The organism is Candidatus Flexicrinis affinis (assembly GCA_016716525.1).
GTDB lineage: Bacteria > Chloroflexota > Anaerolineae > Aggregatilineales > Phototrophicaceae > Flexicrinis > Flexicrinis affinis.
The window spans coordinates 1-57,671 of sequence record JADJWE010000009.1; the positions used below are offsets into that span (position 1 = coordinate 1).

At 62.6% G+C, this 57,671-nt stretch carries 41 protein-coding genes and 2 pseudogenes; 26 read left to right on the top strand and 17 right to left on the bottom strand.

Annotated elements, in window-relative coordinates; all coding sequences use genetic code 11:
- The 4 genes from IPM16_19190 to IPM16_19205 form a co-directional block, all read left to right on the top strand.
- On the top strand, positions 1-231 hold a 231-nt coding region (locus IPM16_19190), incomplete at its 5' end, for a carbohydrate ABC transporter permease (GenBank protein MBK9125229.1).
- 243 nt (positions 232-474) lie between these two features.
- Complete coding sequence (locus IPM16_19195) at positions 475-1,089, top strand: hypothetical protein (GenBank protein ID MBK9125230.1); 615 nt, start codon at positions 475-477, stop codon at positions 1,087-1,089.
- A gap of 13 nt (positions 1,090-1,102) precedes the next feature.
- The gene (locus tag IPM16_19200) at positions 1,103-1,468 is read left to right on the top strand and encodes a hypothetical protein (GenBank protein MBK9125231.1); all 366 of its coding nucleotides are present in this window, start codon (positions 1,103-1,105) and stop codon (positions 1,466-1,468) included.
- On the top strand, positions 1,465-2,199 hold the full coding sequence (locus IPM16_19205) for a hypothetical protein (protein ID MBK9125232.1): 735 nt from the start codon (positions 1,465-1,467) through the stop codon (positions 2,197-2,199). The genes IPM16_19200 and IPM16_19205 overlap by 4 nt, the downstream gene beginning before the upstream one ends.
- A 529-nt stretch (positions 2,200-2,728) precedes the next feature.
- Here the strand turns inward: IPM16_19205 and IPM16_19210 are convergent.
- The gene (locus tag IPM16_19210; GenBank protein ID MBK9125233.1) at positions 2,729-3,904 is read right to left on the bottom strand and encodes a hypothetical protein; all 1,176 of its coding nucleotides are present in this window, start codon (positions 3,902-3,904) and stop codon (positions 2,729-2,731) included.
- A 204-nt stretch (positions 3,905-4,108) separates the two neighbouring features.
- On the opposite strand from IPM16_19210, the pseudogene IPM16_19215 reads away from it, so the two are divergent.
- The 7 genes and pseudogenes from IPM16_19215 to IPM16_19245 all read left to right on the top strand — a co-directional run bounded on the left by IPM16_19215 (position 4,109) and on the right by IPM16_19245 (position 12,286).
- A pseudogene (locus IPM16_19215) lies at positions 4,109-4,488 on the top strand (ADP-ribosylation/crystallin J1).
- Between the two features lie 84 nt (positions 4,489-4,572).
- Entirely contained in the window at positions 4,573-4,929 is a 357-nt protein-coding gene (locus tag IPM16_19220) for a DUF2200 domain-containing protein (protein MBK9125234.1), read from the top strand.
- A 1,446-nt stretch (positions 4,930-6,375) separates the two neighbouring features.
- Positions 6,376-6,828 carry a hypothetical protein gene (locus IPM16_19225; GenBank protein ID MBK9125235.1) on the top strand — a complete coding sequence of 151 codons (453 nt, stop codon included), beginning with the start codon at positions 6,376-6,378 and terminating at the stop codon, positions 6,826-6,828.
- Between the two features lie 187 nt (positions 6,829-7,015).
- Entirely contained in the window at positions 7,016-7,300 is a 285-nt protein-coding gene (locus tag IPM16_19230) for a DUF2200 family protein (protein MBK9125236.1), read from the top strand.
- Between the two features lie 248 nt (positions 7,301-7,548).
- Entirely contained in the window at positions 7,549-8,142 is a 594-nt protein-coding gene (locus IPM16_19235) for an SAM-dependent DNA methyltransferase (GenBank protein MBK9125237.1), read from the top strand.
- Positions 8,139-9,756, top strand: a pseudogene (locus tag IPM16_19240) (Eco57I restriction-modification methylase domain-containing protein). The gene IPM16_19235 and the pseudogene IPM16_19240 overlap by 4 nt, the downstream one beginning before the upstream one ends.
- The gene (locus IPM16_19245) at positions 9,749-12,286 is read left to right on the top strand and encodes a GIY-YIG nuclease family protein (protein MBK9125238.1); all 2,538 of its coding nucleotides are present in this window, start codon (positions 9,749-9,751) and stop codon (positions 12,284-12,286) included. The pseudogene IPM16_19240 and the gene IPM16_19245 overlap by 8 nt, the downstream one beginning before the upstream one ends.
- A gap of 12 nt (positions 12,287-12,298) precedes the next feature.
- Here IPM16_19245 and IPM16_19250 read toward each other — a convergent pair whose 3' ends face one another.
- From IPM16_19250 to IPM16_19270, 5 genes are all read right to left on the bottom strand, one after another.
- Positions 12,299-13,729 (bottom strand): B12-binding domain-containing radical SAM protein, encoded by a 1,431-nt coding sequence (locus IPM16_19250; protein MBK9125239.1) that lies wholly within the window; start codon positions 13,727-13,729, stop codon positions 12,299-12,301.
- A 140-nt stretch (positions 13,730-13,869) separates the two neighbouring features.
- Positions 13,870-15,111: an alpha/beta fold hydrolase gene (locus IPM16_19255; protein ID MBK9125240.1), complete on the bottom strand. Its 1,242-nt coding sequence runs from the start codon at positions 15,109-15,111 to the stop codon at positions 13,870-13,872.
- Between the two features lie 235 nt (positions 15,112-15,346).
- Positions 15,347-15,871, bottom strand: a complete 525-nt coding sequence (locus IPM16_19260; GenBank protein MBK9125241.1) for a flavodoxin — start codon at positions 15,869-15,871, stop codon at positions 15,347-15,349.
- A gap of 141 nt (positions 15,872-16,012) precedes the next feature.
- Positions 16,013-17,326, bottom strand: a complete 1,314-nt coding sequence (locus tag IPM16_19265) for a hypothetical protein (GenBank protein ID MBK9125242.1) — start codon at positions 17,324-17,326, stop codon at positions 16,013-16,015.
- A gap of 100 nt (positions 17,327-17,426) precedes the next feature.
- Entirely contained in the window at positions 17,427-18,335 is a 909-nt protein-coding gene (locus IPM16_19270) for a hypothetical protein (GenBank protein ID MBK9125243.1), read from the bottom strand.
- Between the two features lie 125 nt (positions 18,336-18,460).
- Between IPM16_19270 and IPM16_19275 the strand changes: the two genes are divergently transcribed.
- Positions 18,461-20,404, top strand: a complete 1,944-nt coding sequence (locus IPM16_19275; GenBank protein MBK9125244.1) for a hypothetical protein — start codon at positions 18,461-18,463, stop codon at positions 20,402-20,404.
- A gap of 17 nt (positions 20,405-20,421) precedes the next feature.
- Here IPM16_19275 and IPM16_19280 read toward each other — a convergent pair whose 3' ends face one another.
- Both IPM16_19280 and IPM16_19285 read right to left on the bottom strand, forming a co-directional pair.
- A complete protein-coding gene (locus IPM16_19280) occupies positions 20,422-22,080 on the bottom strand; it encodes an undecaprenyl-diphosphate phosphatase (GenBank protein ID MBK9125245.1) in 1,659 nt (552 codons plus the stop codon).
- Positions 22,081-22,164: 84 nt separating this feature from the next.
- Entirely contained in the window at positions 22,165-23,022 is an 858-nt protein-coding gene (locus IPM16_19285) for an aminotransferase class IV (GenBank protein ID MBK9125246.1), read from the bottom strand.
- A 329-nt stretch (positions 23,023-23,351) separates the two neighbouring features.
- On the opposite strand from IPM16_19285, the gene IPM16_19290 reads away from it, so the two are divergent.
- From IPM16_19290 to IPM16_19315, 6 genes are all read left to right on the top strand, one after another.
- Complete coding sequence (locus IPM16_19290) at positions 23,352-28,046, top strand: alpha-hydroxy-acid oxidizing protein (protein ID MBK9125247.1); 4,695 nt, start codon at positions 23,352-23,354, stop codon at positions 28,044-28,046.
- A 500-nt stretch (positions 28,047-28,546) separates the two neighbouring features.
- Entirely contained in the window at positions 28,547-29,947 is a 1,401-nt protein-coding gene (gene mgtE / locus IPM16_19295; GenBank protein MBK9125248.1) for a magnesium transporter, read from the top strand.
- 229 nt (positions 29,948-30,176) lie between these two features.
- Positions 30,177-31,112, top strand: coding sequence for a succinylglutamate desuccinylase/aspartoacylase family protein (locus IPM16_19300; GenBank protein MBK9125249.1), 936 nt, complete (start codon positions 30,177-30,179; stop codon positions 31,110-31,112).
- A 163-nt stretch (positions 31,113-31,275) separates the two neighbouring features.
- Positions 31,276-31,734, top strand: a complete 459-nt coding sequence (locus IPM16_19305; protein ID MBK9125250.1) for a hypothetical protein — start codon at positions 31,276-31,278, stop codon at positions 31,732-31,734.
- Positions 31,735-31,821: 87 nt separating this feature from the next.
- Positions 31,822-33,777, top strand: a complete 1,956-nt coding sequence (locus tag IPM16_19310) for a Rieske 2Fe-2S domain-containing protein (protein ID MBK9125251.1) — start codon at positions 31,822-31,824, stop codon at positions 33,775-33,777.
- An 8-nt stretch (positions 33,778-33,785) separates the two neighbouring features.
- Positions 33,786-35,348, top strand: a complete 1,563-nt coding sequence (locus IPM16_19315; protein ID MBK9125252.1) for a Rieske 2Fe-2S domain-containing protein — start codon at positions 33,786-33,788, stop codon at positions 35,346-35,348.
- A gap of 72 nt (positions 35,349-35,420) precedes the next feature.
- Here IPM16_19315 and IPM16_19320 read toward each other — a convergent pair whose 3' ends face one another.
- From IPM16_19320 to IPM16_19345, 6 genes are all read right to left on the bottom strand, one after another.
- Positions 35,421-36,500: a hypothetical protein gene (locus IPM16_19320; GenBank protein ID MBK9125253.1), complete on the bottom strand. Its 1,080-nt coding sequence runs from the start codon at positions 36,498-36,500 to the stop codon at positions 35,421-35,423.
- A 91-nt stretch (positions 36,501-36,591) separates the two neighbouring features.
- Entirely contained in the window at positions 36,592-37,389 is a 798-nt protein-coding gene (locus IPM16_19325; GenBank protein ID MBK9125254.1) for an arylamine N-acetyltransferase, read from the bottom strand.
- The gene (locus tag IPM16_19330; protein ID MBK9125255.1) at positions 37,386-37,955 is read right to left on the bottom strand and encodes a Uma2 family endonuclease; all 570 of its coding nucleotides are present in this window, start codon (positions 37,953-37,955) and stop codon (positions 37,386-37,388) included. Before IPM16_19330 ends, IPM16_19325 begins: the two co-directional genes overlap by 4 nt.
- A 65-nt stretch (positions 37,956-38,020) precedes the next feature.
- A complete protein-coding gene (locus IPM16_19335; protein ID MBK9125256.1) occupies positions 38,021-39,415 on the bottom strand; it encodes a radical SAM protein in 1,395 nt (464 codons plus the stop codon).
- Positions 39,416-39,800: 385 nt separating this feature from the next.
- On the bottom strand, positions 39,801-41,255 hold the full coding sequence (locus IPM16_19340; GenBank protein MBK9125257.1) for an SH3 domain-containing protein: 1,455 nt from the start codon (positions 41,253-41,255) through the stop codon (positions 39,801-39,803).
- Positions 41,256-41,379: 124 nt separating this feature from the next.
- Positions 41,380-41,961 (bottom strand): Uma2 family endonuclease, encoded by a 582-nt coding sequence (locus tag IPM16_19345; protein ID MBK9125258.1) that lies wholly within the window; start codon positions 41,959-41,961, stop codon positions 41,380-41,382.
- Positions 41,962-42,067: 106 nt separating this feature from the next.
- Between IPM16_19345 and IPM16_19350 the strand changes: the two genes are divergently transcribed.
- The 3 genes from IPM16_19350 to IPM16_19360 all read left to right on the top strand — a co-directional run bounded on the left by IPM16_19350 (position 42,068) and on the right by IPM16_19360 (position 50,969).
- Positions 42,068-43,525, top strand: a complete 1,458-nt coding sequence (locus IPM16_19350) for a glycogen synthase (protein ID MBK9125259.1) — start codon at positions 42,068-42,070, stop codon at positions 43,523-43,525.
- Positions 43,526-43,612: 87 nt separating this feature from the next.
- Positions 43,613-44,872: a glucose-1-phosphate adenylyltransferase gene (locus IPM16_19355; GenBank protein MBK9125260.1), complete on the top strand. Its 1,260-nt coding sequence runs from the start codon at positions 43,613-43,615 to the stop codon at positions 44,870-44,872.
- Positions 44,873-45,068: 196 nt separating this feature from the next.
- On the top strand, positions 45,069-50,969 hold the full coding sequence (locus IPM16_19360; protein MBK9125261.1) for a hypothetical protein: 5,901 nt from the start codon (positions 45,069-45,071) through the stop codon (positions 50,967-50,969).
- A 193-nt stretch (positions 50,970-51,162) separates the two neighbouring features.
- Here IPM16_19360 and IPM16_19365 read toward each other — a convergent pair whose 3' ends face one another.
- Both IPM16_19365 and IPM16_19370 read right to left on the bottom strand, forming a co-directional pair.
- A complete protein-coding gene (locus IPM16_19365; protein ID MBK9125262.1) occupies positions 51,163-52,374 on the bottom strand; it encodes a thiolase family protein in 1,212 nt (403 codons plus the stop codon).
- A 94-nt stretch (positions 52,375-52,468) separates the two neighbouring features.
- The gene (locus IPM16_19370; protein MBK9125263.1) at positions 52,469-52,975 is read right to left on the bottom strand and encodes an HIT domain-containing protein; all 507 of its coding nucleotides are present in this window, start codon (positions 52,973-52,975) and stop codon (positions 52,469-52,471) included.
- A gap of 147 nt (positions 52,976-53,122) precedes the next feature.
- On the opposite strand from IPM16_19370, the gene IPM16_19375 reads away from it, so the two are divergent.
- The 5 genes from IPM16_19375 to IPM16_19395 all read left to right on the top strand — a co-directional run bounded on the left by IPM16_19375 (position 53,123) and on the right by IPM16_19395 (position 57,428).
- Positions 53,123-53,497: a VOC family protein gene (locus IPM16_19375; protein ID MBK9125264.1), complete on the top strand. Its 375-nt coding sequence runs from the start codon at positions 53,123-53,125 to the stop codon at positions 53,495-53,497.
- Positions 53,498-53,711: 214 nt separating this feature from the next.
- A complete protein-coding gene (locus IPM16_19380) occupies positions 53,712-54,134 on the top strand; it encodes a cobalamin B12-binding domain-containing protein (protein ID MBK9125265.1) in 423 nt (140 codons plus the stop codon).
- Complete coding sequence (gene meaB / locus IPM16_19385) at positions 54,131-55,153, top strand: methylmalonyl Co-A mutase-associated GTPase MeaB (GenBank protein ID MBK9125266.1); 1,023 nt, start codon at positions 54,131-54,133, stop codon at positions 55,151-55,153. The genes IPM16_19380 and meaB overlap by 4 nt, the downstream gene beginning before the upstream one ends.
- Positions 55,154-55,162: 9 nt before the next feature.
- Positions 55,163-56,176 carry a phospho-N-acetylmuramoyl-pentapeptide-transferase gene (locus IPM16_19390; protein ID MBK9125267.1) on the top strand — a complete coding sequence of 338 codons (1,014 nt, stop codon included), beginning with the start codon at positions 55,163-55,165 and terminating at the stop codon, positions 56,174-56,176.
- Positions 56,177-56,348: 172 nt separating this feature from the next.
- Complete coding sequence (locus tag IPM16_19395) at positions 56,349-57,428, top strand: WD40 repeat domain-containing protein (GenBank protein ID MBK9125268.1); 1,080 nt, start codon at positions 56,349-56,351, stop codon at positions 57,426-57,428.
- Here IPM16_19395 and IPM16_19400 read toward each other — a convergent pair.
- On the bottom strand, positions 57,425-57,652 hold the full coding sequence (locus IPM16_19400; protein MBK9125269.1) for a DUF2283 domain-containing protein: 228 nt from the start codon (positions 57,650-57,652) through the stop codon (positions 57,425-57,427). The genes IPM16_19395 and IPM16_19400 overlap by 4 nt on opposite strands.
- Positions 57,653-57,671 lie beyond the last annotated feature (19 nt).

A 57,671-nucleotide genomic window follows, 5' to 3' on the forward strand; every position in this document is an offset into this window, starting at 1 on the left:
TGGGTCGATACGTACTGGGGCATAGCGTTTCGGGGCTTAATCACGGCGGCGGGCGTGTTCGTGATGCGCCAATTCATGCAGGGCGTTCTCAACGAACTGCTGGACGCGGCGCGCATGGACGGGGTGAGCGAGTTCGTCGTTCTGGCGATCGCTATACTGCTTCGCCTTGCCGGGTATTGGGCGCTGTGCATCTTCAACTTCCTCAACTGGAACGCGTTCATCTGGCCCTGATCATCACGTCGGCGTTGGACATGATGACTCCACCGGTCGTGGGATCCACCCTTCTCGACAGAAGCGTGGGCGGATTGGCATCTGATCATGACTGGGGCGACGCTTCTCGGTAGTGCCGCTGCTGCTGATCGTCATCTTCTTCCAACGCTACATTATCGACGGCATCGCGCCGGACCGGTATCGGGCGGCCGATCGTGGCAGAACACGCTGGAAACTCCCCTGCACCTGCTGCATGAAGAACACGTGCTGAAGCCGTTCTTTCGAGACGCGCAAACGCAATACTACGAGCCGATGCTCAAGGCCAACCGCGCAATGCGGTCATGCTGGCGCAGTGCGGCATCATCACCCGCGACAACGCAGCGCGTTTTCCGCCGCGCTGGCGCAGGTCGAGGCAGCGGGCCGTCCGCACTGGTTTATCAGTCCGGCGTCGAGGACCTGTTCTTTGCGATGGAACGGCGGCTGATCGAGATTGCCGGGGCCGAGTACGGCGGCAACCTCCAGTTGGCGCGCAGCCGCAACGACTCGGATATGCGCTCACGCGGCTGGCCTTGCGCCCGGCTGACCTCGCGGCGATCTGTCACCTGCACGCGCTTCTGGCTTGCCTTGCTCGACTTCGCCGGAGCGTGCATCTGCACACGCTACCGCCCGGCTATACGCACACGCAGCCTCGCTCCAGCCGACGACGATGGCCCGGCTGCATCGCCGGGTATCTGCAGCCATGGAGCGCGAGACACCGCGCGCTTGCAGCACGCGTACCGCACCAACAACCAGAGTCCGCCCGGCGCGGCAGCGCTGACCGGCACCGGCTTCCGGTTGACTGCGAGCCGAGCCCGTCTGCTCGGCTCTGGACTTCGGTGATGGCGAAGCGCACGTGGACAGCATCGCCGCGTCGGATAACCTGACCGAAATGGCGGCGGCGCTGACGAGCCTCGGCGTCAATCTGTCGCGGTTCACCCACGACATGCTGTTCCGGGCAACGGCAGGAAAGCGCCGCCATACGCATCGACGACAGTTTCATCCAGATCAGTCGATCATGCCGCAGAAGCGCAACCCGGTCGTGCCGAACACCTGCGCGCGCATCAGCCGGATGCTCAGTCAGGCGCAGGGCGTCGTGTTGCACGCCACAACATCCCGTTCGGCGACACGCAGGACATCGAAGACGAAATCTTCCGCTGCTCTTCGGAAGCCTCGAGACTTCTGTTCGAGATCCGGAGCTTTATACGGCCGGTGTGAGTGAGCACGCCGCATGTCAACAGCGCATCTGCGCGAACGCGCAGCCAGCGGGTTCAGCCGACCGTCACCGAACCGGCCGACAGTCTGGTGCGAGCGGCGGGGCTGCCGTTCCGTCAGGCGCATCGGATCGTCTCCGGCATGGTCACCCACGCGCTCAAGAACGGGCTGTCGCCGCAGGACCTCGGCGCGGCACTGCTCGGCGACGTGGCGGAGGAGGTCATCGGCCGGCGAGTCGAGGTCAGCGATACGTTTGTGCAGGACGCCTTGAATCCCGAGCAGTTCGTGCTGCTGCGCGCAGGCATCGGCGGCGCAGCGCCGTCGGCGACCGCCCAAGTGCTCACCGACCAGCGCGAGCAGTTGAACGCGGATGTCGTGTGGCTGGACGATACGACGCAAAGGTTGGCGAACGCCGATCACGCCTTGGAGCAGGCGATCGCGGCCTCACGTAGGGGCGTCGGTTTATTGTGTCAGCAAGCTGATTGCCGCCCACAACAGCAGCGCGGTGATGAACCAGTCGAACACGGCGTGATTCACGCGGTGGATGATCGGGCGCGAGCCGAACACCAGCAGCGGGATGAGCAGCAGCGCCCACGGCGCCAACCCGATCATGCCGAGATCGTCGGAACACGCCGCCCGGCCACGTACCCCGGCACCTTCAGCCAGTTGACGATCACGAAGAACAGCGTCTGCGTGCCGACGAACGCGCTGGGCGACATCTTCTGCAGCAGCATGTAGGCGGTCATCGGCGGGCCGCCGGTGTTTGCCAGCGCCGAGCCGAGGCCGCTTGTCACGCCGGTCAGCACGCCGTGCCACGGCCGGTGCGCATAGGCCGCCTGCTGCAAGTAGCGCACCATCGCCGCGTTGGCGATCTTGTAGACGATCAGCAGCAGGGTCACGATGCCGAGGATGCGCTTGAGCGTGGTCGAGTCGAGCGAGACCAGCACCGGCGTGCCGAGCGCCACGCCGATCACCGCAGCAGGCAGGGTGTAGCGCAGGTAGCGCCAATCCCACTGGCGCCAGAGGCCGGGATGGCGAACACGTCGCCGATCATCAGCAGCGCCAGCAGCACGCCGGTCGCGCCCTGCACGGGTGATTGTCGCGCCGTTGTAAGTCGCCTGCACCAGCGCAGCGGAAGCGCCAACGTCCCGCCGATCCGGACCGATCAGCCCGCCTTTCGACAGGCCGACGAAAACGCACGCGAGCACGAAGGCGAGAGTGAAATCCATGAGTGATGTCCGGACATGGGAAGAGGCAAAGGCCGTCATTATAGCGCAAAGCGGACACTCAACGATCGACGACCGAATCCGAGCACGATCTGATCGCTCAACGGGATAGCCGAATCGGCGGCGATGTCGAGCAGGATCAACGTGCGGAAGTCCAGCGCTATGCCGCGTTCTCCGCCCGGCAGCCAGATCACCGGGACGTATAGGCGCGAGAATGCCGCCAGCAGTTCCGGTTCGGAGGGTGCGTCGAAGCGTAGGCGCTGGACCGTGAGTTGCTCGTCCACACGGGTCTGATAAGTCAGCGTCGTGTCGGTCACATGAATCACGCGCAGTTCTGAACCGATCCGGGTGACCGAACCCGTGTCGCGCTGCACTAGGAAGCCGTCTGCGAGGTGGCCCCTCCCGACAAGCATTCGCCGGCACGCGTCGTCCAGAACCTCGACCGACGAGACGGTCAAGTCACCGAAGGACCTGTAATCGGCCAGCACTTCACGACCACCGCTGGTCAAGTTGAGGAGGCTCAGTCGGGGCTCGACCTCGAGCGCTGCAAGTGACTCCCCGCACCATGTCCCTTGACGTATATCGGGCAGCCGGGTGATTGCGCCCGACGCGGCGTCGACCAGTGCGGCCCCCTCGAGTTCGGCAAGGCGCGGATCGACCGGGTTGAGCAGAATCGTTCGGCTGTCCGGCGACCAACTGACAGCCGTCGTGCGCGGGACGGTTAAGGGGCCGTAGTCGGTGCCGTCCGCGCCGATCCGGTGCAGCACGACGACCTGCTCGGCCTTAATCGCCAGCATCGACCGGTCGGGCGACCACGCCAGCGGTTGTGTCAGGCCCCGCGTGACCGTCGCCAGCTTCACCGCGTCCGGCGCGCCGGGTGACGACACCCATACGTCGCCGGTGAACGGGACGTACAGCGTGCCGTAGTAGCCATCGTCGGCATGGTGCAGGTCGAACTCGGTGATGCGCATTTGCACGGTGTTGGCTGTGGTGACGCGCAGGACGGGCTGGCGTTCGCCCGTGACGGTGTCCAGCACGCTGAACGTCCAGTCGGCCAGTTCTAGCCGGCGGCCCAGTTCGAGTATGATCACCGCGCCATCCTGCCACGCGATGTCGTAACCGGTCGGCAGGATGATCTGCCGGTGAGGGTTTGCCGCGCTGGGCGTCGACCAGCATGTAACGCAGGCGATCCGGGGTGGTGCCACCAATTTGCGCAAAGACGATCGGCCTCGGATCGCGCGCCCGGCCTGAACCGTCGCGGCGATCAACAGACCGCACGCCAGCCATATCCCCACGAAAGTCTGAGGCGCCGCATGCGGAGTATAGCGGATGCGGCCCGTGGTGATGGACGGGACATTGCTCTGTGATCGGGTAGAGACTATCCTTTGATTGCAAGTTTGCAGGCTCATGGGGAGGCATGGATGGAGACACAGGCGTTGTATCGTCCGGTTGGCTTATTCGAATTTCAGTTGATTCGGGACACTGACTTTAGGCCTTCCCCACGGCTTCTTCGAACAGCCCATCTTTCTATCCGGTGCTGAATTTCGAGTATGCGGCGCAAATTGCGCAGCAGTGGAACACCAAAGACGCCAAATCCGGTTACATGGGAGCGGTTACTCGCTTTGAATTGCCCCGCAGCTACCTGAGCCAATTCGACGAGCATGTTGTTGGCAACTCCATCCATCGAGAGCTCTGGGTTCCAGCGGAAGAACTTCACGCCTTCAATGCGCAAATCATTGGGAAGATCGAGGTTGTCGCCGTGTACTACGGTGAGCAGTTTCGTGGTGAGAAACTCGGGTAACGGAGCTGCCTGAAATAGAACACGTGTTTATGTTTCGTGACGGGAATGCTACAATCGAGGTCACCGAGGACGCGAGGAGGGGTGATGAACAGCAACCACCGGATCTACAAAATGGCGTTCGCACGGGTGTATCCCGAGTACGTCAAGAAGGCGGAGCGCAAAGGTCGCACGAAAGCGGAAGTCGACGACATCATCCGCTGGCTGACCGGCTACAGCCAGACCGAACTGGACGCGCAGATCGACAAGCAAACCGATTTCGAGACGTTCTTCGCGGAGGCCCCGCAGATGAACCCGTCGCGGGCGCTGATCACCGGCGTGATTTGCGGCGTCCGCGTGGAGAACATCGAAGAGCCGCTGATGCGCGAGATTCGCTATCTGGACAAGCTGGTCGACGAACCTCGCGAAGGCAAGGCGATGGCGAAGATTCTGCGGGCGGGGTAGGCGGCCACCCATAACGGTGTGTGACTTCCGTCACGCGCGTATCATGCAAATGTAACTTGCAGTCACGTTGAGGCGGGCGTTACGCTTTGTTGTGAACCGTCCGCCTATCCTCCTTCCATCATACCTCGCGGGCATCCTCACGCATCGCTGTCACAAGGCCGTGCCATGCACCGGATCGCCGCGCTGTTCGTCGTAATCTTACTCGTAATATCGGGGGGAGGTAATCTCGCCGATCCCGCGCCCGTGACCCTGCCCCCGCTGCTGCCGTTTCCTCTGGCACGCCGCAACCGCCCGATCCGCTGAACGGGTTCCACGGCCTCCAACCCGCGTCGGCGGCGGTGACGCCCTCGGCTCCGAATACGTCGCGGTTCGACCTGCCCCAGTGGGATCAGATCTATTCGGACGATTTCGAGAGTCTATCCTCTGATTCGCCGTGGATGCGACCGCTAGACCGTTACTTGGCACATGAATCCGGCAATCAATTTGTCCGTATCACCGGCGACGGAACCCGCCTCCCGCTCTCGTTCGGCTACATCCACGATACGTCACTTGAAGCTCGCGTGCGTATTCAGTCCGGCACTCTACGGGTTCCTTACATTGTTGACTTTTCGGGTGGCATTAGCCAAGGACAGCTGCAGCGACCACGGCCCAGACCATTTTACTGTGCGCAGTTTCGAGACAGTGCAGCGTTCACGCTAGCAGATACCTACGCTTTTGAGGCATTTCCATACGAGACTACCAACATTGGACCCGACCAGATATTCGCACCTCTCTATTGGCCGGAGGAGAACTGAAGTGATGACCCATTGATCAACAGAAACTGGAATGAGGCCATTTCGCATAAGGCTCTACTAGCAGTTGTTGGTCTGCTGTTGGTTCTGCTGATCCGCTAGTGTTGTCACGGGCGCAATACGACAACTATCTGTATCCCGTGTGGCACCCAAGTGCGAATTTGGTTGCGGTGACAAATGCAGCGCGAGTTCGAGTGTATTCGTCGGACTTTACACAATTGCTCGATGAATACGATCTCTTTGTCGGAAGTACTCCGGCCTCGGGTCGGACATATGGCCCGAGTCCTGATGGCACGATGTTGGCTGTGTCGCTAGCCGGAGAGGACGTTGATTTCGGGCTTCAAGTATGGGACTTGCAAAGTGGTGAACGGGTCGCCGAGATAGCGGAAACAGTTAGTACGGACGCTCAATTCGTGTGGGGGGCAAACAGCGACAGCATCGCCTTTGTTCACATTCGAAGCCACGGCGATCACACGATTCGACTCGTCGACATGCCTGCGGGGACGGTGATCCGTGAGTTTGAACCAACTCCTAAAGCAGGGATCATGCTTTCGACTGGAGTCCAGCCCGTAATCAGGCTATAGTCGATCTTGGCGGTACGAACGCCGGTTTCTACGCGCTTGATACTTCAACGGGAGAATTCGAGCTTCTCACGATGAGTTTTCAGTTGGGATCAAGGTTCACTTACAATTCTGATGGCTCCCTTATCGCTGGTGTACCACGATCGAATGACAGTGTTGTTGAGGTCTGGAATACAGAGACGTTCGATGTCGTAACAACCCTTTCCGGACACACATCCTGGATCGCAGCCATTTCATGGGCGACCAACACAACCCTAGCAACCGTAAGTGACGATGAAACCACGCGAATCTGGGATGCACAGACAGGTCAGCAGTTGGATGTGCTTGATACCGGCTATACATCCACGCCGGACTTTAGCCCCGACGGTAGCCTGTTCGCCGCTGCTGCCATCGACCAAGTAAACGTAATCCGAGAAGTGATAGGGGGCGACGTTCTTGCCGCATTGGGCAGTACCACCACACCGATAGCAGACGCCGGACCGATCAGACTGTCACCGACAGCGGTAACGATGGCTCTGAGTGGGTAACCTTAGATGGTTCAGGAAGCACCGACAGCGACGGCACCATCGTTTCATATGCCCTCGAAAATCGATGGCGTTGAAATCGCCTCGGGCATTGGACCACAGGTCAACTTGGCTGTCGGAACGCACACAATCAGACTGACCGTAACCGATGATGGCGGCGGTGCAAGCAGCGATGAGGTAGTCATCGTAGTTGCCCCCACCCCGGTGGGGCAGATCGCGTATTACGGGACGTGCATGGGACCGGACGGAATGGGTTTTTATCAACGCCATCTGCGGCCTGAACATCTCCGGCGGCGATACATTCTACCTCACCGGTGGTATGAATCCGTCGCGGGCGCTGATCACCGGCGTGATTTGCGGCATCCGCGTGGAGAACATCGAAGAGCCGCTGATGCGCGAGATCCGCAATCTGGACAAGCTGGTCGATGAACTCGCCAAAGGCAAGACGATCGAGAAGATCTTACGCGCGGGGTAGGCGGCCGGCGTGCGGCGCGTTAGTCCCTGGCAACCTCGGCGGCGACCGACGTGGGCGGACAGACCGCGGGGCGTGATCCTGACAAGTTCTATATAATCAGATGGGCCGCATTGTTGCATAATATGCATGCGTTAAAGTCGCGGTGACAACACAACAAGCAAGCGCAGTCAACAGTGCATCGATCCACGAACCATATCAAGTCCAAGCAGCGCGTCGCCGATCACGGGGAAGTCTTTACCCCGGCGTGGATGGTCGACGCCATGCTCGATCTGGTGAAAGACGAAACAGAGCGCATCGACTCGCGCTTTCTGGAGCCTGCGTGCGGCAGCGGCAACTTCCTTGTCCGCGTCTTGCAGCGCAAGCTCGCCGCCGTCGAACTCAAATACGGGAAATCCGATTTCGAGAAGCGGCACTACGCGCTGCTTGCCGTAATGTGTATTTACGGCATCGAGCTGCTGGCGGACAACATCGCCGAGTGCCGGGCGAACATGCTGGAGATCCTCGCCGACTATCTGAAGCTCACCGAGTCGGACGACCTCTACCGCGCGGCGTCCAACGTGCTGTCGCAGAACCTTGTCCACGGCGACGCCCTGAAGATGCGGACCCATGATGATCAGCCCATCACCTTCGCGGAATGGGGGTATTTGGGCAAGGGCAAGTTCCAGCGGCGCGACTTTAGCCTAATGAATCTCAGCAAGTCATCAACATTCAGCTCTAAAGGTACGCTCTTCGTCCGACCTAGCAATCACGAGATCTTCACACCGGTCAGAACATACGCGCCGATGACGGTGCGGGAGTTGTCCAGTTTCGTGTACGGCGACGCCTCGAGGGAGACATTATGAGCCTAAAAGCTAGCTTCATATTACCCGGCCGCAATCCAGATGTACTGACGTGCATTGCCAACCTCTCCAACGACGAGGTCTTCACGCCGCCGGAGTTTGCCAACCGCATGCTTGACACACTGGCCGAAGCATGGGCGGCGGACAACGGCGGCGCGAACCTGTGGGCGGACAAGACGGTGCGCTTCCTCGACCCGTGCACCAAGTCGGGCGTCTTCCTGCGCGAGATCACCACCCGCCTGATCGACGGTCTTGTCGACGAAATCCCGGACCTTGAGGAACGCGTCGATCACATTCTGACCCGGCAGGTGTGCGGCATCGGCATTACGTATCTCACCAGTCTTCTGGCGCGGCGCAGCCTGTATTGTTCCAAGCACGCCAACGGCAAGCACTCCATTGCCAGATCCTTCACCAGCAACGATGGAAACATTTGGTTCGAGCGAACCGAGCACACGTGGGACAATGGCAAATGCACGTTCTGCGGCGCGAATCAGCGCGACTATGACCGAGGTGAAGGACTCGAGACACACGCCTACGCATTTATCCACACGGACAATATCAATGCTCGGCTCGCCGAGTTGTTTGGAGGCAACATGCAGTTCGATGTGATAATTGGAAACCCGCCCTACCAACTCAATGACGGTGGCGGATCAGGTACGAGTGCTGCGCCAATCTCTCATCTGTTTGTACAGGCTGCGAAGCAATTGGAGCCCAAGTTTCTGTCAATGGTAGTTCCTGCCAGGTGGTTCTCAGGCGGCAAGGGGCTTGATGAGTTCCGCGAGGCGATGCTCAAAGACGATCGGATGCGTGTCATTGAAGACTATCCGGACAGCAACGACGTGTTTCCGGGGACCCAGATAAAGGGCGGTATCTGCTATTTCTTGTGGAATCGGGATCAACGCGGTGATGTTACCGTCACGACTCATGATAAGGGCGCGATTGTCTCTTCTGCTACCCGCCCGTTGCTCGAAGACGGAACCGACGTGTTCATTCGGTACAACGAGGCGCTCCCTATTCTGAGGAAGATCGCGGGTAGAGGCCGGCGGCGACGGAGGTGCTATTGCCATTCCCGACACCAAACGCTTAAGTGCAATCGTAAGACAAGACGTCCCTTTGGTCTGGAGTCTACTTACCACGGAAGGACTACCCAAGTCAGAGGAGACGTGAAGGTATTTGAGGCTGGCGGTTACACGTTTGCAGATCAGCGAAATACTTCAGGGTGGCGAGAGCTAATCGATGAGTGGAAAGTGTTCATCCCATTCCTAGCGAGTGGCAGTGATTCCTTCCCATTCCATTCTTGGTCACGCCCTTTCTGGCGAGCCCGGTACTGCATCCACCGAGACCTATCTCGTTATTGGCCCATTTGAGGACCAACAGGAATGCGAGAACGTTATGGCTTACATCTCTACTCGCTTTTTCCGGTTCATTGTCCTTCAGAAGAAGCCGTCACAGAACGCAACCCGCAAAGTCTACGACTTTGTGCCAATTCAGGACTTCTCTAGGCTCTGGACCGATGATCTGCTTTACGAGAGGTACAGCATTACGAAAGATGAGATCGCATATATTGAAAAGATGATGTCCGATGAATCTCCGACGGAGATCTCGCGCGATGAATAAGACCATCGAGGAAATCCTCGCGCCCAAGCCAGAAGCCCGGCCGCGCATCTACGCCTACTCGATTGTCGACACGGCGCACAAGGGGCTGCTCAAGGTGGGCCAGACCACGCGCGACGTGAAGCAGCGCGTCGCCGAGCAGCTCAAGACCGCCGCCATCAAGAACTACCGCATCGAGCTGGACGAGGCCGCCGAGCGCGACGACGGCACGGTCTTCACCGACCACGAGGTGCGCGCCGCGCTTGCGAGGAAGGGCTTCCAGAACCCCGAGCTAGAATGGATGCGCTGCACGGTCGAGGACGTAAGGACCGTCATTACCGAACTGCGCACAGGCCGGCGCTTCACCGGCACGCATCACGAGACGTTCGCGATGCGCCGCGAGCAGGCCGAGGCCGTGAACAAGACGCACGCCTACTTCCACTCCATCTGGAAGGAGGACATGCACGCCGTCCCGCGCTTCCTCTGGAACGCGAAGATGCGCTTCGGCAAGACCTTCACCACCTACCAGCTCGCCAAGAAGCTCGGCGCCAAGCGCGTGCTCGTGGTCACCTTCAAGCCCGCCGTCGAGGATGCGTGGCAGACGGACCTCGAATCCCACGTGGACTACGATGGCTGGCAGTACCTGTCGCGATCTTCCGGCAGCGACCCGACACAGATCAACCGCCACAAGCCGGTCGTGTATTTCGGCTCCTGTCAGGACCTGCTCGGCCGCGACGCGGCGGGGAACATCAAGCCGAAGAACGAGTGGTTCCACACGGTGAATTGGGACCTGGTGGTCTTCGACGAATACCACTTCGGCGCCTGGCGTGAAACCGCCAAGGAGCTGTTCGAGGGCGAGGAGGAGGCGGTCGCCAAGAAGGAGGCCAAGCTCGAATACGGCAAGAACCTCGAAAACCTGAATGAAGACCTCAGCGAGCTCTCGGAGAAGGAGACCGAGTTCCTGCCCATCACCACCAAGGCCTACCTCTACCTGTCCGGCACGCCGTTCAAGGCGCTGGCCACGGGCGAGTTCATCGAAGAACAGATCTTCAACTGGACCTACACCGACGAGCAGCGCGCCAAGGAAGCGTTTGCGGCCAGCCATCCCGGCCAATGGAACCCCTACGGCGCACTGCCGCAGATGCGCCTGCTGACCTACCAGATGCCGGACGAACTGCTGGCCATCGCCAGCGCCGGGGAGTTCGACGAGTTCGATCTCAACGCGTTCTTCGAGGCATCGGGCACGGGCGCCAAGGCGCAGTTCAAACACAAGAGCGACGTGCAGAAATGGCTGGACATCATCCGCGGCGCCTACGCGCCCAAGTCCGTGGAGCATCTGAAAACCGGCACGCGGCCGCCGTTTCCGTATTCGGATGTGCGCCTGCTGCCGTATCTCCAGCACTCGTTCTGGTTCCTGCCCAACGTCGCGGCCTGCCACGCGATGGCGAACCTGCTGGCCGAGAAGCACAACACCTTCTGGCACGACTACAAGGTGGTCGTCGCGCCGGCACCTTCGGCCGGCATCGGGCTGGAGGCGTTGCCGCCGGTGCGCAGGGCCATCGGCAGCGGATTCGAGACCAAGACCATCACGCTCTCGTGCGGCAAGCTGACCACCGGCGTCACCGTGCCGCAGTGGTCATCGATTCTGATGCTGCGCAACCTCAAGTCGCCGGAGACCTACTTTCAGGCCGCGTTCCGCGTGCAGTCGCCGTGGTCCATCAAGAACCCCAACGGCGACAACCCGAACGAGGAGGAGATCCTCAAGCCGGTCTGCTTCGTGTTCGACTTCGCGCCCACGCGCGCGCTGCGGCAGCTTTCCGAGTACGGCATCGGCCTGTCGCCCAACGAGCCGAACCCGGAGAACGCGGTCAAGGACCTCGTGTCGTTCCTGCCCGTGCTGGCCTACGACGGCGCGAACATGACGCAGATCGACGCGGGCGGCATTCTCGACATCGCGATGGCGGGCACCTCGGCCACGCTGCTGGCGCGCAAGTGGGAGAGCGCGCTGCTGGTGAACGTGGACAACGACACCCTGCGCCGCATCCTGGACAACCCCGAGGCGATGGCCGCCGTGGAGCGCATCGAGGGCTGGCGCGCGCTGGGCGACAACATCATCGAGACCATCATCAACAAGAGCGAGAAGGTCAAGGAACTCAAGAACAAGGCCAAGGACAAGGAGCTGACAGCCAAGCAGAAGAAGCAGCTCACCGAGGAGGAGAAGGAATACAAGTCCAAGCGCAAGCTCGTGCAGGAGAAGCTGATCAAGTTCGCGACGCGCATCCCGGCGTTCATGTACCTGACCGACTTCCGCGAGAACACGCTGCAGGACGTGATCACCAAGCTGGAACCGGACCTGTTCCTGGCCGTCACCGGCCTGACGGTGAAGGACTTCCACCTGCTTGTGCAGCTCAAGGTGTTCAACACCGAGCAAATGAACCAGGCCGTCTTTGCGTTCCGGCGCTACGAAGACGCGTCACTCCGCTACACCGGCATCGATAGTCACCCGGATCTCGTCCATTACGGTTTGTACGACACCGTCGTGGCGAGGGAGTGAGCCGAAGCTCGGCTAATCCCCGGCGGCCTCGGCGGCCACCGGCACGCCCGTCCGTTCGACCTCGCGTGACGTGAGCGCCATGCCGGCGCGGCCGATCTTCGCGCTCAGCCACAGCTTAGCGCGGCGTTTGAGCGGCACGCCGCCGGTCTTCGCCGCCCGGTTGAGCGCGACCTCGCTGACCATCCAGCGCGTGGCGAATCGATAGAAGCGCCGGCTGTAGCGCCCGCCAATGGTCAGGTCGCGGTCGCTGCGCGCGTCCCACGGCTTGTCGCTCAGGATGCGCTCCTCGACTTTCGCGTAGAACGGCGTGCCCTTGATCGGGTAGGCCACGGTCGTCAGGAAGATGTCGGGATTGGCCTCCTTGAGATGGGCGACCGTCTCTGCGATGTCCGCGACCGTCTCACCCTCGTAGCCGAGCATGATGAACATACCGGCCTCGATCCCGTACTTCTGCAGCAGGTGGGTCTTGGCGCGCACGTCGGCGGCGTCGACCTTGCGGTCCATCGCGTCGAGCACGCGCTGCGACCCGCTCTCGCTGCCGTTCCACAAGCGGAAACAGCCCATGTCCGCCAGAAGCTGCACGACCGGCTCGGTCAGGCGGTCGGCGCGGCTAATGCACTCGAACGGGATCTTCACACCGCGTTCGTCCAGTGCTGCCGCGTACGCCTTCAGCCAGCGGTGATTCATGGCGAACACGTCGTCGGCGTACCACACCATGTCGGGGGCGTAGCGCTCCTTGATCCACAGCAGTTCGTCGGCGGCGTCTTCCGGCGTGCGCCGGCGGTGCGACGTGCCGAACACCGAATGGCTGCACCACTTGCAGGTGTACGGGCATCCGCGCGCGTGGATCACGCTGATCGACGAGCGGCCGTGGTGTGTCTTCCAGATGCGCAGGTACTCGGGAATGTCGATCGCCTCGCGGTCGGGCCACGGTAGGCTCGACAGGTCGGAGATCGGCGGGCGCGGTTCGGTCTGCACGAGCGCGCCGTCGTCGTTCCGATACGTGATTCCGGCGATCGACTCGAGGCCGCGTTTGCCGCCGCGGATCAGCGCGGGCAGAAGTTCATCGAGCGTGTGCTCGCCTTCGCCGATCACGACGACATCCGCGCCGCGCGTGAGATACTCGTTGGCGTAGTAGGGCGGCTCCGGACCACCGATCACGACCCACGCGCCGGCGGCCTTCGCTTTGCGGATCATATCGAGCGCGGCGAACTTGGTCATCAGGTTGACGTAGATGCCAACGACCGAGGGCCGGTGTTCGGCCAAGGCGGCGTCGAAATCGGCCGCGCGCTTGAACGTCGAGTCGTAGACTCCGACGCCGTAGCCGCGCTGTTTGAGATAGCTGGAGAGGTGCAGGATGCCGAGCGGGGGATACGGCTTCATGACCTGCCGCTCGTGCGGGTCGTCGTAGAGGGTATAGGCGTGGGCGAGCAGAATATCCATGCGGGGTGGTTACATCCAATACACGTCAGCGCCATTATACTGGGGAATTATGGTTCGCTGTCGGTTTTTCCCCCGGCTCTAAGTCGAAACGCATAAAGGGCGACGTTTCCGCCGCCCTTCGATCGTGGCATCCGTGGATACTACTCGCCGCCGGCTTCCCTCTGGGCCAACACCGTGTTGACCATCATGTCGATGAAGCGCTGCGGCTCGTCCCAGCTGGGTGTGTGCGCGGAGTCTTCGAAGTAGATCAGCTCCTTGTGCGGGGCCTCCAGCAGCGCGAAGTATTCCTCGGTCAGCGCATTGACCGCGTTGGCGTCCCAGCGACCTTTGATCATGTACACCGGCACGTCGAGTTGACTTGCCTGTGTGCGGAAGTCAACGTCGTTCAACTGCGGGTAGAGCGTGGTGAACGTGTTCGCCAGCCCGAGCACCCAGTACACCTTGTCGAGAAGGCCGTACTCCTGCGCCCCGAGCGAGTCGAAGAACAGGTTGTGGCCGGTGCCTTCGCCGCGCGCGTGGGCCTCCATGTAGTTGTTGATCACGCCGTTGATCGCGCCGAATTTGCCGATCAGTTCACTGGCCGCCCACGGCGGCGGGCCGTCCTGCTCGATGCGGGCGATGGAGTCGGTGCGACCCTGCTCGCGCAGCAGTTCGAGCGCGAACTCGCGCATCAGCGTGTCGTTCTCGACCGGGTCGACCATCTGGCCGGTCGTCACCAGCGCGTGGAACAGGTCGGGATATGCCTGTACGAGCATCACGCCGAGGATGCTGCCCCACGACTCGCCAAACACGTAGATCTTGTCTTGACCAAAGCGGTCGCGCAGATACAGGGTGAGCGCGTGCGCGTCGGAGACGACCCGTTCCGGCGTCAACTCATCGAACGGCACGGCGTTGTACGACTTGCCGGTGCCGGGCTGGTCCCAGTTGACGACGACGAAATGCTGTTCGAGGTCGCCCAAGTAACGGCGCGTCATCACCAGTTCGCTGCCACCCGGTCCGCCCGCCAGAAACAGCAGGACGGGCAGATCGGTGCTGTGGCCGCGGATCGTCACCCACTGCGTGCTGCCGTTCAGGTCGACCGTCTCCAGCGTGGCAATGCTGCCCGGCACCATGCTCCCGGACTCATCGGTGATCGCCGGCGTCGACGCGTAAGCCTGCGAGAGGATGACGGCCAGCACCGCCACCCCGATCCAGCCGGCGATTGCGCCGAGGACGAGCGCGGGCGTGCGTTCGAACCGGAAGAACGCGATGACGATCCCGATATCGGCGGCGGCAAGCAGGGTAGCGACCCAGATTGGAACGGCCGTTACAAAGAACAGCAGGAGGACTGGCAGCGCACTGATCAGCGCAACCAGCATGGCCATGAAGATGAGGAACGCCATGCCAACGCGGCGGAGTAGGCCACGGTTCGCAGCACGCTGCTCCATGCGGCCGGAGGCTTGATCGAATCGTCTTGCGGTATCTGTCATTCCTAGAATGCTCCTGTTGATGAGACAACACATAACGCGGTCTGCACACGGCATCAGACGTCACGCTGTGCCGCGCGCAGGCGCACGAATACCTTGCTTGGCTGTTTGCTCTAGAACGCTGCGTTCTGTGTTTCAGAACGTGTCCCGGCTACCGCTCCGGCACCAGAACCTTCAGCGCGGCTTTGATGCCGACCGCCCACTCATGAATGGCGTCCCAATCGCGATAGTCGCCCAGCGGGGCCTTGACCATGCGGATCGTCGCGCGTTCGATGAAATTCAGGTCGGCGGGATCGAGCTTGCCGTGGAACACCACGATATCGCGCACGCCGATGCGCTCCGCCACTGCCCGCAGCGCATCGGGAAACTCCCAGCCTTCGAGCGTCTCTTCAGGGTCGCCCCCGCCGGTTGGGCCGCTGGAGAACAACCAGACGGGCCGGTTACGCAGGTCGGGCTCGAAATTGATGAGCAGGTCCGAGGCGCTGCCTTGCCAACGGCCGATATAGACCGCGCTGCCAATAATGGCCGCATCGTATGACCGGATTTCGTGGACGGTGTCTGCCGGACGCACGTCGACTTTGATGACGCCGGGTTCCTCGATCGCTCTGCCGATGGCTTGCGCAATCCCTTCTGTCGCGTGGTGCTTTGAGGCGAAGGCGACAAGGACGTTTAGCATGACGGTCTCCTTCCGCATTTACCTGTCACTTGAATCGTCGGACCGAAGCTGAATCGGGGCTAGTGACAGGCGTCACAAACGATTGGACGGAATGTAACGGCCGCCGGATCGAAGATGTCACGGCGGCCGCCGTTCCCGGCGTCATGGCCGATTAGGCTCCTGATCCGCGGGTTCTTCGGGCAGGTCCGCCTCAGCGTCCGCCTCCGGCAAGTCCGGGCTTGCCTCGTCTTCCGCCATATCGTCCAATTCGAGTAGATCCGCGTCTGCCGACGGTGGTGCGGGCGTACCCGGCTCTGGCTGCGGGGCCACCGGTTGAGCAGGCGGCATGGTTAGGATGTCCGGATTGCGGGCGAAGTCGGTCAGAAACGCCTCGGCGCTGGTCAGCCCACGACCGGTGTCAAGCGTGCTGAGGACGCCGGCACCATCACCGCCGATGACTTTTCCGGCGAGCGCCGTGACGACCTTCTCAAAGAACCAGTCGCTGAACGCGACCAGCCATGCGATGACCAGAAATACGGTCATCCTGCTTGGGTCCGTGGCGGCGGGGGCGCTCATATCGCTTCCGAACACGAATAGGCCGACTTGCAGCGCCAAATAGGCGAATGCGGCCGTCAGCATGCCCAACCACGGCTTGGTAGCGAACCAAACGGTATGCCCAGGCAGCAGGTTGAGCGGCCCGACCCGGATATAACGGTAGAAGCACGCCATCGTGCCGCCGATCAGCCCGACGGCCAGCACGGCGTACGGAAGCTGCAGCACCGGAAGCTGCGCGTTTGCGGGCCCGGTCAACGACCACAGCGCGACGATCCCGTACGCGACTAGCAGTGCCGGTATGACAAGGTGCGTATATGGCTTGTTGGCCGCCAGCTCGTCCTTGACCGCGCTCACCGTCACATCCAGCGCGACGACTTGCAATTCGTGTTCGAGGTCGCGGAACTGATCGCGTAGTCCCTGTAATGTCTGTGCGTCGAGCGTACGGTCGAGGCTCTTCTGAAGCACGTTCGTCTTGTCAGCGATGGCGCGGAGTTTGCGGTCGGCCTCCTGCTGGCTGGTTCCGATGCACTCGGCGAGACGGAGCAGCGCCTGATGATGGAGCAGGCGCGCTTTCGTGAGCAGGGCGGCGGCCTCCTGCTGGCGCTGTGCGGCTTCCGTATCGGGGGTCGGGGCGTTTTCTACGGGTGGCGGGGCGGGCGCGACGGGAAGCGGTACGTCGGCGCTTGTGGGCCTCGCCGGTGTGACAACGATCGGGCGGGCGCGGCTTTGGGCCGCATCGATAAGGGCCCGCGCGATGGTCTCGCGGGATGGAGGCGGCGAAACAAACGCAACCCGCCCCTGTTGAAGTTCTACGTTTGGCGTGCTTGCGTCGAACAACGCCTGCGCACCGATTTCGCGCAGGGCGTGCTGCACCTGCGCCCGATCGCTCTGGACAACCGGCTTGTCGATGACATCGACCATGGTTCACCTCCTTTGACGGGCTGAGGCGATACCCGGCTATCGCTTATTTCCATTGTAAGCCGGTTTGTCCGGCGGTTCGGTCCAATCAGATCGATGCGGCCTACGTTACGCTTGTGAGCACCCTCAGGAGCAGGTCGCGTACTTCCGCCATGACCGTGGCTTTGTGCAGGTCGAGGTCGTCGGAGAGGCCGAGCAGCGATGCAAAATCATCGACGTGTTCGGCCATGTGATCACGCAGGTAATGCACGGCGCCGTCGTACAGCCCGTGCTTGAACGCCGGCATGAATTCGAGCGCGTAGTCGCGGTCCCACGGCGCGCGCAGGGCGTCGGGCAGCGCCTCGAACGCCGCGATAAACGCGTGTGCGCCAGTCTCGCCGTCGAGGTCCCAGATCTGTCGATACAGGCGGTGGAGTTCGGGCCAGTCGGCGAGGCGTTCCGGCATGCGCATGATGCTCGAGAGCAGCACGCCCTGAGTCATCCAGTGCGCGGCGACGGCGTACTTGTCGGCGATCACGCGCGCGTTGAAGATGGCCTGCAGGGGCGCGACATCGTGCTGGGCATCCAGCGCGCCGAGGCCGTAGTGCACGTAGTGAGACGCACGGCGCATCAGCCACGCGCGGTCGGCCATCCTGGCCCGCACTTGATCGGAGACACGGGTGAGTGTGCCGTCGCGGTCGGTGTGGACGATGCAGCCCCACAGCGCCTCGACCGGAGTCACGCCATCGTCGTCATGCAGGGCGGGCGGGGTGAGCCAGTCGTCGGGCGTCGAGGCCGTCAGCCAGTCGATCGGTTTGAGGTCGATTTCCCAGTAAGTGTCGCCGACCACGCCGTCGAAGAAATCGTCGCCGGCCGGATCGGACGCGGTGAACGCCCACAGGTCGACATCCGAGCCGTGCCAACTCGTGCCGCGCGCGACCGACCCGGTGATCGCCACGGCGACGACGTCAGACCGGCCGGCGTACTCGTCCGCCTTGGCCGCCGCGACCTGATACAAACCCGTCGAGGACATCGTGCGCTCCGGGGAAATACCAACTTTGCTGACGTGATTGTACCGCGGGGAGGTCTGGGCGTGGGTTTTTATGACATCAGCACGCTCCCGACTTACAATAAATTGCAGGCGTTAAGGAGTGAACGATGCGATTGCTAGCCGCTGTCTTGGCATTGTTGGTTATGGGCACGCAGTTGGTCGGTCAACCGACGTCGTTTGACGACTACCTGCGTACTCTTGACGCGGCTCTAGCGCTGGCCGACTCGCACACCCTCGACAGCGCCATGCTGGCAGAGATCGTGCCGCGTGAAATCAAGGTCCGTTTCGGAAATGCGCCAGCGTTTGCAGAACTGTCCGACGCGACCATTTCCGAAGCGTCCGACCAAATCTCATGGCTGTTCGATCAGACCGAGTTTGCATACGAATGGTCTGAGGCACGGGTTCGAGTATGGCTGAAGACTGCGCCAGGACCGACCGAGATCGATCTCGAGCGCCACCCCGGCATCGATGCTTCCATGGCGCTGTACGACTTCGAGGCGGACGGCGTTCCAGAGTTGGTGCTGGATTGGTATTCGTTTGGCACCGCTTACTTCGTCGCACGCTGGGACGGGGCGAAATGGTCTCCGGTGAGCGTTCCGTTGCCCATTACCGTCACGAACGAGACCATTCCAGGTATGACGCTGACCGGTCTAACCGAGTCGGGATTTGGAGATATCAATGCTGACGGATTGCCGGAGTGGCGCGTTTCTGAGAACGGATACGTGAACTCTGGCAGCCTCCACATTCTGGCTTGGCGTAGAGGCGGACTGATTCCCCTCGTCGAACCGATCAGATACCCTTCGTACAATATCGGTGTCGACACACAGTTCACTGAGGATCTAATCCGCCAACGTGTGTCGTTTGGCGATACATGGGGCTGCGAGTGGGTTGATGAGGCACGATATCGTTGGAACTCCGACATGGACCTCTATATTTGGGTCGGTGTGTCTCGGGGTTACGCACAATCGTTCGGCTGCGCTGTTCGGTTTGCTGAGCAGGCTCACTGGGCCGGAGCGATCGATGCAGCGGCCGAACTCTATCGCCTCGCAATGCTGCGAGCCGCTGAAGACTCTGATCCTATCGACACCGAGCTTTACCAATACGCTCATCTGCGGGCGGCGATCGCGTTTACGCTGAGCGGTCAACATGACGCCGCAACCGAAGCGTTAAGTGCGGTAGAGCGCGGAAACACACAGTCCGAATTTGTCGCGCGCCTGTTCACTGCCGTTGATAGCAATGTTCCTGACGCGTATCGGGTATGTGCGGCGGTGTTTAATGTCTTTACGCGTGAATGGCCAGCATCGCCTGATGGATACTACGACGCAGTGCCAACGGAACTGATCGTCGGGAATGTGGTTGATTATCCCAACCCCTTACCAATACATCGCCTGCTGCCAACGCCGGCGCGTGCCGGCTGTGATGTCGACCAACTGATTAACTCTCGTCTGGGGTACACGGTGATTAGTCCAAGAGTCGACCCCGCGATCCGGATAGCTGAATACGGCTTGGTGGTTGATGACGCCCGTCAAGCGGATATTGACGGCGACGGATCCGACGAATGGATAGTCTGGCTGAGTGCCGATGTCCCGGCACTAATTCTCAAGCCTACCGCGAACGGATCCTATTCAATTGATCGACTCCCTATTGCACGGGTTTCAGCTGAGCAGCCGATCATTGTGCCGACTTCGACACCACAACTCCAGATTGACCACAACATGTTTGCGAGTCTCGCTCAATGTGAATTGGGCTCATCGTGTGATATGAGCGACCCCAAGTCGGTGCTGGCGATTCTCCAGGATCTAAGCTATCCATGGTATCCTGCGCGTCACGCGTTGAGCCGGGAACGGCTTGACCGTGCAACCGCCGCCGCTATTGAGGTGAAAAGCGCGGCTGAGTACCCCCTGCGCTATACATTGGGATTGATTCTCACCGAAGAAGGCAATCCTGATGAGGCCATTCTACAGTTCGAGACGATTGTGGAGCGTGTTCCCGATTCAGTGTGGGGCGTTTTGGCCGCCTTGCACATCGCTGGAGGCAGCAGCGATGATTAAGGTTGCATGCCCGCCAGCTAACCGCCTATTTCGACGGGTTCCGCCGGCTGGGATACCGTCTCGCCCTTGAGGTACGACACCACCGACGCGCCGAGCGTCTCGTCCAGCGCGAACAGGTCGATCCCGTGCGTGCGGCCCGGATACGTGAACAGCGTCAGGTCGTCCCCGGCAAGTTCGACGATCTCGTCCATGTCGCGCGACGGGTAGCGGTCGCGGTCGGCATACGCGATCATCACCGGCAGGTCGGCGGCCAGCGCGTCCTCGATCGATACGTTGTAGTAGTTCAGCGCCGGCGAAAGCGCCACGGCGCGTGGGCACGGATCGTACAGGTAGCAACCCTCGACTGCCAGCACCGATCCCATGCTGCTGCCCAGCATCGACACCGACTGCATCCCCGGCTGATCGTCCAGCCAGCGCGCCCACGTCTGCACGTCGGTGAGGGCGGCCTGCCAGTTGATGCGCCCGCCGGTGCGCCCGTAGCCGCGCAGGTCGATGGTCAGGACGTTGAAGCCGGCCTCGTTGAGAGGCTCGACCAGAAACGCCCAACTGCGCTGGGTCGTATACAGCTGATGGATCAGCAGTACGGCCGGCGCGTCGGCATGCGGCGCATACAACGTCCCGCGCAGGATCAACCCGTCCGCCGCCGGAGTCTCCACAAGGGAGCCTGCTGACGCAGGCAGTGCTGAGTGCTGAGTGCTGAGTGCTGAGTAGAAACCGCCCATTGCGGCAGTTCCCCCTCGCCCCTTGAGGGAGAGGGGGCTAGGGGGAGAGGGGACAAGGTCAAGTGCTGAATAATCCGCGCCCAACACGTCAATCTCCCCTCGCTCTGAGGGAGAGGGGCCGGGGGTGAGGGTTTCAGCCGCCGCATTCGCCTGCCCCGGCACCGCAAACAGGAACAGCACCACGATACCTGCCGCGATGCGATACCAGCCGAACGGCGTAAACGTGTTGCGCGAGACGTAGCGCAACAGCCATCCGACCGAGAGAAATGCGAAGATCATGCTCACCACCGTTCCAACCGCCAGCAGTCCAAGCTGATCGCCGTTGATCTCGTCGAGACTGGTCGCCAGTTCGATGAGTGCAGCGCCGCCCAGCACCGGGATCGCCAAGAAGAACGAGAAGGCCGTCGCCGCTTGCCGTGTCAGGCCGACCGCGAGGCCGCCGAGGATCGTTGCGCCGGAACGCGAGACACCCGGAATCAACGCAAGCACCTGCGCCACGCCGATCAGAATGGCTTGCCGAAGAGTCAGCGCCTCGTGCGACTCGGTCTCCGGCGCTTCGGTGCGCGGGCGCCGTTCGATCACGATGAACGCGATACCTCCGACGATTAGCGCGAGTGCGACCACCACCGGCGTGAACAGCGTCTCTTTGATCCAGCCGCGCAGGGCAATTCCGATTACCCCCGCCGGCACGGCGGCGATCACGATCGTCAGCCACAAATTGCGCACGGCCGGATTGGTCGTCACGGTGCGTGCCTGCCGGATCAGCTCGGCGCGGTAGAACCACACGACGGCCAACACGGCGCCGATCTGGATGAAGATCTCGAACGTGCCCCCGATCGCGTTGAAATCCAGCACGTTCGACGCGATGATGAGGTGTCCGGTGGACGACACCGGCAGAAACTCGGTCAGCCCCTCGACAATGCCGAGGATTACCGCTTTGATCAGGTCTTCCACGCTCGAACGATCCTAATTGGGCCGCGCACCTCGCATTGTAGCGCAGGGATGCGCGCATTCAACCGCGGCCTGCCAATGCGAACCCTACGCGCGTTCCGGTTCCAGCGCACCGGGGATCGGCTCGCCGGTCAGCGCACCGAACAGGCCCATCAACTTGCGCGTGCGCAGGCCCGGCTTACCGGACGCGATGATCGACTCGTCGACCGAGACCACCGGCATCACCTGCTTGTTGCTGGATGAGATGAACGCTTCATCGGCGGTCAGCAGTTCCACGATCTTGAGCGGGCGTTGAATCACCCGGAAGTGCTGCTCTGCGAGATGCAGCACGACCGAACGTGTGATGCCGTTGAGGATCGAGACCTCCGGCGTGACCAACGTTTCACCGAAGAACGCGAACAGGTTGGTGGTCGTGCCTTCCAACGCGTTGCCCTCGCGGTCGACGTAGATCGCTTCCACCGCGTTGACCTTGGCGGCGCGGCGCAGGGCTTTGATCGCCGGGATGTAGTTAAGCGTCTTGGCTTCCGGGATGTAGCGTTCGATGCGTTCGGTGATGATCTTGATGCCGTCGAGATAGTGGCGCGGGTTCATCACCTTCAGCGGCGTGACGAACACCAGCAGGCGCGGATCGTCTACCGGCGTGATACCGTCGAGCGATTCGCCGCCGGTGACCACGATGCGTACGTTCGATTCGGGGTAGCCGTTGCGCTTCACGGTCTGCATGACGATGTCGGCGATCTCGTCGTCGCTGAACGGAATCGGCAGTTCGATAAACTCGGCCGACCGGCGCAGGCGCGCGATATGTTCGGCCAGCTTGAACGGGATGCCGCCGTAGCTGCGCGTGAAGTCGAACACGCCGTAACCGCGCAGCACCGCCAAGTCGGTGGCGGGGATCAGTGCGTCGCGTTCATCAACGAACTCGCCGTCGATGTAGTAGATGCCCATGCGTTGAACTCTCCCATGTCGGTGCTGCTATTTTAGCGGACTTGGCGGCGCGGTGAATTGTCGGAATGTACCCAATTCGCGGCCGTTCGTTACGCGGAACGACTTCCGGGACTGCACAAGGCCGGTGGCCGTGCGACTCATCGGGCGCTCAGGTTGAGTTTGGCACGTTGCATAAGGTGCGGCTAAGGATTCTCGGATACCCTGTCCGTACCGACCTAGCCGCCGATTAGTTAAAGTGGCTGTATCCCAACGCGCCGAACTTGTGAGCTTTGATCAACTGCGGCGCGTTTTTCGCCCGTTTACCAAGTGCCATCGGGGGAAATAGCCAAATGACCGATTTCCACGATTCCCCGTCTGTTGACACCGCATCGCTCGACTTGCATCGTATCGACACGCAGGAGCGCGACGCCTGCGCCCTGATCTGCGCCGTCCGCAAGGGTGGCGAACCCACCCACGGCAACGTCAAGCGCACGATCGAGGCGCTCGCCCGCATGGGCCACCGCACCGGCTATATCGACGGCGAGGGCGACGGCGTCGGCATTTTGACCGACATCCCGCGCGAGCTGTGGGCGCGTCGCCTTGTGCAGCACGGCCTGCGCTCCTCGCTGGCGACCGACCGCGGTTTCTGGGTCGGCCATCTGATGATCGCCGCCAAAGACAAACCGCGCGCTCAGAACCTCGTCGATCGCATCGTGCGCATGATGACCGACGCGGGTCTGCACGTCATCTTCGATCAGCCGGGGCAGGTCAACCGTACCGTGCTGGGGCCGAGCGCCGAAAAGCACGAGCCGGTGTTCTATCAGCTCGCCGGCCTGAACGGCGAGGTGCCGCTGACCGAATTGGACCGCGTGCTGTTCGATCTGCTCAACCGCATCGAAGGCGACCTCGGCGTGCACTTCGCGTCATTGTCGGCGCACAGCGTGGTCTACAAGGTGCAGGGCACGGTCGAGATTCTGCGCCGGTACTATCCGGAACTGCGCGACCCGCACTACGCCAGCACGGTCACGCTCGGCCACGCGCGCTACAGCACCAACACCAACCCGATCTTCGAGCGCGCCCAGCCGTTCGGACTGCTGGGCCACAACGGCGAATTCAACACGATCAGCCGCTTCCGCATGGAAGCCGGTATGCTCGGCGTCGACCTCAGCCCGAACAACTCGGACTCGCAGGATGTCGACCGCTTCGCGCATGCGCTGTGCGCCAAGTTCGGCTTCGACCTGATCGAGGCGATGACGTACATATTCCCGCCGTTTGAGCACGATCTTCCGGGCGAGTCGGCGGAGATGCGCGAGATGGTCGACGAGGTGCGGCGCACGTTCGGGCCGTTCGCGCAAGGCCCGGCGGCGGTCGCGGCGCGCTATGCCGACCTGTGCGTGTTCAGTGTCGACGCGCTCGGCCTGCGCCCGTTGTGGTTCGGCGAGACCGACAAGGAATTCTTCGCGTCATCCGAGCGCGGCGTGTACACGCTCGACTCGATGATCCGCGATGCCAAGCCGCTGGCCCCCGGCGAGAAGATCGCCCTGCGCATCAAGCGCGGCCAGCCCATCGAGGTCTACGATTACGCCGCCATTCTGCGCCACGTGTACGGCCGTCACCGCGAACGCCTCGGCCTGAACGGGAACGGCAGCACGCGCGCGACTGGCGAACACTTGATCACCGGCGACTTCACGCAGTCCGGCCCGCGCCCAAGCCCGACCGGCGGCACGGCCCTCAGCCCGTCGTTTGCGCCCGCCGCAACGCTCGAACAGCTTGAGTCCGAGGTCGCGCTGGCCGAACCGGCCCGTCAGTGGCCGTGGCAGGGGGGCGGCGCGCCGGTCAACACCGTCACCATGGCGGCGATGGGCTGGGAACGCTATCACGTGTCGGTCGTTGACTCGCTGGTCGAAAGCAAGAAAGAGCAGGTCGGGTCGCTGGGCTGGGACGGGCCGCTGGCCGCCATCAGCCATACCCGCGTCAATCTTGCGGACTACTTCAAGGAGACCGTAGCAGTCGTCACCAACCCGGCCATCGACCGCGAGCGCGAAGCGGCCCAGTTCAGCGTTCGCGTACTGGTCGGGTCGCGCCCCAGCTTCGGTGAAGCCCTGCGCGAGGACGAACTGAGCGTCGTGCTGCAGACCCCGTTTTTGACGGGCGGGCATGCGATCCTCGGCGACCTTGACGAAATGCGCGAAGCCGCCAATAAACACGGCACGATGCCGATCGAAGACCTGCTCGCCGTGTTTGGCGAGCGCATGGCGATTATCGACATGGCCGCCGCCCCGCACGAGGCGGTCGAATCGGCATTGGAACGCATCCGCGCCGAGGCCATCGACGCCGTGAAGCGCGGCGCGCGCTGCATTCTGCTGGACGACAGCGCGGTGATGGACGGCACGCGCCATTGGCTCGACCCGCTGTTGGTGACAGCCACGGTCGACACCGCCCTGCGCGAGACCGACCACGGCGACCGCAATTTGCGCCGGCTGTGCGGGATCGTCCTGCGCAGCGGCGCAATCCGCGACTTGCACGACGTGGCGATGGTCGTCAGCCTCGGCGCGAACGCGATCAACCCGTACATGATGTACGCCGCCGGCCTCGGCCTTGCGCCCAAACCACCACGCGAAGCGATCACGTCCGACGCGATCATCGACGGCTTGTACCGCATCATCAGCGTGATGACCAAGGGGCTTGAAAAGGTCACCAGCACGATCGGCTGTCACGAACTGCGCGGATACGGGCACAGCTTCAGCAGCGTCGGCCTTGCCAAAGGCATCGCGGCGCAGTTCGACATGCCTAACTACTTCGGCAGCGACATCCGCGGCCTGACGTGGACGGACATGAAGGCGTGGGCCGAGGAACGCGCCGCCGACTTGCGCGGCGAGACCAAAGCCATGCTGTCGAACCCCGACCGTTTCTACCCCAAGATGTGGAAGAAGGCCGAGGACGTCGCGCACGGCGAGATGTCGCTCGAACAATACACGTCCGAACTGATGGCGCTGGAGGACAAGCAGCCTGTCGCGCTGCGCCACATCCTGCGCATCAAGCCGGCCGCCAAGCCGGTAGACCCGTCCGAGGTCGACATCACCATCGGGGGTCACACCATGCCGGCGCTGATCAGCGCGATGTCGTTCGGGTCGCAGGGCGAGCTGGCGTACAAGGCTTACGCCGAAGCGGCGCACCGCCTGAACATCATCTGCGTCAACGGCGAGGGCGGCGAACTACCCGACATCATGGGCAAATACCGCAAGAACCGCGGCCAGCAGGTCGCCTCGGCGCGTTTCGGCGTCAACATCGAGTTCCTGAACTCGTGCGACCTGATCGAGATCAAGATCGGGCAGGGCGCGAAGCCGGGCGAGGGCGGCCACCTGCCGGGCTTCAAGGTGACCGAGCAGGTCGCGGCCGCACGGCATACCATGCCGGGCGTCGACCTGATCTCGCCGTCGAACAACCACGACCTGTACTCGATCGAAGACCTCGCGCAGCTGATCGAGGAACTCAAGACGGCCAACCCGCACGCGCGCATCAGCGTCAAACTGCCGGTCGTGCCGGGGGTCGGGATCATCGCGGTCGGCGTGGCGAAGGCCGGCGCGGACATCATCGGGATCACCGGCTATGACGGCGGCACCGGCGCCGCCCGCGCCCATGCGCTGCGGCACGTCGGCTTGCCGACCGAGATCGGGATTTGGCTGGCGCACCGCGCGCTGATCGACAGCGGCCTGCGCGATCAGGTCGAACTGTGGGCGGACGGCGGTATGAAGTCGGGCCGCGATGTCGTGAAGATGCTGTGCCTCGGCGCCAACCGCGTCGGGTTCGGCACGCTGGCGATGGTGGCGGTCGGCTGTACGATCTGCCGCAAGTGCCACGAAGGCACCTGCCACGTCGGCATCACGACCCACATCAAGACCCGCGAAGAAGCGGCACTCAAGGGACTCAAGTCGTTTGAACCGCGCGAGTTCGAGATGGCGGTCGAAGGCATCGTGCGCGTGTTTAAGATGCTGGCCGAGGACATCAAGCTCTGGACGGCCAAGCTCGGAATCACCAAGGTGACCGATCTGGTGGGCCGTGCCGACCTGCTCGAACAGGTCGAGTGGCACAGTCGTATCGACCTGTCGCCGCTGCTCAAGCGCGTGCAGGTCAAGCCGCGCACCTCCCCGCTCAGCGGTGGCCCACGCCTGACCCGCCCGCGTAACACCCTCAGCAAGCAGATCACGCAGGTGGTCGCGGAAGTCGTCTCGCACGGCGAATACGAGATGACCTACGACGACGAGCAGGTGATGGCGATGGACCGCGCGCTCGGGACGCACCTCGCGGGCGCACTCAAGCGCAGCGAACACGCCGGCTTCGAGCGGATTCATGCGGCGCACCTGAGCTTCAGCAACTCGGCTATCCCCGGCAACGGGCTGGCGGCGTTTATGGACGCGCCGATGGACGTGATGGTCGAGGGTGGCGCGCAGGACGGCGTCGCCAAAGGCGCGCGCGGCGGCACCCTGACGATCCTCAAAGGCTTAAACCACTACGGCCAGCGCCTCGACGGCTCGGTCGGCAAGAGCTTTGCCTATGGCGCGATGGGCGGCCTGTTCATCGTACAGGGCAACGCTGACACCCGTGCGTGCATCCGCCTCAGCGGCGCCGACATCATCTTTGGCGGCGAGGTCACCGAACCGCTGCGCGACGACCTCGGCGGTTTGGCGACCCGCGCCAACCTCAAGGGCTACGCCTGCGAATACATGACCAGCGGGCGTGTGGTGATCCTCGGCGATCCGGGCCCGTGGCTCGGCGCGGGCATGACCGGCGGCGTCATCTATCAGCGCATTCAGCCCGAATTGGGCCTGACGGTCGAGGCACTCGAACGCCGGCTCGCGGCCGGGACGTTGGTCGAGGTTCAACCAATGGACGAGTACGGCGCCGAGGACGTGCGCGAACTGCTCGGCCACTACATTCAGGTGCTGGAGAACAACAATCAGGCGGAGGCCACCGAGAATCTGTATCCGCTGCTGGCCAACCCGCTCGCGCATTTCGTGAAGATCGCGCCGCGCCTGAAGCATTAAACCGACTCGAGCTTCCGCGGCATCCCTGAGCGTGCCCCCGCTGCCCCAGACCGGCGGGGGCGCTTCGTTTCTCAGAGATCCCTTGACCGCGTTTCTGCGGACGTAGTTGGCCCACTTGCGAGAGAGCCAACCTGCGTTATACTGAGCGTTACCCCATATGGGGAAATTAGGGAAAGAAATGTCGCCAGACAGTAGTACCAACACTGACGAGAGCACGCCGCGCTTAGCCAGCGGCGGTTTCGGCATCTAAGCCCCCTCCCCGTACTTCACGCGCGTTGGGAAGGGCCTGCCGAGGCCGCCCGCGCGTTGTCTGCCCTCCGATCAGCACTGACAGTTGAATGCCGCGAAATGGTGTCACGGTCGTTTGGCCGGGAGCCTGCGCGGTGGTAGCGGCGTAACCGTCAGGATCTACGTCGTGTACCGTTCATCCGTATGGTTGTCTGGGTTTGCGCGCCGCGCAGCCCGGCGATCGTGTGTAATCGCAGGAAAGGGGCAGACCGATGCAGGAACTCGAGACCCTCGCTGCCGATATGACCGAGCTGTCGCCCGACGCGCTGGACGAGCGCGTAACGGAACTGCTCGACGACGGTCACTTTGAAGAGCTGCGGACCCTGTTGGCCGATGTGTATTCGCAGGACATCGCCGATGTCCTCGAGCGCCTTGACGACGCGACCGAACGCTACGCGGTCTTCAGCCAGCTTCAGCCGGATGTTGCTGCCGAGGTGCTCGACGAGGTCAGCCGGTATACGGCACGCCAACTGCTCCAGCGCATGCCGGCGTCCACCGCCGGAAGCCTGCTGCATCGCATGGAGATGGACGATCTGGTCGAGATTCTGGCCGACGAGCTGGAAGACCGGCAGGACGAGATTCTCGCCCAGATGCACCCGACCACGGCCAAAGAAATCCGCGACCTGCTGACCTATCCGGAGGACAGCGCCGGACGTCTGATGACGCGCAAGTTCGTGAAGGTCAATCAGGACATGACCGCGGCCGAGATCCTCGCTTTCCTGCGCAAGACCAACGAACGCTACGAGACCGTCACCGATATTTACGTGACCGACCCCGCCAACCGCCTGATCGGCGTGGCGAGCCTGCGGCAGGTGGTCATGGAGAAGCCCGGCACGCAGATCAAGGAGTTCATGGAAAAGGAGCCCGAGACGATCCTGCCGACCGCCACGGCCGAAGAAGCGGCCCGCCGCCTCGGCCGCTACGATTTCCTCGCGCTGCCGGTCGTTACGCCGGACGACAAGATGCTTGGCATCATCACCGTCGACGACGCTATCGACGTGCTGACCGCCGCGCAGACCGAGGACATCCTCGGCATCGGCGGTTTACCGGGCGAGGCCAGCGCCGCGCCATATTTCACTGTGCCGATCCTGCGCGTGATCCGCCAGCGCTTCGTATGGTTGATCCTGCTGTTCATCGGCGGCAGCATCACCGCCGAAGTGCTGCAGTTGTTTCAGAATGAACTCTCCACGGTCGTTGCACTCTCGTTCTACATCCCGCTGTTGATCGGCACCGGCGGCAACACCGGGTCGCAAACGGTCACGATGATCATCCGCGGCATGACGATCAACGACATCCGGCAAGGCGACCTGTTCCGCGTCATCCGGCGCGAGCTGGTGAGCGGGGTGATCCTCGGCTTGCTGCTCGGCGTTGTGGCGTTCCTGCGTGTGATCGTACAGGAGGGCGGCGGCAATCCACTGCCATTCGTAGTCGCTGCCGCCGTGATCGCCGTGTGCGCGTGGTCGAACGTGATTGCCGCGGTGATCCCGATGATCGCGCGCCGCTTCAAGATCGATCCGGCCCTGATCAGCGCCCCGCTGATTTCGACCACCGTCGACGCCACCGGCCTATTCATCTACATGCTGGTCGCCAAGGCGATGTTGGACGCGATCTAGGGACCAGTTGTCAGGTGTCAGATATCAGGAACCTGCCAGCACTCATCGGCCGGCCTCCGCCCCGACGTGCTCAGAGGCACAGCACGACTATTGCCGCGGGCTGTACCGGTGGTTGGAGGGCACACATTCCGCATAGGGCCATGTTCGGTTGCCGGCGTGCCGGTTGCGCGGTACGGTCATGTGCACGCGCGGCGTACCGAGCGCCGCACAGTTCCGGGAGCCTGACATCATGACATCCATCTATGAGTCCCTTTCGTGGCATGAAATTCCGGTCACGAGCCACGCCGCGGCGCGGCACATTCCGCTGGCCTACGGCGAAGTCGGCAGCGGCGGTACGCGCGTTACGCTAATCGCCGGCACCCATGGCGACGAAGGCCCGTGGTCGGCGCTGACCATGAAGATGCTGCTGCGGCATCCGATCGACCGGCTCAACGGGCGCATCCGCATCATCCCGACCGCCAACGCGCTGGCGGCCGAGGCCGACAAACGCAACTCGACCATCGACTCGCCCAACCCGATCGACCTCGACGGCGTATTCCCCGGCAACCCGAACGGATCGCATACTGACCGCCTCGCCGCGCAGATCGCGCCGCTGGTGGCCGACAGCGACGTGGTGATCGACCTGCACGGCGGCGGAAGCTGGTGCGTCAACGCGTTCGTCAAGCGCTTCGAAGGATCGGAGCAGTTGGCGGCGGATATGGGCGCGCCGTTCATCACCTACGCGCCCAACAAGCCCGGTGGACTGACGACGTACGCCCGGTCGCTCGGGATTCAGGTGGTCAATGTCGAGGTCGGTGGGCGCTCCGGCGCGGAGATGTTCTGGGCCCAGCAGATCGTGATCGGCATGGAGCGCGCGCTGCACCGCATGGGTGTGCTGTCGCTCGATGCGCCGCCCGCGCCGGCCGCGCCAGCGATAGAGTGTACGGGTACCGGTGTGCTTCGCGCGCAGGTCGGTGGGATTTTCGTTCCGACCGTGCGCGAGGAGGTCGTTGGCAAGGTGCTTCCGGCAGGGACGGAGCTGGGCAAAATCCTCGATCTGCACACGCTGGCCGAACTGCAAGTGTTCACCGCGCCGCACGCGCAAACGGCGATGCTGCTGCTGCGCCCGCAAATCTGCGTGGTCGAGGGCTCGGCGCTGATCTACGTGATCGCTCAGCCGGCATAAAGGCGCGGCGGCGCGTGGCAACAGGTTAACACCGCCAACCCCACTTTGGTGTCGTTACAACAGCACTCCTCGATGAGTATGCTGACTTCATCGTGATCGAACACAAGACGGTCGATCGCACCTAGCCGGAAGTCAGACCCTATTCATCGAGGAGCACACCATCATGTCACAGAATGCAGCTCAGAATCGCAGCCAACAGCAGATCAACGCGCCGTTTCGCGCCAAGAGCGCCGGAGTTTCGCTCGTGGTCGTGCTGATCATCGGCATCTTCTACGCCGTCAACGCGCTTGGGCTGCTGCCCAGCGATCAAGCCGTGCCGGACGGCGCGTTGACGCTGGTGATCGGTTCGATCGTGCTGATCGTCGTCGTAGAGGTCGCGCTGCAGATCGTGCTGTTCATCGGTGCGGGGAAGGTCGAGGACCGTACCGGTCGTGATGACACCATCGCCGCACAGGCGTCTCGCAATGGCAATCTGGTGTTGACGGTCGGCGTGTTCGCCACGTTCGCCAGCATGTTCGCCGGGTTTACCCCGTTCGAGATGGGCAGCACGCTGTTGGTCGCGTTCGTGCTGGCCGAGGCCGTCAGGTTCGGGTCGCAGGTGTGGTACTACAGCCGGTCGTGAATGACCGACATTCTGCGCGCGCCCCACGGATGTAACAAGTCGGCACTATAATGAGTGCTACCGAAAACGGCCGTGGGGGAGGCAGATGTGACCGAACGACACTGGTTCAAGGTGGCGGAGCGTGACGATCTTGCCGAGGGGCACGTAAGGACGGTAACCGCCGGGCACCAGCCCGTTTGCCTGACGCACTATCAGGGCGAATTCCATGCCATCGACAACCACTGCCCACATCAGGGCGGGCCGCTGGGCGAGGGATTCATCGACGAGCGCGGATACGTGATCTGCCCGTGGCACGGGTACGAGTACTCCGCTGTGGACGGTTCGCCGCCGCCCGGCTTCGACGATGCCGTCGCTGCATACCCGGTCGAGGTGCGCGACGACGGCATCTACGTCGGGGTCGAACCGCAAGCCCCGACCGATACCGTCGCGCGGCAGATGCTGGAGGTCGCCGCCGATTGGGGACTGACGCATGTCTTCGGCATGGTCGGCCACAGCAATCTGGCGGTCGCGGATGCCATCCGGGTACAGGAAGAACAGGGCCGCATGCGGTTTATCGGCGTGCGGCACGAGGGTGCGGCGGCCTTTGCGGCCAGCGGATACGCCAAGCTGACCGGCAAGCCGGCCGCCTGTCTCGGGATCGCCGGGCCGGGCTCGACCAACCTGCTCACCGGGTTGTGGGACGCCAAAGTAGACCGCGTGCCGATACTCGCGCTCAGCGGGCAGGTGCAAACGCAGGTGCTGGGCCCGGGCGCGTTTCAGGAGATCGACCTCGCCGCCGCGTTTCGCGGGGTCGCCGGGTGGAGCCAAACGGTCATCAGCAATAGGAACGCGTCCGATTTGATGGCGCTAGCGATCAAACACGCGATCGTGCACGACGACGTCGCGCATCTGATCTTCCCGGACGAGGTCGCGTTTGCGCCGGGGCTGCAACCGCGCCCCAACACGCCGCGTCAGGGACGAATCAGCACCGAAGCGATTGCCCCGCCGCAGGCGCAGGTCGACGAGGCGCTGGCGCTGCTGCGCGAGTCGAAGATCACGACGATTATCGTCGGCAAAGGCGCGCGGCCGTTTTGCGACCAGATTGTCGAGCTCGCCGAGCGAATCAACGCGCCAATCCTCACCACGTTCAAGGCCAAGGGGCTGATCCCCGATACGCACCCGCTGGCCTGCGGCGTGCTGGGGCGGAGCGGGACGCCGGTCGCCAGCACCATGATGGGCCGTGCCGACGTGCTGCTCGTGTTTGGTGCGTCGTTCTCGGTGCATACCGGCATCGCCTCGTACAAGAAGGTCATTCAGGTCGATCACGACCGCATGACACTTGGCAAGTTTCACCCGGTCGAGGTGCCGGTCTGGGGCGACATCGGCGTGACGGTCGAGCGGCTGATGTCCGGACTGGATGCGCAGACACCGACCGCCCGGCGTGACTTCATCCCGCGCGAAATCGCCGGCCACTGGACGCGCTGGCGACGCGAGAAGGCGGACCGTGCGGCAGAGTCGGATGCCGACGGCGTGACCAGCGCCTTTCTGTTCGCGCAGATGGGCGAGGTGGTGCCGCCCGGCGCCGTAATCGCTGTGGATGTCGGCAACAACACCTATTCGTTCGGGCGCTACTTCGAGACACAGGGTGGACAGGAACTGCTGATGAGCGGCTATCTCGGCAGTATCGGGTTTGCCTATCCGGCGGCGATCGGGGCGGCGGCGGCAGTGGATGGATCGCGTCCAGTGTGGGCCGTCGCCGGAGACGGCGGTTTCGGTCAATACGCGATGGAGTTCACCACGGCGGTCAAGTACGGCCTGCCGATCAAGCTTGTGCTGCTCAACAACGACGAGATCGGCAAGATCAGCAAGGAACAGCGCGGGGTGAAACTGCCTGTGTGGCAGACCAGCCTCGTCAACCCGAACTTCGCCGAGTTTGCGCGGCTGTGCGGCGGGTGGGGCAAGCGTGTGAGTCGTCACGCCGACGTGCGCGCCGGGCTTGACGAACTGGCTGAACTCGATGGCCCCGGCATTCTTGAAGTCATCACCGACGTGCTAAAAGTTTAGGGGGAGTTATGCCGAACTATGTAAACGTGCTCAAGTCTAATGAACTGGAAGACGGCAAGGGCACGACCGTATTCGTCAACGAGCGTGACATCGCGCTTTATCGCTACGAGGGCGAATTCTTCGCGCTCGACAACACGTGCCTGCACCGGCAGGGCAAGCTGGGCGACGGATGGATGAACGGCCCGAACGTGATCTGCCCGCTGCACGGGTGGGACTACGATGTGCGCACCGGTGTCAGCCGCTGGAACCCGAACGAGGTGATCGCCACCTATCCGGTGCGGGTCGACGGCGAACAAGTTCAGGTTGACGCCGATGCGGTGCCGCCCAAGCCGCGTTTTAAGAACGAATACCTCGGCCTGTGGGCGCGCCGCGACGATTCGCTCGAACACGAGATGCACGACATCCACGCCTATTCGCGCGGGTCGCACGAGATGGTCGAGCCGATGGGCAGTGAACGGCGCAACTATCCGTCGTTCGACGAGCTGTACTTCCTGCCCGGCCAGCTTGCGCGCCTGCCGCTGTTGGACGACGAGCCGGTCGACACGTCGGTCGTCATCGGCGAGAAGCGCGAGAAGCCGATCGCGCTGCGCGCGCCGATCTACGTCAGCCATATGAGCTTTGGCGCGTTGAGCAAAGAGGCGAAGATGGCGCTCGCTGAAGGCGCGTCGATGTTCGGTACGCTGATGTGCAGCGGCGAAGGCGGCATGTTGGATGAGACGCGCCGGATCGCCAAGCAATACGTGTTTGAGATGGCGTCCGGCTATTTCGGCTGGACCGAGGCCAACATCGCGCTTGCGGACGGCATCGAGATCAAGATGGGCCAGTCGGCCAAGGCCGGGCTGGGCGGCCTGCTGCCGGGCCACAAGGTGACCGCGGACATCGCAAAAGTGCGCGGGTTACAGGAAGGGCAAGAGGCGCGCAGTCCGGCGCGCTTCCGGGACATCAACTCGGTCGAGGACATGAAGGAACGCATCGCTTGGATTCGCTCGGTCAACCCGAGCATCCCGATCGGCATCAAGTTCGCCGCGAGTCGCATCGAAGCCGATCTCGCCGCCGCATGCGAGTTGGACGTGGACTGGATCACGCTGGATGGGCGCGCTGGCGGGACGGGAGCGGCAGGCAAGCACGTCAAGGACAACATCTGCGTACCGACCGTGTACGCCATTCCCCGCGCGCGTAAGTGGCTGGACGATCACGGCGTGACCGGCGTCAAGCTGCTGGTGACGGGCGGGTTCCGCACTGCGCCGGACGTGGCGAAGGCGATTGCGCTGGGCGCGGATGCCGTGGCGCTGGCGACTGCGGCCATGATGGCGATCGGATGCCAGCAGTACCGCGCGTGCGGCAGCAACAACTGCCCGGTCGGTATCGCCACACAGAAGATGGAACTGCGCCAGCGTTTCGACTACACAATCAGCGCCAAGCGCCTGAACAACTTCCTTGAGGCGTGGACGGCGCAGATGACCGACTTCGCGCGTATGTGCGGGCGGCGCAAGCTCTCCGACCTGACGTACGAGGATTTGGCGACGACCAACCACGACATCGCCACGTACACACCGGTCGCGCACGTGTAGGGGAGCAGCACGCGGGATGTGGCAGTTCGCTCGCATCCCGCCTGAGCCTAAGTTCAGAAGCCGCGCTGCGTGTTACTTGGGAGCCGCCGGCACGCCGAGCAGTTTATCCTCACGTGTCGATGAGTTCGCCATGTAGTAGGCGTAAATTAGGTCGAGCAGCAGCGATCCAGTTTCCGACTTGAACACGACTTGAATCGAGAGACTGCTCAAGTTCTTGCCCCCCATCGGCAAGAGTTTCTGCACGTACGAGTAGCCGCCCATGGTCGCGAGACCCGAAAGATCCGACACTACCGTTGTCGTCGGCTTGCCGTCCGAGTACTTCGCTTTGAATTTGACTTTCGCCGATCCGATCGGCGCGTCCATCACACGGTAGAAGAAGATCCACATGAAAACGCCGTTCTTTCGGACGCGGAAGCGATCGTCCCACGGAATCGTCTGCTTGAGCTTCGACTTCTCGCCAACGCTGCCGATGAACCGGAAGGCGCAGTTTCCCGCGTAGGCAGGGTAGGCGCCACTCCCGCACGAACGCTCGTCGCTGGTGCCGTTCACGACCGTCCAGTCGGCCGCGGCAAGGGGCGATTCAAAGCTGCCATTCAGGGCGTTCATCCCATAGTGGAGCATGCGGGTGTTGAGCTTGAGCACGGACGTCGGGTCAATTGCGTTCGGGTCGTATGTCCCGACAAGGACGTAATAGGTCGTGCCGTTAGTCACCGCGAGGCTCAGCTCGCTGGAATAGGAGCTGAGGGACGCGTCGTCATTGCAGGCGACTTCCGTCAGCGAGTTCAACGCAGCGCCTGTAAACACGGCCATGATCGTGTCGGGTGTTTCAAACAGCCCTTTATAGATTCGCGTTCCCGACGTGGATAGGTGAACGTGCCCGCCCGGGGGCAGCGAGAACTTGTACCATACCGAATGACTGATGATGTCCCCTGCCGTAGTGGTGCAGGATGGCGTTACGGTTGGCTGATCGACCTCGACCGTGGCCTCGCTGATGTTCGGGACCGTGTAGTCGTAGCCGATGACGAGCTGTGTGGCGTTGACCCAGTCGTCGTTATCCGGCGGTAGGCGCGGGGCGGACTGGGCGATGGCAGGGGCCGCGACTAGTAGGGCTGCAGCGCACACCATAATCAGCAAAGCATGAACTTGGCGCATGGGTTAGTCCTCGTCGCATCCATATTATTAGGTGCAGTCACTGTACAACAGATTGTGACTTCGCGCTGAAGTGTGCCGGTGGATGCCGAGCTTATGCCGGTTTCTGACGCTCAAGAGCCGCGCGGATCACGCCGACATCCGCCGCGAAGATATCCGCCACCGCTGCTGGTACGTCCGCGGCCTGCGCATCCGTCCACGGTACATCGGTTTCGGCCCCATGCGTCCGCTCGATCAACCCTTTGACCTCGTCGAAGCGCAGCATCCGGCCGTCCACGACACGGTGGATGATCACATTATCTAGGAACAGGCCGTCATCGTGATGGTCGCGTACGAGGCGATTGCGCAGGGCATCCGGCGATACCGGGTCGCCTTTCAGCACGAAGCACTTGCCGGTGAACTGACCGCTTTCGCGCCAGATGCGCCAGCGCTGCTCCGCGACCGGCTCGACGTGATAGCGATAGACCATCGTCATGGCGGTGCGTGCCTCGCCGCTCAGCGGAATGGCCGCGGGGATGGGAAAGCCGACGTCGGCCAGATAGCGCGCGCCGTCGAGCGTCACGCTCAATGCACAGTGCGGGTCGACGTGATCCTTGCTCATGTCGCACAGGTGGCGCGTGACATCATAGCCGAGTTCGGCCAGCAGGGCGGCGGCCGCGGTATTGCTTTCGAAGCACGTCCCGCCTAATCCGCGCTCGAGGGCATCCGTAAAGAACGCGTCGGGATCGCGGGCGTACTGCTCGGGCGAGGCGGGGCGGGTGTGTCGCGCGATGCGTGACGCGCTTTCCCACGGGATTCGCTCGCTCCACGCGACGAGGAAGGCGTGCAGCGCAGCGGGGGACGGCTCGGCGCGATCGAGTCGCAGATGGCTCAGGATGCGGTCGACGTTCATTCGGCGGAGATATTCGGGAAGATGTCGCGAACGGCGAGCGTAAGTCCGGGCAGGGTGCCCGCGCCGGAAAGCGAGCCGTCGATCCCGACGACGGAGACGTCCAGCTCCGGTTGATAAACTTCGACGGCGCGATCCTCGGTGAAGACGAGCCAGACGAGGCGCGTTCCGGCCGCGAGATACATCTCGGCTTTGCGCCGCATCGCCCGCTTCGTGTCGCTTTGCGACTGAACCTCCGCTGCAAAATCGGGCGCGCCTCGGAAGAATCCACTGGTGATCTGCGATAGCCGCGGCTTGAGGATGACGCTCACATCGGGGGCGACGACCGTGGACTCGGAGAGGACGTAACCGCCTTCTGCGCTCACCACCACGCCGAGGTCATGGGTTGCGACAAAGTCACCGACTTGGCGGGTCAGAAGGGCCGTGACAATCGATGGCAGCGTACCGGACGGCGACACCTCAAAGACCTCTCCGTGGATGAGTTCGTAGTCGTGCACGGAATCGTCGCGCCGCGCGAGCAAATCCTCGAACTGTGCGATGGTCAGGATCTGACGATCGATGCTGGACATGGTGCGACTCCCGGCCGGTGGGCTGGATGATGCGATTGTATCACGGGGCTGGTGTGATCAGAGCGTCACGGCCCCGACACGTTCGAGGCGGCCGACGGCTGGGTAGGCAGTGGTGGGTGCGGAAGTTGCGCGAGCTTGTCCAGCGTGCGGCGGGCGAGCGGCAGCGTCATCCAATGATATGCGGCGCTGGCGAAGGCGCGCGGGCTGACGAACCGCCCATGCCTCAGGGCGGCCCACGTTTTGCGGGCGCGGTATTCCTTGTGCACGACGGTGTGCAAGTGCCGGTAGAACGCCGTCGTGAACGGGCCGCGGTACAGCATGGCGAGATCTTCGCTGTCGACCCAGTTGGCGCGCTCGCCTAGTTCCAGCTTGACCCGCTCGTAGAACGGCGTGCCGGGCAGCGGATAGCTGACGCTGATGCCGATGTCGTCCGGCATCAGGTCGCGCACCATCTGCAGCGTCGCTTCGACATCCTCGCGCGTCTCGCCGGGATAGCCGAACTGCAAGAAGAACGCGACCTTCACACCGTGCGCGTGGAGCTGCTTGGTCGCCTCGTAGATTTGCGTGACCTGCGTGCCTTTGTCCATCGCATCGAGGATCTTCTGCGACCCCGACTCGGCGCCGACCCACACGATCTTCGCGCCGGCCCGCGCGAGCGCCGGGATCGTCCGCCCGCGCAGTAGGAGGTCGACGCGATTGAGCGACTTGAACGGGATGTGGACGCCCTGCGCGTCGAGCTCGTCGGCGAACTGCTCGATCCACTTGTCTTGAATGCCCATGATATCGTCCATGAACCAGATATGATCCGGCTGGACGTGATCGCGCAGCCACTTCATCTCGGCAACGACGTTCTGCGGGCTGCGGACGCTGTATTTCTGCCCCCAGATCGGCTTGGCGCACCAGTTGCAGTGGAACGGACAGCCGCGAGTGGTCACCATGTTGACACTGAAATAGCCGTGATGCTCGCGCCAGACGTGCTTGTAACGGTTGAGGTCGACGAGATCCCACGCCGGGAACGGCAGCGCGTCCAGATCGCGGATCACCGGCCGAGGCAGCGTCCTCTCCACGGCACCGTCGCGCAGAACGGCAATCCCTGCGGGAAGAAGTGATGAGCTGACCTCACCCCGCGTCGCTGCGCTCCGCTGCCCCTCTCCGGGGGGAGAGGGGCGATCCACCGCAGGCTTGTGATTCTCCCCTCGCCTTGAGGGGAGGGCGGGGGTGAGGGCTTCGCCAAGTGCTGAGTCACCACCCGCCGCGGCATCGTTTCTCCCTCGCCCCTTGTGGGAGAGGGGGCTAGGGGGTGAGGGGGCGACTTCCTCCCCTCGCCCTGAGGGAGAGGGGCTGGGGGTGAGGGTTTCCGGAGTGAGGGTCCCCAACACCTCCAGCAGCGTTTCCTCACCTTCACCGAGGATCACGACATCCGCGCCGTGTTCGAGGTATTTGTCCGGGTGATCGGTCATATCTGCGCCGGCAACTACGACCACGCATCCGCGCTGCTTGGCCGCCGCAATCATCGCAAATGCCGCCTCGCGCATGCGCAGCAGCGACATCTTGCTCAAGTAGTTGAAATTGTCTTCGTACAGCACGGCGATCCGCGGCCGACGCTTGTCGAGGGCGTCGATCCACTCGGCCGGACCGCTGGCGAGCATGGCGTCGAACAGCGCGACGTCATAGCCCGCATTGCGGACGACGGCCGCGGCGTACAGCGTTCCGAGCGGCGGATAGGGCTGCATCGCCTTGTGCAGCTTGGGGTCGAAGATCAGGTAGTACGACTGGCCGAAGAGGATATCGGTCATGGGGCAGCCTTCAACTCGCTAGACCGCCATTGTACACGATCTCCCCGTGTTACTCGCCGCATACGATCGTGAGCGTCACCGTATCGTCATGTGTGCCTGCGAGGTTAACGAAGTACAGCCCGTCTTCCTGAAACGTGAAGGTCAGGCTCTGGGACGCGCCGGACTGTGCCAGACGTATTGGGGTCTCATTCGCGAAGTCTTCCGACAGATACTGCGACACGCGAATGTAGTCGGAGTAGCTGTGAGTGAGTCGGCTCTCACCACCCGCGGTAAAGGTCGCCGTCGTTCCACCGCGCACCTCGAAAACGCCGCCAACGGTCATACCTGTGACGTAACTCCTGTCATTGGGGTCCTCGTCTGGTGGGAACGTGTGCTCGATAACGGTACCTCCCAGCACACACAACTGTTGACCGTCACGGTCGACAATGCTGCCAAGCAGGTCGGCTTCGGTCAAACCGACTGCAACACCGACCGACTCAGGCACGACGTCATCGAGGAGGGGCGCCAACGCGGCGAAATCGGCCGCGTCGTAGCCGGCAACGGTCGGATCGCCGCTCGGCAGGCCTTCGGCGTTGAGCGGGATATCGACCTGTGCGCCGGCAGGCACGTTGACGGTTCGATCGCCGACGCCGACACGGGCGGTACCCTCCAGTGTCGAGAGTGTCATCACATTGCCCCAATGGGCGGTCAAGAATGCGGTCGACCCGAGTTCGACACGCACTTCGTTGATGAGCAGGTTGACGCGCCCTACACCTTGCGGGGTCTGGATCAGAACGCCATCTGGCGGGGCTTCGGCGCACTGCGGGCGGCCAATGCCGGTGCGCAGCGTGATCGCCTGCATCGGACCGAAGGTTGACCCGCCGACCGTCGCGGTCGGGTCGAGTTCGGGAAGCTCGGCCGGGTCGCCTTCGGCTTGCGTGACGGACAGGGCGACCCATCCGGTCGTCTCGTCGTTGATGCGGACCAGCACCCAATCGCCGGCGGCGCTACGACCGAGCGCGACGTACGACTCTCCCGGAGTCAATGTGGTGATGACGGCGTTGCCGGTGCTGGGGCCGCTTCGAACGTTGACGTTGTTTTGTGCTGAGATTGATACGTCGGGCAGCGCCGTGTCCGCGCCGCGATTTTGCACCACCACATCGCCGATCAACACCATCGTAACGTTCTGGCCGGGCAGCGAGCCGGGGAGGTTCGCTTGTAGGGACAGCACGGCGATCCCCCACTCGTCCGGCGTGATCATCGGGCTGAGGTTCAGCGCGTCGATGTCGAACAGGGCGAGGACGTCGCCGGGACCGTTGAACGGGGCATCCGCGCTTTCAGACTTGAGCGAAACGTCGATGAGCCGGTTGCCATAACACGCTTGGTTGCGACCCAAGCCCTCGCAGGCGGAGTCGGTCTGGCTGAGCGCGCGTTGGACCAGCGAAACGCATTGGTCGGCCGGCTGAGCGAGAGCGGACATCACAGTGAGCAGGGCAATTGCGATGCCGACGAGGACGAGTCGCATACGACCTCCTGAGCGGTCTAGTTAGCACCTGAAACTGGGTGATCGCGTGGGTTGACGACGATGCGCAGAGACGCCACCGACGACTTGTCTCAGTATAGCGCGAATGCTCGATCGCAGTTGAACGCTACTGCGAGGATTGCTGTGGGACCTCCGGCAGCGGCGGGAAGATGTCTTTGACCGCGAGTTTGAACCCGGGCAGCACCGGCGCGCCATCGAGGGTGTCCGCCTCAGTGAGTGTCTTGTGGGCTTGGCCCGGCACGTAGACCTCGACCGTGCGAGTCTCCGGGAAGACCAGCCAGCATACCGTCCCCGCGGCCATATAGGTCGTGACCTTGTAACGCAAGCGACGCTGCGAGTCGAAATCCGACGGGTAATCCACTTCGACGGCGAGGTCCGGAGCGTCGGGGTTGTAGCCGCGCGTGGCGATCTGCCGGTCTTTGCGGATGAACGCGACATCGGGCGCGTAGCGGTCGCCCTCGACGCGGTAGCCGCCCGCCTCGCCGGTCACGAAGCCCAGATCATGGGTCTCGACCCACTCACCGATCCGGCGGTTGATGCGCGACGAAATGATAGATGCAACGATATTCGACGGCACTTCGACCACCTCTCCAGCGATGAGTTCGAGAATCTTGTCGGCGTTTTCCGGTTGTTCGGCAACGCGCTCGAACTCCTCGGCCGAGGTCAGTGCGGGGATATTGAGGGCCATCCCGTCACCTCCGTGACGTGCTTGTCTGTGATCTTTGATTATAGACGATGCGGCGCGCTACAATCGACCGTATCTTAGCGAAAGTCGCGCCGTAGGGGGAACGCCCGTGAACGTACTATTTGCGAGTGTCGAGGCGGCGCCGTTCGCCAAAGTGGGCGGCATGGCAGATGTCGTCGGCTCGCTGCCGGCGGCGCTGCGCAAGTTGGGGGTCGACGCGCGTGTGCTGCTGCCCGGCGCCGGGGTGATCCAGCACGCGAAGTACAACATCCGCCACCTGTTCAATTTTCCATTTCAGCATAAGCGTGGCGAGACGGACGTGCACGTGTACGGCACCGAACATCAAGGCGTGCCGATCTACTTTGTGCAAGCGTGGCCATTTATCGGGCAAGAAGCCTCGGTCTATCAGGACATCAGCGCCGACTATCCGCGCTTCATCTTCTTCAGCCAACTCGTTCAGGCGGTCGGATATCAACTCGGCGTGCGCGAAGACTTCGCGGCGGACGTGCTGCACGCGCACGACTGGCATACCGGACTGGTCCCGTTCCTGTTAGAAGTCAGCCGCTGGCAGAAGGAATGGCGCAACGTCGGTTCGTTGATGACCATCCACAACATGGTGTATCAGGGCGACTGGTCAGGTCCGTTCCTGTACGAGGCCGGCGTGCCGCCCCGTATGGATCCACGCTTGTGGTCCGGCGGAAAGGACAACAATCTGCTTGCCCTTGGAATCAACTACGCCGACTTTGTGACGACCGTTAGCCCACGCTACGCCATCGAGATTCAACACGAGCCAAACGGATATGGATTGCAGGGGCTGGTGCGCGCGCGCCTACCTGATCTGCGCGGCATCCTCAACGGGATCGACATGGACTATTGGAACCCGGCGGCCGACCCGATGATCGCGCAGCACTTCGACGCCGACACGTGGGAGGAGTACCGGCCCGCTAACAAAGCGGCCTTACAGCGCCGCGCCGGCCTGCCCGAACGCGATGACGTCATGGTGATGGGCGTCGTCAGCCGCTTGACTCAGCAAAAGGGATTCGATCTGCTGCTGCCGGCGATGGAGGGTGCGCTGCACTCCCACGACGTGCAGTTGATCGCGCTGGGAAGCGGTGAAGATGCCTACGAATACGGGTTCCAGCGCCTGTCGCAGATGTTTGGAAGCAAGTGCGCATACATGAACGGATATTCCGAGGAGCTGGCGCATCAGATTTACGCTGGATGCGACCTGTTCTTGATGCCGTCGAATTTCGAGCCGTGCGGCACATCGCAAATGCTGGCGATGCGTTATGGCGCGCTGCCACTGGTGCGCGAAACAGGCGGCCTTGCGGACACCGTCCAGAACTACGACAACCTGATGGCGGATTACGGCACCGGCTTCACGTTTTTGTGGCAGCAGCCGTACGCGCTGTACAATACGTTCAGGTGGGCGTTAGAGACATTTCAACAGCGGCGCGAGGCGTGGAACCGCATGGTTCAACGCGCAATGCAGATCGACTTCAGTTGGGACATCAGCGCGCGGCAGTACGCCGACCTGTATGCCGAGTCGAAGGAGCGCCATCGCTGATTCCCCGTTCGACGGACATTGTTTGCCTGGACCCGAGCGCATCGCGCCCTGTTTATGTACCTGTTGATGGATTAAAGGAGGAACTCTGTGAGAGTTAAAGCGATTATCCTCGCTGGTGGGGAAGGTACCCGGCTAGCCACATTAACGGCGAAGCGCGCCAAGCCGGCCGTCCCATTCGGCGGCAAGTACCGGATTATCGACTTCACGCTGAGCAACTGCGTCAACAGCAATATCTTCGATGTCATGATCCTGACTCAGTACCGTCCGCACAGTCTCAATGACCACATTGCACGCGGCCGGCCATGGGATCTCGACCGCAGTTTTAGCGGCGGTGTCCAAATCCTGCAGCCGTACAAAGGGCGCTTCGACACCGACTGGTATGCCGGAACGGCCGATGCGGTCGCGCAGAACATTAACTTCGTGCGCAACGGCCGCCCCGAACACGTGCTGCTGCTGAGCGGCGATCATATCTATCAGATGGACTACGACCTGTTCATCCAGTATCACCGCAGCAAGGGCGCCGACCTGACGATGGCGACCATTCAGGTGCCGCTGGATGAAGGCTCGCGCTTCGGCATTTGCGCGACCGACGACGACAACCGCGTGACCGAATTTGTCGAGAAGCCGGCTAACCCGCCCGGCACGCTCGCCAGCATGGGCGTCTACGTCTTCAACTACGACGTGCTGGAGCGCGTATTGAAGGAGGATCACGACGATCCGAGCAGCAGTAAGGACTTTGGCAAGAACATCATCCCGAAGATGATTCGCGAAGGGATGAACGTGTTCGCCTATCCGTACGGCGGTTACTGGATCGATGTCGGGACGATCGACAGCTACTGGGAAGCGCACATGGACTTGCTCGAGTCTCCGCCGTCGCTCAATTTGAACGACCGGACGTGGGTCATCCACACCCGCTCCGAGGAGCGCCCGCCGGTGCGCATCTACAACGGCGCGCAGGTGCGCGACAGCCTGATCACCGACGGCTCGACGATTAGCGAAGGGGCGGTGGTCGAACGGTCGGTGCTGTCGCCTGGCGTGTTCGTCGGCCCCGGTGCGGTCGTGCGCGACTCGGTCATCCTGAACGATGCGTATGTCGAGGCCGGTGCGGTGGTCGAGCGGTGCATTCTCGACAAGATCGTGGTCGTCGGCAAGGGCGCGCGCGTCGGCAAGATCGCCGAGGTTGGCGACCTCGGCATCACGTGCGTCGGCAAGAACACGCATATTCCGCCCGGCTACACCGTCGGGCACAGCGTCATCCTCGGCACCGATCTCAACCCGAGCTACTTCGAAGCCTTCCCGGACAAAGTTATCCCCCCGGGAACGCACATCGGCTACAAGAAAAGCTAGTGCCGCGTGCCGGCACTTTACGGGAGGCTTCGGCCTCCCGTTTTCGTTGAAGTGCCGGACGCCCCGGATAATCCTACGCCTGCTCTACGGCGACAAAGAATTGTCGGAAAGTTGATTCTTTACCGTTTGCATAACGGGGATAGCGAATACACTAGAGTGTGACCGTCTGTAAATTGCGACGAGGATGGACGTCATAATGAGCCGTACACTCGCCCCGATGACCCGCGCCGTATTGGCGCTGTGTTTAGTCTGCGTACTGGGCTTCGCGTCTGCGCAAGATCGCCTGACCGTGCCGCAAAGCCCCGATACCCAGACCGACCCGATCCCGACGGTGCAGCCCATCGTTCCGCCGGACAACGGGCTTGGACGTTTCGACCCTAACAGCGCCCTGCCACCGGCGGCGCCGAGGGCCGTGGACGGGCTCGGGCGTTACGCTTTCGACACCGGCAAGGTCGACCCGGCGCTTGCTGCAGCGATCACGCCGGCGCTGATGGGCGATACGGTCGCTGCCGAGGCCGCCGCCCGCAACGCGTTCCTTCCACAGGACGGCAAGGGACGCTTTGAGGTCGTCGTATGGGGCGGTGAGATTGGAGGCGCGCGAGTCGCCAACAAGGTGCTTGAAGCCGGTGGCGTCGTGCAGGCTATCGACGGAGCCGGGGTCTATGCCAAGCTAACCGCGGTGCAGATCGTCATGCTTGCCGCGCAAGACAAGATCGACTTGATTCAGCCGCAGGCTGTCGGGCGGGTCGAAGAACAGGCCCAGTCGATCGTGCGTTCGCCGACGGGGGTCATTGTGGCCGAAAGCTACGATGTCGCCAACGCGCAGGCGTGGCACGATGCGGGTTTGACCGGCACCGGCATCGACATTGCGGTGATCGACTTCGGTTTCGGCACCAGCACATCGGCCAGCACCGAGCTGACGTGCCTCAAGAACTACCCGGCGGTGCAATTGACGCTCGGCACCATCGGCCCGAACGATATTCGGCGCGGGCTTGATCTGGCACAAATCCTTTGCGACATCGTGCCGGGTGCGCGCGTTCGCCTTTACAAGGTGACGACCGCCACCGACCTCTACAACGCCATCACACAGGCCGACAACAACAACGACTTGATCGTGATCGGGGCTGAATTTGGCGTCAACACCTCTCCGGGCGACGGCACATTCGGCCGCGCCAGCGGCAGTGACGTGTATCAGGCGCTCGCCAACGCCCGCCAAGCCGGAATTCCGGTCGTCGTGGCGGCGGGTAACACGAACGTAGCGTACCGGACCCTCACCTATGCGGGCGGCGGCGCGACGATCACGATCAAGGCCAAGCCCGGCGATCAGGTCAACATTAGTTGGAACGACTGGCCCGACGATCCGCACCCGAGCGGCGGCGCTCAGGACGATCTGGCGGTCAACCTGAACACTGCGGGCGGCGGCACGCAGAACAAGCCGGCCCGGGCCGGCGGCGTTACGCCGACGCACCAGTTCATCGTACCGTCGAACTGCTCGCTGACCGGCGATTTCTGCTCGAGTGTCACCCTCAACATCACGGGCTTTGCGTCCGGCAATGCCACCAGCGTGACCGTGCAGGTTAACGTCGCTGGCGGCCTCGACCGCGAAATCACCGGCGTGAGCGGTGCGACGGTGCTCAACGGCCACGGCACGCTCAGCCGGCCGGCCGATTCGCCGGACGTCATCACGGTCGGTGCCGTATGCGTCGATTTCATCAATCAGTTTCCGGGGATGGACTACAGCGCGCGCGGCCCGGTATATGACGCGGGCGGCAACTTCTCCGCTCCGCCTGCCGGAACCCTGACCGCGTTTCAGGTCAAGCCGGATGTCGTCGGGCCGACGCACGTATCCGTGTCCGGCAACGAGATCTTCGCCATGGAGGCCTGCGATGCGGGTGTCGGAGGCACGCAGGCCAGCGCGGCGTACGTCGCCGGCATGGCAACCTTGCTGCTGAACAACAGTGCGCTCGTCAACGGCTTTTCCGGCAACGCCGCGCCGCAGAACCTCATGCACTACTTGCGCACGCACAGCATCGACCTGCCGCTGGCGTTCAACGCAGGAGGCTACGACCTGACCTACGGTGCAGGCCTGCCGTCGTTGGGCTTGCCGACCTACGACTATGACAAGTCCCTGAACCCTGATTCGTTTGCGCCGGCGAACAACCTGCCGCCCGGCGCTTGCGTCAACGGCACGGTGTATGTCGGGCCGCGCAATGCCGGCGCTCCGGTCATGGACGGCACGTTGGACTTCCCGTATCAAAGCGTGATGTTCGCCGCCAACCTGATGGCGGTCAGCCCGGGCGCCGGGCGATGCGTCATCGTGCTGCCGGGCGAGTATGTGTCGCCGTGGTATTTCGACAACCTCAACAACGGCGTGAGTATCTTCGGCTATTCCGGCGTCTCGTTGGCGACGACACAGCCGAGCAACGTGGTAGTGCACAACAAGTATTGGGGGCTCCCGGCCGTGTACTGGCCCGCCGCGGGAATTTTCGCGCAGGAAGGCGCAAACACGACCGTCGGCGGGTTCACGTTCCAGGCAGGCACGGCGTTCAACGACAGCGTGTTCGGCCAGCCGCAGATTCTGGCGGTCGACTCGGTGGACAACTTCACGTTGACGCGCTCGACCGTCGCGAACTTCGACTCGAACCGAACCTTAATCGAGTTCTTCGCCGACGCCGACGGCGGCGCCGTGACGGAGAACGTGTTCGTGGACAACCGTGGGCGCGCGGGCGCTGGCCTGATCGCCTTCTTCAACTCCGGTACATCCGGCAACCGCATGACGATCTCCGACAATTCGTTCGAGGACAACCGTGTGACCGAAGGCGGTTGGAATATCGAGGTGCCGGAACCCGAACCGAACAACCTCGTCACACTCACATGGGCGGGGATGATCCGGGCGGTAGATGGTTTTACGGATGTCGTCAACAACGTGTTCAGGTCGAACGAAGTCGAATCGCTCATTCAGAGTGTTACGGTTGACAAAGTGTCATCGGAGGAACTGCGCATCCTTGGCAACGTCATTGTCAATACGACGGTGCGCACCGACGATCTGGGTTTCACGTCCGGGCCAATGATTCACGGTTTTCATCAGCCGAGGATCATGGTCATAAACAACACCATTGCTCTCACGAATTTCCAGCAGCAGCCCCCGTTCAATTCGCTAATGGGGCGTGGCGATGACACCCCACTCAATGGCGTTGCGACGTACAGCGGCAGTCTACAACCGTACAATCCGATTACTGGTGAGGGCGCCCTCTGGGATATCTACAACAATCTACTGCTCGACAACAACGCCGATCAGATCGTGCGTGAGTTTGACGGGCAGTTCGGCTCGGGCGGTGGATGCTGGTCGTTTAGCCTCGTGGAGGATGAGGGGTTCAAGCATAACTGGTACTGGGACAGCGGTTCGGTGGGCAACTGCGGCACCTCCGCCAACAATCCGGCGTTCAACAACATCGGCAACCTCGACCCGTACCCCGACGTCGGCGACAAGTATCTGATCGGCGGGGCCGACCCGACCGTACCGGGCTTTTACGCGCTCAACAACCTCGTCGGCGGTATCGACGGCGTGGACGATGGCTTGGATGCGTACGTCGTCGTGAACCTGCCGACCTTTGCCGCGGGGCGCGACGCGCGCGGTGTCAGCCGCCGCGTCGATGGCGACACGGACCCGTCGGTCTTGATCGACATTGGCGGGTACGAGTACACCGCGTTTTTCCTGCAAGACCCGATCGACCTGACCGTAAGCGAAGACTCCGGTGTCATTGAGTTCGACATCATCGACCCGGCGTATATCGAAGGCGGTTTCCCGCCGTATACGGCCGAGGTGCTCGACCTGCCCGGCTACTTTGGCACGCACTGCGACAGCCGTTTCGGTTCGGAGTCGGTGCAGGGCCTCGCCGTCGAGTCGATCAACCTCAACACAATGACGGTCGCATACTGCCCGCCGCGGGACTTCCATACCGATACCACCAATCCCAGCTTTGATCCGGGCGGAATGTCGGTCGAACTGCGCATCACCGACGGCAACGGCGGCACGGCAACAACCACCATTACCTACACCATCAACCCGGCCGACGATGCCATCATCGCGACGGTCTTGGGTGATGGGTCGCCCGCCGGCGATACCAACACGGTGCCGGTGGCGATTCAAGAAGGCCCGGCGTTCAACAAGGTGCGCCTGCGCCCGTACGTCGACTTCTCCGACAACTTCGTGTTCAGCGAGCGTGGCAACACAGTCGAGCCGACCGCCGAGATCGAGGTCGACTACGACTACGAATACCCGGCACTTCCGGTGCTGGTGGCCGACCCGGGCAATAACAACGAGGCAGCGCTCGTGAGCGCACTGGCGTGGAGCTCGCAGGCGCAGGGCATCCTCGAACTCGACCTAATCGGGCTCGCAACGCCGGCACAGGGCAAGTTCTCGTATGAAGTCAAGGACCGCTACGGCTTCTCGGTGACGAACTTCGTCACGATCAAAGCTGTGGTGGCGCCGTCGCCGTTCAGCCAGATCTCGCCGATTGACGACGCGGCGATCACGAGCCTTGACGGCTTGGTGTTCACGTGGGGCGTTTCCGCCAACGCGACGACTTACGACTTGACCATCGAAAAGCTGGTCAACAACATCTATGTCGATGCGCTGGTTTTGTCGGGGCTTACGCCTGCCAGCGACGCTGACGGGCTGACCTGCGCCGCCGATTGTATCTTCCAGCCGACCGGCGGCCAAAAGGCGCTGATCGGGGGTGGAACGCTGCGCTGGACGGTCAGGGCCGACAACGAAGGTCTGAAACGTACCGCGAGCAACGCACCACTCGACTTCACCGTCGTGATCGGGAAAGAGCTGTTGAGCAACGGTGACTTCGAACTGGCCGGCACGACCAGCAAGCTGGCGGCGGACTGGTCGCTCAAGGAAGGCACAAAGGATCAGCGCAAGTGCGGTATCGGCATCGGTAATTCGTGCGCGTTCCGCTTTACCGGCAACAGCACGTCGGCGTCAATCAAGCAGAAGCCGGATCCGTTCGGCCGCACCGGCGACATCGTGACGTTCAGCGCATTTGTGGCGCGGGACAACCTCGGCAGCGGCGGCGGCACGATGAAGGCAAAAGCCAAGTACATCAACGGTGACAAAGACAAGTTGACGCTCAGCATCAACCCGGGCGGCAGCGGCGCGTTCCCGGACGATCCGATTGCTGGCACGATCGTGCTGCGCTATCCGGTGACGAAGTACGTCGTCAAGATTCAAATCAAGGCGACCAGCGGCAAGTTCATCGTGGACAATGCCAGCTTGTCGCTGGACGAGCGCATCTCGTTCCGTCACATGTCGCCCACGGACGACGACACGGAAGTCGCCGACCCGAGCTACATCACCACACTGACGTGGGAGCCGGCGGCGCTTGCGACGTCGTATGAGGTCGAGTTGACTGAGCTGGGTGGTCCGACAACAGTCATCGACAATGCATTCACCGCCATCGCGGACGGCGACGATCTGACTTGCGGATTCGGTCTGTGCGTGCTGCAGCTTCCCGGTCCGCTAGGCGATGGTAACTACTCGTGGACCGTCACCGCATCCACTGCGGAGCAGGGTTTCAACGCGCCAACCAACTTTACGGTGGACGACCTGAACGGCGACGAACTCGTCGTCAACGGGACGTTCGAGGACAACAACGGTGCGAGCATCCCGAAAGACTGGACGACGGGTGGATTGAAGACAAGTGCATCGACGTGCGCGTCCGACGGTCAGAATCCGCAGTATCAGGGTGCCTGTGCATTCAAGTTCGTCGGTGAATCCGGTCTAAGCGCGCAGCTCAAGCAGAAACTGCCGACCGACGACCTCAACCCCGGCGACACGCTGACCCTCCGCGCCGTCGCGCAGCCCGGTCTGGCGCTGGCACAGGCGCAGATCAAGCTGCAGGTCAAGTACAATAACGGCACGAAGGACACCCGGACAATCAACATCCCAACCGGCTCGACCGAGTGGATCACGTATGACGAGGACCCGATCACGCTGAACAACGGCATCAAGAGCGTGCAGGTCAAGCTGACCTATAAGGGCGGCGACGGCGACGTGCTGATCGACAACGTCAGCGTTATCCGCCGCTGACAATCGCGACGCATCCGTAACACAACAGCAGGGCGATCCGAACCGGATCGCCCTGCTGTGTTTCTTGGGGCGCTGCCCCAAGCCCCGGCAGGAGTGCAAACTCCTGCACCTCGCTTCTCGCGCCTTGATGCCGCATGCAGCATCAAGGCGCAGATAAGGGAGTCCAGAGGGCGCAAGCCCTTTGGAAGCGTCTTTACTCGACTTCGACGCACATGGCGACGGCTTCGGCGCCGCCGAGGCACAGGGCCGCGACGCCGCGCTTGAGGCCGTTGGCCTTGAGGGCGTGAATCAGCGTGATGAGGACGCGCGCGCCGCTGGCGCCCAACGGGTGACCGATAGCGATAGCGCCGCCGTGAACATTGACCTTCTCGATGGGCACCGGATGCCCTTCGCGTTCCAGACCGCGCAGATCGGCCAACACTTGCGCGGCAAATGCCTCATTAATCTCGAACAGATCGACATCGTCCACTGACCAGCCCGCACGTGCCAATGCGACGGGGATCGCCTTGACGGGCGCGTAGAACAGCCAGTGCGGATCGACGGCTGCCTGTCCATAGCTGACGACGCGTGCGATCGGCGTGTGGCCGTTGCGCTCGGCATACGACCGGCGGCTGACCACGACTGCGGCGGCGCCGTCGTTCATGCCGGGGGCGTTGCCGGCGGTCACCGCGCCATCCGGCTCGAATGCCGGTTTGAGCGCTGCGAGCGCCTCGATGCTGGTATCGCGCCGGATCGATTCATCGGCGTCGATGGTCACCGGCCCTTTGCGGCCGTTGATGGTCACCGGCACCATCTCGGCGGCGAAGCGGCCCTCGTCGGTCGCGCGCGCGGCGAGCGTGTGACTGCGCAGCGCGAAATTGTCCATCTCTTCGCGGGTCACTTCCAACTGCCTGCCGATGAACTCGGCAGCGTTGCCCATCGCCCAATCGACGAGGCTGCACCACAGTCCATCGATCTGCAGCGCATCGCGCAGGTGCACTGCGCCGTATTTGTTGCCGGTCCGGATCGAGTCGTTGAGGTAGGGTGTGCGGCTCATCGACTCCACGCCGCCGGCCAGATAGACGTCACCATCGCCGGCCCTAATGCCGTTGGCGGCGAACATGATCGCCTTAAGGCTGCTGCCGCACACCTTGTTGACGGTTGTCCCACCGACACTGTCGGGTAGGCCCGCGCCGAGGCTGATCTGGCGCGGCAGGGCTTGGCCGGTGCCGGCGCTCACGACGTTGCCGACGATGACTTCGGCCAGATCGGCCGGATTGACTCCGCTGCGGTCGACGGCGGCCTTAAACGCGACACGGCCAAGTTCGCTGGCGTTCAGCCCGCTGAGGCCGCCAAGAAACTTGCCCTGCGGCGTGCGCGCCGCCCCCAAGACGACGACATCGTTTTCACGCGAATGGCTGGACATACTGTGTTTTCGATCCTCTAGTCTGGCCGGATTGAATGAGTCCATCGTAGCGCAAGACGCACGCGAATCAAACGGTGCGCGCCGTAGACTGCCGTTACAGCGCCGCCCATGCGGCGGACAACTTGGACTGCGCCTGTTCGTGCGATTCGGGGATGACGCGTGTGTCACCGACCGTCGTCATGAAGTTGGCGTCGCCGAACCAGCGCGGCACGACGTGGAAGTGGTAGTGACCCGCGATTCCCGCGCCGGCCGCATTGCCGAGGTTCACGCCGAGGTTGAAGCCGTGCGGCTTGTACACCGCGCGCAGCACGCCGACCGCCTTGTTGACCGTTTGCATGATGTCGAGCAGCACCGCGTCGGGCAGATTTTCCTGCGTGTCGATGTGGTTGTACGGGATAACCATCAGGTGCCCGCTGCTGTACGGATAGAGGTTCATCATGGCGTAGACGTGGGTGCTGCGCCCGACGATGAGGTTGGCTGCGTCGCTCTCTGCCGTGCCGTGGTGCTTGCCGCAAAATACGCACTCGCCAGTCGTCTCGACCGGTCCGAGCGCAGAGATGTACGCGAGTCGCCACGGCGTATAGAGATGATCGTTCGGCATCGGTTCATAGGCTCCGTCTGGCAGCTAAGCGCGGTCAATTATACGCCAACCGCAATCCAATACGGCGTTCGATTGACGCGCTGGCGCGTTCGCCATACACTGCTATGGTAGTACATGTGTTCTGTATTTGAGGGGCGGGAGGGAACAATGCTTCAAATCGTGTGGTTTGAGATTCCGGTCCATGACATCGAGCGCGCCGTCACGTTCTACGCGGCCGCGTTCGGCCTGAGCGATGTGCAGATCGTAGCCGACGGCACCCGCAAGACGGCGACCCTGCGCAACACCAGCGAGGGCGGCATTCCCGGCGTGTCTCTGACGCAGACGCCCGGCTTCGAGCCGAGCAACCAGCGCGGGCCGTGGGCATACATCGGCGCGTCCGACGACTTCGACGGTACCGTGGCGCGCGTTGCCGCAGCAGGCGGCACGATGGTGTCCGGCAAGACGTCGATGGGCGAGGCCGGCAGCTACGTCAGCTTCCTCGATACCGAAGGCAATCTGCTGGCGTTGTACACCTATCCCTAGCTTGTAGAGGCGTCGCCTCCACAAGGGGTTTGCACCCCTTGACCCCATGACTGCGAAATCGGCACCCTAGCGTGCTGATTTCGCGGGTAAGGGAGTCCAGAGGGCGAAAGCCTTCCGGCGGGGTTTGGAGCAGCGCCCCAACAAAATCGGTTGTGATGTCTGCGCGGCGGCGCGTGGTAGAATAAACCCACGTTCGCCACCCGTGGATTCTAGCATGTCGGAAAAGAAGTCCATTCGTATATTGATCGCCAAGCCGGGCCTGGATGGGCACGACCGCGGCGCAAAAGTGATCGCGCGGGCCTTGCGTGACGCCGGGTTCGAGGTGATCTATACCGGCCTGCGCCAAACGCCCGAGATGATTGCCGAGGCGGCGCTGCAAGAAGACGTCGATGTGGTCGGCCTAAGCCTGTTGAGCGGCGCGCACCTGACGCTGGTGCCGCGGATTCGCGAGACGCTCGACCGTTACGAGCTGGCCGACGTCCCGCTGATCCTCGGTGGAATCATCCCGCAGAGCGACTATGACGCGATGCAGCGGGTCGGGGTGAAGGGGATATTTGGCCCTGGCACGCCCACCGAGGAAATCGTCAAGGCGATTCACGCCATCGTGGGCCAGCGGGGCGAGCGGTCGCCCCAATGAATCCATTAGCCGAAAGCGTGGTCGGCGGAAGCCGGCGCGCGCTCGCCCGTGCCCTGACTTATATCGAAAACCAATCGCCGGAAAGCGAGAGTCTGCTGTCGGATCTGTTTCCGCATACGGGTCGCGCGTGGGTGATCGGCGTTACCGGCGCGCCCGGCACCGGCAAATCGTCGCTGGTGAACACCATGGCGCTGGCATATCGCAAGGCCGGCAAGACCGTCGCCATCGTGGCCGTCGATCCGACCAGTCCCTTCACCGGCGGCGCGATCCTCGGCGACCGCATCCGCATGCGCGACCTGTCCGGCGACCCCGGCGTGTTCATCCGCAGCATGGCGACGCGCGGCAGTCTAGGCGGATTGGCGCGCACGACCCGCGATGCCGTGCGCGCGCTGGATGCTGCCGGTTTCGACTACGTGATGGTCGAGACGGTTGGGGCCGGACAGAGCGAGGTCGAGATCGTGCGCACGGCGCATACGACGATTGTCGTGGAAGCGCCCGGCCTCGGCGACGACGTGCAAGCGATCAAGGCCGGTATTCTCGAGATCGCCGATATTCTGGTCGTCAACAAGGCTGACCGCCCCGGCGCGGACAACACCGTGCGCGCCTTGCGTGCGATGCTCGAGCTGGGGCATCCGACGCGCGTCACGGCGATGCACCACGGCCGTGTGATGCAGGTCGAGACACCCGGCGGGCCGGAGGTCGTGGAGCACGACCCGTTCTTGTGGCTGCCGAAAGTGCTGCGCACCGTGGCGAGCCGCGAGGCCGGCACCGAAGACGACGGCATCGCCGCGCTGATCGAAGAGATCGCACGGCACCGCACATTCCTCAACCGCAGCGACCACGGCGCCAGCCAAGCCCGCGAACGGATTCAGATCGAGCTGTACGACCGGCTCAGGCAAGCCGTATTCGAGCGCGCGCTCGCCGCTTTGCCGCCCGCCCACTTCGACGCGCTAGTCGACGCCGTGATCGCGCGCAAGATCGACCCACAGCAGGCCGTCCTCCAAATTCTCGACGCATAAGGGATCTACATGGGTGCGACATCGCTTCCGTTAACGCTGACCGCCGCCGGCCTGACCTTCCTGCTCGGCGTGATCTGGGGCGGGCCATTCGTTGAGATTCTGCGCCGGCTGCGGATGGGCAAGAACATCCTGCCGGAGGTCACCCAACACGCGACCAAGCAGGGCACGCCGACGACCGGCGGCTTGATGATCGTCGTGCCGACGCTGCTGGTCGTGCTGGCGCTGAACGCGGCAAGCATCCTGCGCGGCGGCCCCGGCGGTTCGACCCTCGTGCTGCTGGCGGTCATGGTCGGCTTTGCGGTGCTGGGCTGGCTGGACGATTTCAGCGGAATCCGCCTCAGCCGCGGGCAGATGGGTCAAGGGATGTCCGAACGGGTCAAGCTAATCGGCCAGATTGTGCTTTCCGGCGCGGCGGCGGTGGTCATTTCGCTGTACGACGGCGGGTTCGCCGGCGCCAACACCGTGACGATCCCGCTGCTTGGGATCACACTTGGCCTGTCGCCGCTGATCTTCATCCCGGTCACGATGTTTGCGATTGTCGCCACCGCCAACTCGGTCAACTTCACCGACGGCCTCGACGGCTTGTGCGGGATCATTAGCGCCAGCGCGTTCGCCGCCTACGGCATCATCGCCTACTTGCAGGGCCAGATGTTCGTGACGCAGTTCTGCTTCGTGCTGGTGGGGGCGTGCTTCGCGTTCCTGTGGTTCAACGCGCACCCGGCGCAGTTGTTCATGGGCGATACGGGGTCGATGGCGCTCGGCGCGTCGCTGGGGCTGGTCGCCGTCATGACCGGCCAATGGCTGTTGCTGCCGATCATCGCCATCGTGCCGGTGTCGGAGACGATCAGCGTGATCTTGCAGCGCTACTACTTCAAGGCGACGGGCGGGCAGCGGCTGTTCAAGATGGCCCCCTTACACCACCACTTCGAGCGCAGCGGCTGGAGCGAGACGCAGGTCGTTCAGCGCTTCTGGCTGGTCGGCCTGCTGAGCGCGATCATCGGCGTGGCGCTGGCACTGCTTTAGAAGGAAGTGCTGAGTGTTGAGTGCTGAGTGATGAGGAAGCGCCGGTTTGCGGCACGGTAAGGTCCTGCCCCTTCCACCTATCCCCTTACACCTCGTAGTAGTGCTGTCGTGCAACAGGCGTCGTGGTGACGTCCATTCTGAAGCGATGGCGAGGTGCTAGACTGAAATCGTGATGTACAGCCACGAGCAGAATGACCAGGTAATGACGAAGCCGCTCTTGATTTCGCACAAGTGGATGATTTCGATCGTTGCTCTGCTGGTTGGGTTCTCACTTAGCAACTTCCCTGCGAAGTTGCAACCTCTTGCTCCCGGAGAGTACATCACAGCCTTGGACTGGGATTCGGACGGATCGCGCCTGGCTTACGGTACCGGACAGGTTCTGCTGCCGTGGGCGGACATTAAAGCTGGTCTTTCTCAGGCTGCTTTAGTCGAACGTGGCGGTGACGAGCAATTTGCTTTGAGCTTTTCCCACAGCATAGTCAACGTCGAAATTGATCCCACGGGACAAACCCTATTGGTGTTTGACCTGTTTGTGAATTTGGTAGACATGCAGACGGGTCAGCTAAACCTTCGCAGAAACCCGGGAAGCATTGCATTCCAGACAGGAACGTGGAACCCGTCAACGGGCAGCCTCCTAATCACCACGATATATGGGTCGCTTGTCTATGACACTACAACGTGGGAAAACCTGAGCTACTTTGGGGATTTCCTACTCCCCTCAGGACGATTCTCAGAGGGCCAGCGCATGGCCGACAGCATATGGAGTCCGGACGGAATTCACGTCGCAAGCAGCACGACTTTTGGCCCCATCTATGTCTGGGACTCCAGCAACCTCGAAGGCGTGCTGAAGGCAACTTTCACCGGCCACTCGGCATCGGTTCAGGACGCGGTTTGGAGTCCAGACGGCACTCTGATTGCCAGTGGCGATGCGGACGGACGCGTCTTCGTGTGGAATGCGCAGACTGGCGCGGTAGTCACCGAACTTGTGGGACATACCGATGTAATTCTAGATATTGATTGGAGGTCGGACGGACAACGGGTTATCACGACGAGTCTGGATGGCACGATGCGCGCATGGACGTGGCCGTCGGGCGCAATGACCATCGTTCAATCAGGAGCAATCGTATCAGCCGTCGCCTACAGCCCGGATGGAACTGAACTTGCGTATGGCGGTTTGGTCCCCCCCGACAGCCCGCCTGAAGTTGTCATCACCGACACACCGGAGATTTTGCCGGCGGAGGGGACTCGCTAGCTCAATTCGCGCAGGTCCATATGTAGCGGCAAGCGTTCCAGATCGCCGCGTGACGATAGGTTTGGCACCGTCAGGCCCACAATTGCGCCGGAATCCGGGTCGATTCGGAGCAGGACGTCGTCACCGATCTCGCGCGAAATGGCACGGCGCGGCTCACCGACGGAGATGTACAGAACGTCGGCATCCTGATCGCAGGCCAGTTGCATTACGGATTCCTGGTCCATATCACCTCGCCCGACTTGA

Excerpts from the sequence above, each read along its gene's own strand:
- IPM16_19220 (MBK9125234.1), top strand. The coding sequence starts at position 4,573 with ATGAACAGCAACCACCGGATCTACAAAATGGCGTTCGCACGGGTGTAT.
- IPM16_19225 (MBK9125235.1), top strand. The coding sequence starts at position 6,376 with ATGAGTTTTCAGTTGGGATCAAGGTTCACTTACAATTCTGATGGCTCC.
- IPM16_19235 (MBK9125237.1), top strand. The coding sequence starts at position 7,549 with ATGGTCGACGCCATGCTCGATCTGGTGAAAGACGAAACAGAGCGCATC.
- IPM16_19245 (MBK9125238.1), top strand. The coding sequence starts at position 9,749 with ATGAATAAGACCATCGAGGAAATCCTCGCGCCCAAGCCAGAAGCCCGG.
- IPM16_19250 (MBK9125239.1), bottom strand. The coding sequence starts at position 13,729 with ATGGATATTCTGCTCGCCCACGCCTATACCCTCTACGACGACCCGCAC.
- IPM16_19255 (MBK9125240.1), bottom strand. The coding sequence starts at position 15,111 with ATGGCGTTCCTCATCTTCATGGCCATGCTGGTTGCGCTGATCAGTGCG.
- IPM16_19260 (MBK9125241.1), bottom strand. The coding sequence starts at position 15,871 with ATGCTAAACGTCCTTGTCGCCTTCGCCTCAAAGCACCACGCGACAGAA.
- IPM16_19265 (MBK9125242.1), bottom strand. The coding sequence starts at position 17,326 with ATGGTCGATGTCATCGACAAGCCGGTTGTCCAGAGCGATCGGGCGCAG.
- IPM16_19270 (MBK9125243.1), bottom strand. The coding sequence starts at position 18,335 with ATGTCCTCGACGGGTTTGTATCAGGTCGCGGCGGCCAAGGCGGACGAG.
- IPM16_19275 (MBK9125244.1), top strand. The coding sequence starts at position 18,461 with ATGCGATTGCTAGCCGCTGTCTTGGCATTGTTGGTTATGGGCACGCAG.
- IPM16_19285 (MBK9125246.1), bottom strand. The coding sequence starts at position 23,022 with ATGGGCATCTACTACATCGACGGCGAGTTCGTTGATGAACGCGACGCA.
- IPM16_19290 (MBK9125247.1), top strand. The coding sequence starts at position 23,352 with ATGACCGATTTCCACGATTCCCCGTCTGTTGACACCGCATCGCTCGAC.
- mgtE (MBK9125248.1), top strand. The coding sequence starts at position 28,547 with ATGCAGGAACTCGAGACCCTCGCTGCCGATATGACCGAGCTGTCGCCC.
- IPM16_19300 (MBK9125249.1), top strand. The coding sequence starts at position 30,177 with ATGACATCCATCTATGAGTCCCTTTCGTGGCATGAAATTCCGGTCACG.
- IPM16_19305 (MBK9125250.1), top strand. The coding sequence starts at position 31,276 with ATGTCACAGAATGCAGCTCAGAATCGCAGCCAACAGCAGATCAACGCG.
- IPM16_19315 (MBK9125252.1), top strand. The coding sequence starts at position 33,786 with ATGCCGAACTATGTAAACGTGCTCAAGTCTAATGAACTGGAAGACGGC.
- IPM16_19320 (MBK9125253.1), bottom strand. The coding sequence starts at position 36,500 with ATGCGCCAAGTTCATGCTTTGCTGATTATGGTGTGCGCTGCAGCCCTA.
- IPM16_19325 (MBK9125254.1), bottom strand. The coding sequence starts at position 37,389 with ATGAACGTCGACCGCATCCTGAGCCATCTGCGACTCGATCGCGCCGAG.
- IPM16_19330 (MBK9125255.1), bottom strand. The coding sequence starts at position 37,955 with ATGTCCAGCATCGATCGTCAGATCCTGACCATCGCACAGTTCGAGGAT.
- IPM16_19335 (MBK9125256.1), bottom strand. The coding sequence starts at position 39,415 with ATGACCGATCACCCGGACAAATACCTCGAACACGGCGCGGATGTCGTG.
- IPM16_19340 (MBK9125257.1), bottom strand. The coding sequence starts at position 41,255 with ATGCGACTCGTCCTCGTCGGCATCGCAATTGCCCTGCTCACTGTGATG.
- IPM16_19345 (MBK9125258.1), bottom strand. The coding sequence starts at position 41,961 with ATGGCCCTCAATATCCCCGCACTGACCTCGGCCGAGGAGTTCGAGCGC.
- IPM16_19360 (MBK9125261.1), top strand. The coding sequence starts at position 45,069 with ATGAGCCGTACACTCGCCCCGATGACCCGCGCCGTATTGGCGCTGTGT.
- IPM16_19365 (MBK9125262.1), bottom strand. The coding sequence starts at position 52,374 with ATGTCCAGCCATTCGCGTGAAAACGATGTCGTCGTCTTGGGGGCGGCG.
- IPM16_19370 (MBK9125263.1), bottom strand. The coding sequence starts at position 52,975 with ATGCCGAACGATCATCTCTATACGCCGTGGCGACTCGCGTACATCTCT.
- IPM16_19375 (MBK9125264.1), top strand. The coding sequence starts at position 53,123 with ATGCTTCAAATCGTGTGGTTTGAGATTCCGGTCCATGACATCGAGCGC.
- IPM16_19380 (MBK9125265.1), top strand. The coding sequence starts at position 53,712 with ATGTCGGAAAAGAAGTCCATTCGTATATTGATCGCCAAGCCGGGCCTG.
- meaB (MBK9125266.1), top strand. The coding sequence starts at position 54,131 with ATGAATCCATTAGCCGAAAGCGTGGTCGGCGGAAGCCGGCGCGCGCTC.
- IPM16_19390 (MBK9125267.1), top strand. The coding sequence starts at position 55,163 with ATGGGTGCGACATCGCTTCCGTTAACGCTGACCGCCGCCGGCCTGACC.
- IPM16_19395 (MBK9125268.1), top strand. The coding sequence starts at position 56,349 with ATGTACAGCCACGAGCAGAATGACCAGGTAATGACGAAGCCGCTCTTG.
- IPM16_19400 (MBK9125269.1), bottom strand. The coding sequence starts at position 57,652 with ATGGACCAGGAATCCGTAATGCAACTGGCCTGCGATCAGGATGCCGAC.